The 56,940-nt window shown below is 48.1% G+C and carries 55 protein-coding genes (1 of these 55 cut by a window edge); 24 read left to right on the forward strand and 31 right to left on the reverse strand.

The genetic code is table 11. From position 1 onward, the window contains the following. Positions 1-107, forward strand: partial view of a two-component system response regulator gene (locus QGP82_RS13235; RefSeq protein ID WP_163661011.1) — the 3' end only. It extends 1,702 nt beyond the left edge of the window; 107 of the gene's 1,809 nt are visible here — the last part of the coding sequence; its start codon lies beyond the left edge, outside the window; its stop codon occupies positions 105-107. 142 nt (positions 108-249) lie between these two features. Continuing rightward, a complete protein-coding gene (locus QGP82_RS13240; RefSeq protein WP_250565670.1) occupies positions 250-1,593 on the forward strand; it encodes an ATP-dependent DNA helicase in 1,344 nt (447 codons plus the stop codon). On the opposite strand, the gene QGP82_RS13245 is transcribed toward QGP82_RS13240, so the two are convergent. The 5 genes from QGP82_RS13245 to gltB all read right to left on the reverse strand — a co-directional run bounded on the left by QGP82_RS13245 (position 1,580) and on the right by gltB (position 9,605). Then, positions 1,580-2,419: an alpha/beta fold hydrolase gene (locus QGP82_RS13245; RefSeq protein WP_499059584.1), complete on the reverse strand. Its 840-nt coding sequence runs from the start codon at positions 2,417-2,419 to the stop codon at positions 1,580-1,582. The genes QGP82_RS13240 and QGP82_RS13245 overlap by 14 nt on opposite strands. After that, entirely contained in the window at positions 2,397-2,852 is a 456-nt protein-coding gene (locus tag QGP82_RS13250; RefSeq protein WP_006517368.1) for an NUDIX hydrolase, read from the reverse strand. Before QGP82_RS13250 ends, QGP82_RS13245 begins: the two co-directional genes overlap by 23 nt. Before the next feature lie 4 nt (positions 2,853-2,856). Then, a complete protein-coding gene (gene bcp / locus QGP82_RS13255; protein ID WP_163661008.1) occupies positions 2,857-3,321 on the reverse strand; it encodes a thioredoxin-dependent thiol peroxidase in 465 nt (154 codons plus the stop codon). A gap of 68 nt (positions 3,322-3,389) precedes the next feature. Next, a complete protein-coding gene (locus QGP82_RS13260) occupies positions 3,390-4,874 on the reverse strand; it encodes a glutamate synthase subunit beta (protein ID WP_163661006.1) in 1,485 nt (494 codons plus the stop codon). Positions 4,875-5,018: 144 nt separating this feature from the next. Further along, positions 5,019-9,605 (reverse strand): glutamate synthase large subunit, encoded by a 4,587-nt coding sequence (gene gltB / locus QGP82_RS13265; RefSeq protein ID WP_499059587.1) that lies wholly within the window; start codon positions 9,603-9,605, stop codon positions 5,019-5,021. A gap of 464 nt (positions 9,606-10,069) precedes the next feature. On the opposite strand from gltB, the gene QGP82_RS13270 reads away from it, so the two are divergent. Beyond that, positions 10,070-10,282: a hypothetical protein gene (locus tag QGP82_RS13270; RefSeq protein WP_006517372.1), complete on the forward strand. Its 213-nt coding sequence runs from the start codon at positions 10,070-10,072 to the stop codon at positions 10,280-10,282. A gap of 117 nt (positions 10,283-10,399) precedes the next feature. Here QGP82_RS13270 and QGP82_RS13275 read toward each other — a convergent pair whose 3' ends face one another. Then, entirely contained in the window at positions 10,400-12,574 is a 2,175-nt protein-coding gene (locus QGP82_RS13275; protein WP_499059589.1) for a DUF3352 domain-containing protein, read from the reverse strand. A gap of 211 nt (positions 12,575-12,785) precedes the next feature. Here QGP82_RS13275 and QGP82_RS13280 point away from each other — a divergent pair, with 211 nt between their 5' ends. After that, the gene (locus QGP82_RS13280; RefSeq protein WP_163661001.1) at positions 12,786-13,649 is read left to right on the forward strand and encodes a M48 family metalloprotease; all 864 of its coding nucleotides are present in this window, start codon (positions 12,786-12,788) and stop codon (positions 13,647-13,649) included. Between the two features lie 175 nt (positions 13,650-13,824). Continuing rightward, entirely contained in the window at positions 13,825-14,391 is a 567-nt protein-coding gene (locus tag QGP82_RS13285; protein ID WP_499059591.1) for a hypothetical protein, read from the forward strand. 59 nt (positions 14,392-14,450) lie between these two features. On the opposite strand, the gene infC is transcribed toward QGP82_RS13285, so the two are convergent. Then, positions 14,451-14,936 (reverse strand): translation initiation factor IF-3, encoded by a 486-nt coding sequence (infC, locus tag QGP82_RS13290; RefSeq protein WP_083876980.1) that lies wholly within the window; start codon positions 14,934-14,936, stop codon positions 14,451-14,453. Between the two features lie 255 nt (positions 14,937-15,191). Beyond that, positions 15,192-15,863, reverse strand: coding sequence for a glutathione S-transferase family protein (locus QGP82_RS13295; RefSeq protein WP_163697434.1), 672 nt, complete (start codon positions 15,861-15,863; stop codon positions 15,192-15,194). 61 nt (positions 15,864-15,924) lie between these two features. Between QGP82_RS13295 and QGP82_RS13300 the strand changes: the two genes are divergently transcribed. Then, complete coding sequence (locus QGP82_RS13300) at positions 15,925-16,278, forward strand: Spx/MgsR family RNA polymerase-binding regulatory protein (protein ID WP_490795746.1); 354 nt, start codon at positions 15,925-15,927, stop codon at positions 16,276-16,278. Positions 16,279-16,293: 15 nt separating this feature from the next. Beyond that, entirely contained in the window at positions 16,294-16,476 is a 183-nt protein-coding gene (locus tag QGP82_RS13305) for a hypothetical protein (RefSeq protein WP_006517379.1), read from the forward strand. An 80-nt stretch (positions 16,477-16,556) separates the two neighbouring features. Here QGP82_RS13305 and rbp read toward each other — a convergent pair whose 3' ends face one another. The 3 genes from rbp to QGP82_RS13320 all read right to left on the reverse strand — a co-directional run bounded on the left by rbp (position 16,557) and on the right by QGP82_RS13320 (position 17,694). Then, entirely contained in the window at positions 16,557-16,817 is a 261-nt protein-coding gene (gene rbp, locus QGP82_RS13310; protein WP_006517380.1) for an RNA-binding regulator, read from the reverse strand. Between the two features lie 240 nt (positions 16,818-17,057). Continuing rightward, positions 17,058-17,249 (reverse strand): hypothetical protein, encoded by a 192-nt coding sequence (locus QGP82_RS13315; RefSeq protein WP_163660993.1) that lies wholly within the window; start codon positions 17,247-17,249, stop codon positions 17,058-17,060. Between the two features lie 208 nt (positions 17,250-17,457). Continuing rightward, positions 17,458-17,694: a cupin domain-containing protein gene (locus QGP82_RS13320; RefSeq protein ID WP_499059595.1), complete on the reverse strand. Its 237-nt coding sequence runs from the start codon at positions 17,692-17,694 to the stop codon at positions 17,458-17,460. Between the two features lie 182 nt (positions 17,695-17,876). On the opposite strand from QGP82_RS13320, the gene QGP82_RS13325 reads away from it, so the two are divergent. The 4 genes from QGP82_RS13325 (at position 17,877) to QGP82_RS13340 (ending at position 24,565) form a co-directional block, all read left to right on the forward strand. Next, positions 17,877-18,005 carry a hypothetical protein gene (locus tag QGP82_RS13325; RefSeq protein ID WP_006517383.1) on the forward strand — a complete coding sequence of 43 codons (129 nt, stop codon included), beginning with the start codon at positions 17,877-17,879 and terminating at the stop codon, positions 18,003-18,005. Between the two features lie 16 nt (positions 18,006-18,021). Further along, positions 18,022-20,589: a cyclic nucleotide-binding domain-containing protein gene (locus QGP82_RS13330; RefSeq protein ID WP_163697432.1), complete on the forward strand. Its 2,568-nt coding sequence runs from the start codon at positions 18,022-18,024 to the stop codon at positions 20,587-20,589. 487 nt (positions 20,590-21,076) lie between these two features. Further along, on the forward strand, positions 21,077-21,769 hold the full coding sequence (locus QGP82_RS13335; protein ID WP_499059597.1) for a YHS domain-containing (seleno)protein: 693 nt from the start codon (positions 21,077-21,079) through the stop codon (positions 21,767-21,769). Positions 21,770-21,793: 24 nt separating this feature from the next. After that, entirely contained in the window at positions 21,794-24,565 is a 2,772-nt protein-coding gene (locus QGP82_RS13340; RefSeq protein ID WP_499059599.1) for a response regulator, read from the forward strand. 56 nt (positions 24,566-24,621) lie between these two features. Here the strand turns inward: QGP82_RS13340 and QGP82_RS13345 are convergent, their stop codons facing one another. From QGP82_RS13345 to QGP82_RS13355, 3 genes are all read right to left on the reverse strand, one after another. Next, positions 24,622-25,254: an HAD family hydrolase gene (locus QGP82_RS13345; RefSeq protein WP_163660984.1), complete on the reverse strand. Its 633-nt coding sequence runs from the start codon at positions 25,252-25,254 to the stop codon at positions 24,622-24,624. 89 nt (positions 25,255-25,343) lie between these two features. Next, positions 25,344-26,411, reverse strand: a complete 1,068-nt coding sequence (locus QGP82_RS13350) for a M42 family metallopeptidase (protein WP_163697424.1) — start codon at positions 26,409-26,411, stop codon at positions 25,344-25,346. Position 26,412: 1 nt separating this feature from the next. Next, complete coding sequence (locus QGP82_RS13355; RefSeq protein WP_499059601.1) at positions 26,413-26,634, reverse strand: hypothetical protein; 222 nt, start codon at positions 26,632-26,634, stop codon at positions 26,413-26,415. A 15-nt stretch (positions 26,635-26,649) separates the two neighbouring features. On the opposite strand from QGP82_RS13355, the gene QGP82_RS13360 reads away from it, so the two are divergent. Next, on the forward strand, positions 26,650-26,829 hold the full coding sequence (locus QGP82_RS13360; RefSeq protein WP_499059603.1) for a hypothetical protein: 180 nt from the start codon (positions 26,650-26,652) through the stop codon (positions 26,827-26,829). 6 nt (positions 26,830-26,835) lie between these two features. Beyond that, positions 26,836-27,522, forward strand: a complete 687-nt coding sequence (locus QGP82_RS13365) for a glutathione S-transferase N-terminal domain-containing protein (protein WP_499059605.1) — start codon at positions 26,836-26,838, stop codon at positions 27,520-27,522. Here QGP82_RS13365 and QGP82_RS13370 read toward each other — a convergent pair. Then, positions 27,511-27,720, reverse strand: a complete 210-nt coding sequence (locus QGP82_RS13370; protein ID WP_499059607.1) for a hypothetical protein — start codon at positions 27,718-27,720, stop codon at positions 27,511-27,513. The two genes, QGP82_RS13365 and QGP82_RS13370, sit on opposite strands and share 12 nt — an antisense overlap. Here QGP82_RS13370 and QGP82_RS13375 point away from each other — a divergent pair. After that, on the forward strand, positions 27,719-28,669 hold the full coding sequence (locus QGP82_RS13375) for a LysR family transcriptional regulator (RefSeq protein ID WP_163660970.1): 951 nt from the start codon (positions 27,719-27,721) through the stop codon (positions 28,667-28,669). The genes QGP82_RS13370 and QGP82_RS13375 overlap by 2 nt on opposite strands. A gap of 847 nt (positions 28,670-29,516) precedes the next feature. Here QGP82_RS13375 and hisC read toward each other — a convergent pair. Continuing rightward, on the reverse strand, positions 29,517-30,557 hold the full coding sequence (gene hisC, locus QGP82_RS13380) for a histidinol-phosphate transaminase (protein WP_499059610.1): 1,041 nt from the start codon (positions 30,555-30,557) through the stop codon (positions 29,517-29,519). A 249-nt stretch (positions 30,558-30,806) separates the two neighbouring features. On the opposite strand from hisC, the gene QGP82_RS13385 reads away from it, so the two are divergent. Then, complete coding sequence (locus QGP82_RS13385; protein ID WP_163660967.1) at positions 30,807-31,595, forward strand: hypothetical protein; 789 nt, start codon at positions 30,807-30,809, stop codon at positions 31,593-31,595. Between the two features lie 13 nt (positions 31,596-31,608). On the opposite strand, the gene QGP82_RS13390 is transcribed toward QGP82_RS13385, so the two are convergent. The 3 genes from QGP82_RS13390 to QGP82_RS13400 all read right to left on the reverse strand — a co-directional run bounded on the left by QGP82_RS13390 (position 31,609) and on the right by QGP82_RS13400 (position 35,850). After that, positions 31,609-32,841, reverse strand: a complete 1,233-nt coding sequence (locus tag QGP82_RS13390; RefSeq protein ID WP_499059613.1) for a SpoIID/LytB domain-containing protein — start codon at positions 32,839-32,841, stop codon at positions 31,609-31,611. A 352-nt stretch (positions 32,842-33,193) separates the two neighbouring features. Continuing rightward, complete coding sequence (locus QGP82_RS13395) at positions 33,194-33,919, reverse strand: HAD family hydrolase (RefSeq protein ID WP_499059616.1); 726 nt, start codon at positions 33,917-33,919, stop codon at positions 33,194-33,196. Positions 33,920-34,029: 110 nt separating this feature from the next. After that, positions 34,030-35,850: a M3 family oligoendopeptidase gene (locus tag QGP82_RS13400; RefSeq protein ID WP_499059618.1), complete on the reverse strand. Its 1,821-nt coding sequence runs from the start codon at positions 35,848-35,850 to the stop codon at positions 34,030-34,032. A 172-nt stretch (positions 35,851-36,022) separates the two neighbouring features. Here QGP82_RS13400 and QGP82_RS13405 point away from each other — a divergent pair, with 172 nt between their 5' ends. Next, positions 36,023-36,835: an SDR family oxidoreductase gene (locus QGP82_RS13405; RefSeq protein WP_163697406.1), complete on the forward strand. Its 813-nt coding sequence runs from the start codon at positions 36,023-36,025 to the stop codon at positions 36,833-36,835. A gap of 331 nt (positions 36,836-37,166) precedes the next feature. Here the strand turns inward: QGP82_RS13405 and QGP82_RS13410 are convergent, their stop codons facing one another. Beyond that, a complete protein-coding gene (locus QGP82_RS13410; RefSeq protein WP_163660959.1) occupies positions 37,167-38,777 on the reverse strand; it encodes a hypothetical protein in 1,611 nt (536 codons plus the stop codon). A gap of 256 nt (positions 38,778-39,033) precedes the next feature. Here QGP82_RS13410 and uvrB point away from each other — a divergent pair, with 256 nt between their 5' ends. Further along, positions 39,034-41,046, forward strand: coding sequence for an excinuclease ABC subunit UvrB (gene uvrB / locus QGP82_RS13415; RefSeq protein WP_499059621.1), 2,013 nt, complete (start codon positions 39,034-39,036; stop codon positions 41,044-41,046). Positions 41,047-41,089: 43 nt separating this feature from the next. On the opposite strand, the gene QGP82_RS13420 is transcribed toward uvrB, so the two are convergent. Together QGP82_RS13420 and QGP82_RS13425 are read right to left on the reverse strand one after the other, a co-directional pair. Next, positions 41,090-41,944, reverse strand: coding sequence for a hypothetical protein (locus QGP82_RS13420; RefSeq protein WP_163660955.1), 855 nt, complete (start codon positions 41,942-41,944; stop codon positions 41,090-41,092). A 480-nt stretch (positions 41,945-42,424) separates the two neighbouring features. Beyond that, on the reverse strand, positions 42,425-43,525 hold the full coding sequence (locus QGP82_RS13425; RefSeq protein ID WP_499059622.1) for an ABC transporter ATP-binding protein: 1,101 nt from the start codon (positions 43,523-43,525) through the stop codon (positions 42,425-42,427). A gap of 87 nt (positions 43,526-43,612) precedes the next feature. On the opposite strand from QGP82_RS13425, the gene QGP82_RS13430 reads away from it, so the two are divergent. Then, on the forward strand, positions 43,613-44,347 hold the full coding sequence (locus tag QGP82_RS13430) for a tryptophan-rich sensory protein (RefSeq protein WP_163661726.1): 735 nt from the start codon (positions 43,613-43,615) through the stop codon (positions 44,345-44,347). Positions 44,348-44,461: 114 nt separating this feature from the next. Here QGP82_RS13430 and QGP82_RS13435 read toward each other — a convergent pair whose 3' ends face one another. Together QGP82_RS13435 and QGP82_RS13440 are read right to left on the reverse strand one after the other, a co-directional pair. Then, entirely contained in the window at positions 44,462-45,442 is a 981-nt protein-coding gene (locus tag QGP82_RS13435; RefSeq protein ID WP_163660951.1) for a choice-of-anchor K domain-containing protein, read from the reverse strand. 368 nt (positions 45,443-45,810) lie between these two features. Next, a complete protein-coding gene (locus QGP82_RS13440) occupies positions 45,811-47,106 on the reverse strand; it encodes a recombinase family protein (RefSeq protein WP_163697402.1) in 1,296 nt (431 codons plus the stop codon). A 168-nt stretch (positions 47,107-47,274) separates the two neighbouring features. Between QGP82_RS13440 and QGP82_RS13445 the strand changes: the two genes are divergently transcribed. Genes QGP82_RS13445 through QGP82_RS13455 form a run of 3 tightly spaced genes read left to right on the forward strand, consistent with a single transcriptional unit; the run spans position 47,275 to position 49,418 of the window. Beyond that, positions 47,275-48,084 (forward strand): lysozyme inhibitor LprI family protein, encoded by an 810-nt coding sequence (locus tag QGP82_RS13445; protein ID WP_163660947.1) that lies wholly within the window; start codon positions 47,275-47,277, stop codon positions 48,082-48,084. Between the two features lie 37 nt (positions 48,085-48,121). After that, the gene (locus QGP82_RS13450; protein ID WP_250564724.1) at positions 48,122-49,021 is read left to right on the forward strand and encodes an alpha/beta hydrolase; all 900 of its coding nucleotides are present in this window, start codon (positions 48,122-48,124) and stop codon (positions 49,019-49,021) included. A 55-nt stretch (positions 49,022-49,076) separates the two neighbouring features. Continuing rightward, positions 49,077-49,418: a carbon dioxide-concentrating mechanism protein CcmK gene (locus QGP82_RS13455; RefSeq protein WP_006517410.1), complete on the forward strand. Its 342-nt coding sequence runs from the start codon at positions 49,077-49,079 to the stop codon at positions 49,416-49,418. A gap of 79 nt (positions 49,419-49,497) precedes the next feature. Here the strand turns inward: QGP82_RS13455 and QGP82_RS13460 are convergent, their stop codons facing one another. Further along, on the reverse strand, positions 49,498-50,064 hold the full coding sequence (locus tag QGP82_RS13460) for a hypothetical protein (RefSeq protein WP_499059626.1): 567 nt from the start codon (positions 50,062-50,064) through the stop codon (positions 49,498-49,500). Between the two features lie 231 nt (positions 50,065-50,295). On the opposite strand from QGP82_RS13460, the gene bchD reads away from it, so the two are divergent. Continuing rightward, on the forward strand, positions 50,296-52,344 hold the full coding sequence (gene bchD / locus QGP82_RS13465; protein ID WP_499059628.1) for a magnesium chelatase ATPase subunit D: 2,049 nt from the start codon (positions 50,296-50,298) through the stop codon (positions 52,342-52,344). 219 nt (positions 52,345-52,563) lie between these two features. On the opposite strand, the gene QGP82_RS13470 is transcribed toward bchD, so the two are convergent. The 3 genes from QGP82_RS13470 to QGP82_RS13480 form a co-directional block, all read right to left on the reverse strand. After that, positions 52,564-52,761: a ribonuclease toxin HepT-like protein gene (locus QGP82_RS13470; RefSeq protein ID WP_499059631.1), complete on the reverse strand. Its 198-nt coding sequence runs from the start codon at positions 52,759-52,761 to the stop codon at positions 52,564-52,566. A 202-nt stretch (positions 52,762-52,963) separates the two neighbouring features. Further along, complete coding sequence (locus QGP82_RS13475) at positions 52,964-53,335, reverse strand: nucleotidyltransferase family protein (protein ID WP_163660940.1); 372 nt, start codon at positions 53,333-53,335, stop codon at positions 52,964-52,966. Between the two features lie 120 nt (positions 53,336-53,455). Further along, entirely contained in the window at positions 53,456-53,671 is a 216-nt protein-coding gene (locus QGP82_RS13480) for a hypothetical protein (protein ID WP_163660938.1), read from the reverse strand. A 241-nt stretch (positions 53,672-53,912) separates the two neighbouring features. On the opposite strand from QGP82_RS13480, the gene QGP82_RS13485 reads away from it, so the two are divergent. Further along, entirely contained in the window at positions 53,913-54,113 is a 201-nt protein-coding gene (locus QGP82_RS13485; protein WP_163660936.1) for a hypothetical protein, read from the forward strand. After that, the gene (locus tag QGP82_RS13490; RefSeq protein WP_163660934.1) at positions 54,106-54,354 is read left to right on the forward strand and encodes a hypothetical protein; all 249 of its coding nucleotides are present in this window, start codon (positions 54,106-54,108) and stop codon (positions 54,352-54,354) included. Before QGP82_RS13485 ends, QGP82_RS13490 begins: the two co-directional genes overlap by 8 nt. 302 nt (positions 54,355-54,656) lie before the next feature. Here QGP82_RS13490 and QGP82_RS13495 read toward each other — a convergent pair whose 3' ends face one another. From QGP82_RS13495 to QGP82_RS13505, 3 genes are all read right to left on the reverse strand, one after another. Continuing rightward, on the reverse strand, positions 54,657-55,412 hold the full coding sequence (locus tag QGP82_RS13495) for a hypothetical protein (protein ID WP_499059634.1): 756 nt from the start codon (positions 55,410-55,412) through the stop codon (positions 54,657-54,659). A gap of 50 nt (positions 55,413-55,462) precedes the next feature. After that, positions 55,463-56,536 (reverse strand): Rieske 2Fe-2S domain-containing protein, encoded by a 1,074-nt coding sequence (locus tag QGP82_RS13500; protein ID WP_499059636.1) that lies wholly within the window; start codon positions 56,534-56,536, stop codon positions 55,463-55,465. Positions 56,537-56,681: 145 nt separating this feature from the next. Continuing rightward, positions 56,682-56,852 (reverse strand): hypothetical protein, encoded by a 171-nt coding sequence (locus QGP82_RS13505; protein WP_163697393.1) that lies wholly within the window; start codon positions 56,850-56,852, stop codon positions 56,682-56,684. Positions 56,853-56,940: the final 88 nt, after the last annotated feature.

The following is a 56,940-nucleotide window of genomic DNA, read 5'->3' on the forward strand; positions in this document are numbered from 1 at the left end:
AAAATTCAGTCCAACTAGCGACCCTTGAAACCTTAGGTTGTGAGTATATGCAGGGCTATCTGTGGGGTAAACCTGCCGATGGCAAAACCATAACGGCTCAGCTATAGGCAATAGGCAAGCCATTGATCTCCATATGTTTCATTATAGGTTTAAGGTAAATCTTCCCCTAAAGCAGCAATGGTGCTGAGAAATATAGAGAATCAATATTGATGGCAAATAGTTCTTTTGTACTTCTTTGTCCCTCAGGTTATGATGGATTTCGTACCCGGATGCTTCGCTCAAATGGATAGCGCTGCCACGATTCCAGAAATACTGCCAGGGATTGAGTTAAGCGAGGAGCAGTGGGAAGCACTGCAAGCCATTGAGGAATTTTTGCAGAGTCCATCCAAGCTCTATTTACTGACAGGCTATGCGGGTACGGGCAAAACCACCCTGCTACAAGCTCTGGTTACCTATTTGCGTGATCAAGGTTGTGACTGGCCGATTGTGCTGACGGCCTTTAGTAATAAAGCCACCAAGGTGCTCAAAACCATGGCCACCCAGTGGGATATCAAAGATGTGGAGTCAGTCACTTGTTGCCGATTGCTGGGGCTAAAACCGGTCATTGACACGGGCAGCGGTGAGCAAATTTTTAAGTCAGTTAGCGACCAGCATAATCAGGTGCCGGACTATCGACTGGTGATCGTGGATGAATGCTCCATGATCAACCAGGAGATGTGGAAGCTACTGGTTGAGGCCATTTCTCGATTGGATATTCCCACCCAGATGCTATTTGTAGGGGATCCGGCTCAGCTACCGCCTGTCAATGAAACGGAGTCATGCTGCTTTAGCCAGATTATGCATCAGTCGTCTCTGTCCCAGGTGATTCGCTATGGCGGGGCGATTGGGGTGATTGCCGATGACATTCGTCGCAACATGGAGCGGGAGCAGTTACCTCGATATGAAAGCGATGTGAATTGCGATCGCACCGAAGGCTTCTTTGTGCTGCCCAAATATCCCTGGCGTGATGTGCTCATCCGTGCCTTCACCTGCGATAAATACAAAGCCGACCCCAACTATGTGAGAGTGCTTGCCTATACTAACCAGCGGGTTAAAACTTTAAACCGTATGATTCGTCATGCGATCTACGGTGACGATTTACAACAGTTTGTACCTGGGGAGAGACTCATTGCCAACAACCCATGCCTTGAGGAGGGCGGCATTATTCTCCAAACTTCAGAAGAGTGTGAAGTGTTAGAGGTAAAACCCGGAAAAATAGAGGGGTTACCGACATGGCAGCTGGTTGTTTATACAGAAGAGGGCAAGTTTCAAGACCTGAATGTACTCCAGGAAATCAGCCTGCCTGACTATGAACGTCGCTCACGGGACTATGCCACCACCAAACAATGGGAGATTTTCTGGGAATTCAGGCAACAGTTTCACGATGTGAACTATGCCTATAGCCTGACAGTGCATAAAAGTCAGGGCTCCACATTCCAAGACGTATTTATAGATTTGCCAGATTTAATGAGAAATTCGAAGCTGATTGAGAGAAATCAGCTGTGTTATGTGGCATTTACACGGGCAGCAAAACGAGTCTTTATTTATCAATAACTGGTAACCAATGTCCTAAAAACTCTGCAATTGCTTTTGCCCCATAGGTAGGCAGCTCATCCTTTCCTGGCAACACCTTTACTGTTGCCCTGGGAGCAGCCGTCTCAAACGTTTGGGTCAGCTGTCGGCTGGTTTCTCCTGCATTTTCTCCTTGCAGGGCCACCATGGGCATTGAAAGATTGGCCAGGCCGCCAACAACTTCAGGCTCTAACACATTACGGCGACGCTGGAAGAGTAACCGGCAGGCTGCAGGATGACGCCGTAATAGCTGTCGCCAATGATAATTTTGCAACCAGGTAGGTGTCTGACCGGGGGTGGATTTGCGAGCAAATGGCTTAGTAACCGCTAACCATAATCCACTCAAAGGACTAATCAACCAACGTTCTCGCCGCCAACGCTTAGGAGTATAGGCAAAACCTTCGGGTTCCAGGACACATAGTCCTTTAACCTGCTCTGGATAACGCAGGGCATAACGAGCTGCTACCCAAGCCCCTAGGGAATGGCCAACTAGCACAACGGAACCGATGCGCAGGGAGTCTAGTAGCTCTGCCAGTGTCTTTACCTGCATCGCAATCGAGTAGGCTGTCTTATCTTGTAGGCGTTCTGACTCACCAAAGCCAATTAAATCAGGTGCCAGACAGTGATACTGCCGACCCATTAGAGCTAGGGTCTCGCTCCATTGATCACCGTCATGCCAGGAGCCATGCAGAAAAATGACTGTCTGACCTCGCCCCATTTCCCGCCAAAACAGCTGACCGTACTGAAGCTTACGGCGCAGGTTGCGTAAGGGCATTTGGCCAGCACTAGGCCAAAACAATGGCTCCATTAAAGTAGTCCTGTAGCTGTTGATCGTGATCGTGGGCTAGGTTACCACGGGGAATGTCATCCACTGTAAATGCTGCGATTCTCATTACCTCAGCTTTATCACGAATATAAAATTCACCATCCACATAGGCTTCGAGGGCGACGCAAATAGAATCAAAGCGCGGATCACGCTCTGGATGGGAATATACGCCGACCAGACGACCAATTTTCAGGATAGCTAGACCTGTTTCTTCCAGTAGCTCGCGCTGGGCAGATGTGGCGATATCTTCACCCCAATCGACCAGTCCCCCCGGTAAACCCCAACGCCCACTATCACGGCGTTGAATTAAGACAATGCGACCATCGGGCAAAATCGGTATTACACACGTACCGACTAAAGGTCGTCGCAAAAGTAAGCCCAAAAGGGTACGGACTGGTCGCCAAAACTGCGGCATGGATTCAAAGTTCGTCGAGGGCAGTCAGTAGTTCAACGGGATGTTTCTCAGCTTTTACTTTGCGGTAGATTTTTTCTAAATTCCCATCAGGGCCAATCACAAAGGTACTCCTACTAATACCCATATACTCTTTGCCCATGAATTTCTTGAGGCCATAGCTGCCATAGGCAGTGGCTACTTTGGCCTCTTCATCCACTAGCAGTGGGAAGGGCAGGTCGTGTTTGGTAATGAACTTTTGATGGGACTTAGCATCATCTGCACTGACACCTAAAACAACCACATCTTTGGCCTGGTAGGCTTCGTAGTTGTCTCGAAACGCACAGGCTTCTTTTGTGCACCCAGGGGTATTATCACGAGGATAAAAATATAGCACCACACGTTGACCCTTTAGATCAGCCAAACTGACGGTATTACCGTCTGCATCAGCCAAGCTAAAGTCAGGAGCCGGATCACCCACTTGTAATGTCATTGAATTTTAAGAGCTTACTCATCAAGTTTGCCCTTAAGATTGTATACTTTCTCGTCAGACGATCGTCTTTACGGCAGATCGGTATGGCCCATCAGGTAGCGATCGCATTCCCGCGCCACTCCACGACCTTCATTAAATGCCCATACTACAAGGCTTTGACCTCGGCGGCAGTCACCCGCAGCAAATACCCCAGGTAGGCTAGTGGTGTACTTGTTATATTCAGCCTGGATATTACTACGGCCATCTTGCTCCAGACCCAGGGCATCGATAATGGGCTGTTCTGGTCCAAGGAATCCCATGGCCAGCAGGACCAGCTGCGTCGGAATGACTCGCTCTGAGCCTGCCACTTTTTGCATTTGGAAGCGGCCACTATCATCTTTCTCCCAGGCCACATCCACCACATGGATCGCCTTGACCTGGCCATCGTCCCCTGCCTCAAACTTAGTCGCCGTGGATAGGTAAGCTCGCGGATCGCCCCCAAACTTAGCAGCAGCCTCTTCCTGGCCATAGTCCATACGGTAAACCTTGGGCCATTCGGGCCAAGGATTATTAGGAGCCCGCTCCGCTGGTGGCTTAGGCATGATCTCTAGCTGAGTAACACTGGCGCAGCCATGACGAATAGAGGTGCCTACACAGTCGGTGCCGGTATCACCACCACCGATAATCACCACGTCCTTGCCCGTAGCAGAAATTGCCTGGTCATTCAGCGTAGGATCCATCACTGCTTGGGTGTTTTTTGTCAAAAACTCCATAGCAAAATGAATTCCCTTGGCATCACGTCCCTCAATGGGTAAATCTCGAGGTCGAGTTGAACCAGTACATAGGATCACCGCATCATAGTCTTTAACCAGTTGCTCAGCTGGCAAATCCTTACCAATTTCGGCATTACAAATAAATCGAATGCCTTCCTGCTCCATCAGCTTGAGACGACGCATCACCACCGTTTCTTTCTCAAGCTTCATATTGGGAATGCCATACATCAGCAATCCCCCCGGTCGATCAGCTCGCTCATATACCGTGACCAGATGGCCAGCCTTATTGAGCTGGGCTGCTGCCGATAAACCAGCGGGACCAGAACCCACCACGGCAACTGTCTTCCCAGTGCGTTGAACTGGCGGCTCAGCCACAACCCAACCTTCTTCCCAGCCTTTATCAATAATGGCGTGCTCAATATTTTTAATCGTCACTGGCGGATTATGAATCCCCAATACACAGGCACCTTCACAGGGCGCGGGGCATACCCGCCCCGTAAACTCTGGAAAGTTATTGGTCTTATGCAATCGATCCAGAGCCTCTTTCCACAGACCTCGATACACCAGATCATTCCACTCAGGAATCAGGTTATAGATGGGGCACCCACTGGCCATGCGGTTAATGGTATTCCCTGTATGGCAAAAGGGTGTGCCACAGTCCATACAGCGCGCTGTTTGATTGCGTAGCTGGTCATCCGGCAATGGCGTATGAAACTCTTGCCAATGAGAAATTCGCATCAGTGGTGAGACATCTGGCGCAATTTCGCGAGTGTATTCGAGAAAGCCTGTTGGTTTACCCATGGGAGAAGTCGTAGATTGAAAAAGGAATGACGTATTGTGATTTTTGCAAGGCGAGCACTGCCACCGGGACAATAAAACTGGCCAAAACTGATATCGATGATGGAAATAATGAGTCAAATTTAAGCCAACATTACGAAGTACTGGCTAGTTACCAGCAACTCGTGCAACATCTTTGATGTTCGCTTCAAATGCAGCCGAGAGCGCATCATCACCGCTCAGACCATCTTGCAACGCCTGCTGCAGAGACTGAATCACGCGCTTATAGTCACGAGGGATCACTCTGACAAACTTCGGCAAGACACTTTCCCAATGGTCGATGACTGTTTTTGCTTTATGACTGCCGGTATAGCGGTGGTGTTTTTCAATCATCTCGCGGAGATCAGCAATCTCTTCTGCCTCCTTCAGACGTTCTAAGTCCACCATCTCAGTGTTACACCGGGTGGCAAAGTCTCCGGCTTCATCCAGCACATAGGCTATGCCACCACTCATACCCGCTGCAAAGTTGCGTCCAGTGGTGCCTAACACGACCACCTTACCCCCCGTCATATATTCGCAGCCATGGTCACCAACCGCTTCTACCACTGCATGTACACCTGAGTTGCGCACACAGAAGCGCTCCCCAGCCATGCCATAAATGTAAGCCTCACCACCGGTAGCGCCGTAAAAGGCTACGTTACCAATAATAATGTTCTCCTCAGGCACAAATGTAGACGCTTTTGGTGGATAGACAACAATCTTGCCACCACTCAGACCTTTGCCTAAGTAATCGTTACCGTCTCCTTCCAGCTTCAGGGTGACACCAGCAGGAACAAAAGCTCCAAAACTCTGGCCAGCACTACCCTGGAAGGTCAGATGCACGGTATCTTCTGACAAACCTTCCCAATGTTTCTTAGTAATCTCATTGCCGAGAATGGTCCCGACCACACGGTTGATATTGCAAATGGGCAATGTAGCACTGACTTTTTCACCAGTCTCAATGGCAGGCTTACATAAATCCAACAGAGTGGTGATATCCAATGACTTATCCAGGCCATGGTCTTGGGGAATCTGGCAATAACGCCCTACACTGTCATCAACTTGAGGTTGTTCCAAAATCTTGGAGAGATCTACGCCCTTCGCCTTCCAATGGTTAACAGCAGCCTGCACAGCTAACCAGTCGGTATGACCCACCAGCTCATCAAAGGTGCGTACACCCAGCTTAGCCATAATCTCTCGCACATCCTGGGCGATAAACTGCATAAAGTTCACCACATGGTCAGGATCACCCACAAAGCTTTTACGTAAGCGGGGGTCTTGGGTCGCGATCCCGGCTGGGCACGTGTTTTTCTGGCACACCCGCATCATGATGCAGCCCAATGAGACCAACGGTGCTGTGGAGAAACCAAACTCTTCTGCACCCAACAATGCGGCCATCACCACATCGCGGCCAGTTTTCATCTGCCCATCGGTTTCAACAACAATGCGGCTACGCAGATTGTTTAGCACCAATGTCTGATGGGTTTCTGCGAGTCCTAACTCCCAGGGTAAGCCTGCATGTTTAATGGAGGTTTGAGGAGAGGCCCCCGTACCACCATCAAAGCCGGAGATCAGGACGACATCGGCATGGGCTTTAGCCACACCTGCCGCAATGGTGCCCACACCCACTTCAGAAACGAGTTTGACGTTAATGCGGGCTGCACGATTAGCATTCTTCAAGTCGTGGATCAGCTCAGCCAAATCCTCAATGGAGTAAATATCGTGGTGGGGGGGCGGAGAAATCAGACCCACACCGGGCGTGGAGTGACGGACCTTGGCAATCCAGGGATATACTTTGCGTCCAGGTAGCTGACCCCCTTCTCCAGGTTTTGCACCCTGGGCCATTTTGATCTGGATCTCTTTTGCTTGGGAGAGATAGAGACTGGTTACACCAAAGCGTCCCGATGCCACCTGTTTAATGGCACTGTTTTTAGAGTCGCCTTGCTCATTAGTCCAGGTAAACCGTTCGGGATCTTCGCCTCCTTCACCGGTATTGGATTTACCTCCCACGCGGTTCATGGCTATGGCCAGGGATTCATGGGCTTCCTTAGAAATGGAGCCGTAGCTCATCGCCCCAGTTTTGAACCGGCGGGTAATGGCTTCAATGGGTTCTACTTCTTCAATGGGAATGGGCTGACGTGGCTTGAAGTCCAATAGCCCCCGCAGGGTAAAGTGCTGTTTGCTCTGGTCATTGACCAAGTTCGCATAGTGCTTATAGGTTTCGTAATCACCTGAGCGCACCGCTTGCTGCAGCGTGTGGATGGTATCTGGATTAAACAGATGCGCTTCACCCTCTTTACGCCATTGATAGTCACCACCCACATCTAGAATCGGAATATCACCGCGCTCGGCAAAGCCATGGCCGTGACGCATAATTGCTTCTTGGGCAATTACATCCAGTCCAATACCCTCAATGCGGGAGGCGGTCCAGGTAAAGTATTTATTAATGACGCTGTGGTTGAGACCAATGGCTTCAAAAATTTGAGCCCCTCGATAGCTCTGCAATGTGGAAATACCAATCTTTGAGGCAATTTTGATAGTGCCTTTGGTAACTGCTTTGATGTAGTTTTTGTAGGCATCCTTGGGGGTAATGCTCATGAGCATGCCATCAGCAATCATGCCTTCAATGGTTTCAAAGGCAAGGTAAGGGTTGATGGCACTACAGCCATAACCCAGGAGAACGGCAAAATGGTGCACTTCCCGAGGTTCACCGGATTCGAGAATAATGCCAACGCGAGTGCGTGTCCCTGTTCGGATCAGATGATGGTGCAGACCGGAAACGGCAAGCAGTGCTGGGATCGGCGCATGTCTAGCGTCCATGCCACGATCAGACAGGATAATCAGGTTAGTGCCGGTTGCGATCGCATCATCTACCCGAGCACAAATCTCTTCCATCGCTGCCTCTAACCCTTTCACCCCTGTCTGAGGATCAAACAAAATCGGTAGGGTTAGGGCAGCAAACCCAGATTCATCAATATTTTGCAGCTTAGCCAAATCACCATTGCTAATGACCGGAGTCTTCAGCTGAATTAATCGGCAGCTCTCAGGTTGCGGATCTAGCAAATTACGCTCCGAACCTAGTGTGGTCACCGCCGACGTGATGATTGCTTCTCGAATAGAGTCGATGGGAGGATTGGTGACCTGGGCAAACAGCTGTTGAAAATAGTCATACAGTAGCTTAGGCCGATCTGAGAGCACTGCTAGGGGCGTATCAGTTCCCATGGAACCAATCGCCTCGACACCATTCTGAGCCATCGGTGTCAGGAGCATGCGCAGCTCTTCAAACGTATAACCAAATGCCATCTGCCGCTGTCGCAGCGTGCCTCCAGCGATTTCAGCCCGTGGCGTCTGAGCAGGCAGCTTTTCCAGGCTGACCTGATGTTGATTCAACCACTGGCGGTAAGGCTGGGCGTTAACAATCTCTGCCTTAAGTTCCTCGTCGCCGATAATCCGACCAGCCGCCATGTCGACCAAGAACATGCGACCCGGCTGTAGCCGTCCTTTCTCAAGTACCTGCTCCGGCTCCACAGGTAGCACCCCTGCTTCTGAGGCCATAATGACTCGGTCATCTTTGGTGACGTAATAACGAGAAGGTCGCAGACCGTTACGATCAAGCACCGCGCCAATCATCGAGCCATCGGTAAATGCCACCGATGCCGGACCATCCCAAGGCTCCATCAAACATGCATGGTATTCATAAAATGCTTTGCTAGCATCGTCCATGGATTCATGCCCGGTCCACGGTTCAGGGATCATCATCATCACTGCATGGGGCAATGATCTTCCTGACAAAACCAGCAGCTCTAAAGCATTATCAAAAATGGTTGAGTCACTACCGTTGATATTAATGACCGGCTTGACTTTGGCCATGTCATCACCAAAACATTCTGATTCAAACATGGACTGCCGGGCCACCATCCAGTTAATGTTGCCGCGCAGGGTATTGATCTCACCGTTGTGAGCAATGTATCGATAAGGGTGAGACCGCTCCCAACTGGGGAAGGTGTTGGTACTAAAGCGAGAATGCACAAGAGCCAGAGCGCTTTCAAAATCGGGATCGCTTAGATCTGGGAAAAAGTCTCTCACCTGGGGTGGTGTCAACATTCCCTTATAAACCATCGTGCGGCATGACAAACTAGTCGGATACCAGTAGGTATCATGCCCTGACTTGCCAATGGCATTGTAAGCAATCTTGCGAATGACATAGAGTTTTCTTTCGAACGCCAGATCGTCTTCCAGGTCTGCTGAACGTTGAATAAACACCTGCTGCATGAAAGGCTCACTAGCCTGCGCTGTTGCACCCAGGGTGCTATTGTCTGTCGGAATATCGCGCCAGCCTAAAACCTTTTGGCCCATTTGAGCCGCCACCGACTCAAATCGTTGCCGACTCTCAGCTCTCACCTGTGGGTCTGGCGACGTAAAAATTATCCCTGCACCGTATTGCCCAGCCTCAGGTAACGTAAAGCCTTCCGCTGTAGCCACCTTCTGTAAAAAGCGGTGGGGCAGCTGCACTAGAATACCGGCTCCATCCCCTGTATTTACTTCGCTACCACACGCTCCACGATGTTCCAAATTGCAGAGAATTTGTAACCCCTGCTGCACAATCTCGTGGGAGGCTAGTCCTTTTATTTGCACAACAAAGCCGACTCCGCACGCATCGTGCTCAAATTGAGGATCGTACAGACCCTGCTTGGGAGGCAATTGGTGACTAGTCATAGAAGTGTATTTTGACAAACGCGCAAGTATTGACAAGAATTCCCAAGGGCAGCTAGAGAAACTTAGCTTGCAGGGCTCGTCAATCGTGACACAAGCAGCTGCATCACCATTGCCCAAGGCAATTCAAGAGGAGCTTTAATTCTCTAACGAGAAAAGCAATTTGACCCAGTTCCTTAATAAAACTGTCAAATTGTTACACGTGACATGGTACGTCAACTGTAACAGTTTGACAAAACGTCGATTTAATCAGCTTTTGAGACCTCTGTAAGGTTTTCAGGAGGCATAGCGCATACCACTCATTTAAAGGTTTAAGTTTTGATACGAAATAATGCAATTTGTGTTGTTTTCTTTGCTCTAGCGACGTTCTCCTATTGGACTTTACCCCCTTGCAACACAATGGTGTTGTTGACTATAAGATCAGCAATAGTAACCAGATTAGCAATAGTAACTATATAAGGAGTCTCATGGAAAAGCCTTCTCCAAAAACCATCTATGAGAACTTGAATGATTTAGAACGGGTTGATGTAGTCACCAGTGCTCGATATCGACAGCTAGCACAGGCAGTCTTAGCTGATCCTAAGGTTGATGAAACTCTGCGTCAAAATATTGCAGAGCGATTACAACAAGCTAATCATCTGTTAGCGCTAAAAGATGTTGACGGTGATGAGAGCTATTAGGGAAGAGTGTTAAGGTTTAGGTCTGTGAGTTTAGTTGAGCTGCTGGTGTAACGTCACGATACGCCAGCAGCAGTTTTGTTATGAAAAGGTAAAATCAGGTCTGTAAACTCTTTTAACTTATTCCTCCCCATTTGCTCCAGTCTCTTCTGTCGTCTCGGCCTCGTCAGCAGTCTCTTCTGTCGTCTCGATGTCTTCAGCACTCTCTTCCTCTGCTCCGGCTGCCGGTGGGTCACTGGCAGCCAACCCTAGCAAAGCATCAATCTGAAACTGTTGTGTGCTGCTAGAGGTGCTCAAGCTAAGGCTCCGAACTGTACCAAAGTAGCCGCGGATATCGGCAGCCCAAGGGTCAGTTGCCTGGTTAAAGCCAAATAGGTTGTAGAAAAATGCGAGTGTAGAACTGGCATTGACATACAGGTATCCATTGTTGGGTGTGGGAAACGTGGAAGTAGCGTTTTGAAAGGTGCTGTGGCGACTGAGGGCATGAAACCCTGCTGGCATGACCAATCGTTCCATGGCACCGTTACCACTGGTAAAGGCCAGGGTATCGTCATTAATCCATGTATGCGTTAGCACGCTTTCCCGCTGACTATCGCCATTAATGTCGTATAGCCAATTGGTTGTCGCGTGATCTGCAATTTCTGTAGATAGTGCGACATCTTCGCCAGCCACATCATCTAAGGCGGCTAAGGCTATTTCAGCCGCCGGACGGTTACTGGTTTCTAACAAGACGCCCGCTTCTAGGCCCAAACCTGGAAAAAATGAATTCAACAACCCCGATTGGCTGGGGAACAGAAAAATACTGTATTCTCCATCCATCCATCCCAAAATGTCGGTATCGAGGTCTAGCCCTGTTGCCAGGGCAACAATGGAGCGGGCTGTTTCAATCAGGCCGCTTGTCATCTCATTTAGAGAAAAAGCTGACGACACATCATTCCAAAAGCCGCTGATATCGTAGCCACTGCCCATGAAATAGGTGGCTGCAGGGATCAGTCCCAAGATAGAGTGATCGGCATTGGGAGAGGGAGGTAAATCTGGTAGTACACCTTTGGTATAAAGATGAGCTTCTAGGTGTATGCCTTTGTCCTCAGGATAAATCAAGGCATCAAAGGTGACATTGCTAAACAGGTTAGACATGGCCGCCCGCTCACTCAGGCTGGGTTGGGGAATTGGTGGTAGACCAAAGTCTTGAAACGGATTACTAAACTCAAAGCTCAGCAACTGACCGACATTGCCATATATGATGGCTAAACTGTTCTGTGCTTGAGGGTGGCTTTGGGTCTTCGCAAAACTTGGATTGCTAGTGAGCTTAGGACCATCTTGGGTTTGATATTCAATCCACTGACGCAGGCTGTCAATAGTCTCGGCGGCAACAATGTAATTCCCCAGGTGGGCAACGGCATAGCCAGGAATGGTGTAGCCGTCCTCTGAATAGGTCCCGTCAGGAATATAAATGTAGGGAGGTTCGGGTTGGCGATAGCTGCGGAGGGCTGCATTAGGGGAGGCCAGATCAGCAGAGTTGAATTCGACTGGTGCTGGAAACTCCTCTGGTTCAATCTCTTCAGGAAAGTCATCCCAGGAGTAGTCGTAGGGAACAAACTCATCGGGCCAGAGCCAAATCGGAAACGTTCTGTAGGAATGCTTTTCGGGTAAAGCGGTGCGGGCTTCGGCCAGGGTGGGAATGAAGTCGATAAAGGCGGCGGCATCTTCGATGGGCAAAATGGTGACCATCCGTTCTACCGGGTTGATGGTGCGAACACTAGGTATGGGTAGCAGTGCGATCGCAACGCTATCTCCAACCCAGGGTTGCACATCTTCGGCATAGTTCATCCCCAACGGTAACAATGGCAGAGCCTGGGGGCTCGGCTCCACACCAAAGGCCTCACTCAGCTGTGCAAACAGCGTATATTGCTTGAGGGCAGACCAAGTATCGTCGCGAGTATTGACAATAATGGCTGCCGGCGTGTCTACAGGCAGAATATTTGCGATGATGGGTGGCGCTGAGGCAGAGGTTGGCAGCAGCTCTTCTAGGGACGCCCTTAATTCAGTGACATCAATGGCTAATTCAATCTCAAACTCGTCAATTGTCTCCTCCGACTCAGGTTTCGCAACGGGCATCGCTTCGGACCCTTCAAGGGGGGATTCCAAGATTACAGGCACACCTTCTGACCGATCTGGCACTGCAGGGGCAGGCTCTTCAATCTGTTCTGACTTTTCTAACGATGGCTCTTGGGCAGCCAGAGGTGTGGCGAAAAAAGCTAATGCGATCGCTGCCGTTCCCCATCGATTAATCACAAATCAAAACTCCCTACAGTAATCAACTAAATTTAGATGCCCCACCCATGTGTAGATTTACCTACAACCGTAGATTTATCTACAACTTCCATACTTCTTATTACGGTTCATCAGCAACTGTTCGGTCATAGGTTCGGATTGCCATCCCTGTCTAGCCTCTACTTTTCTCAGTACTATAAGCGTAATGGCGAAATCAAAGGGTTGAGATAGTATGAATCAGTTTAAAACTCTTGCATTGCTGAGTGTTCTTAGCGCTCTGTTGATCAGTATTAGCTACTACACAATTGGTGGTACAGGTGGCGTCATCTTTGGCATCCTGATTGCAGCCATGACCAACCTAGGCTCATGGTTCTACTCCGATAAGATTGCCCTAGCTGCCCACGGTGCTCAACCCGTCAGTCGAGAAGAATCACCTCAACTGCACGCCATGGTAGAAAAACTAGCGAAAAAGGCTGATATTCCGATGCCCGGGGTTTACCTGCTACCCACCCAGTCAGCCAACGCCTTTGCCACGGGGCGCGATCCTGAGCATGCTGCTGTAGCTGTTACCCAGGGCATTATGGAAATGCTCCCCGCTGATGAGCTAGAAGGGGTGATTGCCCATGAGCTGAGCCATATTATGAATCGTGACACCCTCACCCAGGCTGTGGCTGCAACCATTGCCGGTGCGATCTCATTTCTAGCCCAGATGCTGCAATACTCCATGTGGTTTGGTGGCATGGGGGGATCTAATGACGACGACGGTCCTAATCCCATTGCCCTCATGGCCACACTTTTCCTGGCTCCCATGGCCGCAACCGTTATCCAGCTAGGCATTAGCCGCACTCGCGAATTTTCAGCCGATGCCGGTGCCGCACAACTTACGGGTAATCCCCGCGCCCTTGCCAACGCCCTCAAGCGTCTTGAAGCCAGTGCTAGACAAATGCCCATGACCGGCAACCCAGCCTATGAGCCTTTGATGATTATGCACGCTGTCCCCAAACAAATGTTTAGCGGATTGTTTTCCACCCATCCATCTACCGATAAACGAGTAGAGCGATTATTGGAACTTGAAAAAGAGCTAGTTACTGCTTAAAAATTAGTCTCGTATTTCCTTGCAAGATGACCAAAGGAGATAATACAAAAATCTTGTCGGACCATCCCTCTTGATCAGGGATGGTTTTTTCGGTTGCTGATTTAGGAGATGCACCGGGCTAGATCCATTGCTATTTGAAGGTGTCTCCCAGCTAAAGTCATCCTGAGGATCAGCAATGTCAGTTTTGTTTTTACAGGTCTCTCAGATTGTCTTAGCTCGTCCCCCACTTCTGCACTCCCTACTCCCCGCACAACCCTGGTATCATAAAGCACCCATGCAAAAGGACCACCCTGTGACCACACAACAGAATACGAGCGAGTCACCAAGACCTTTACGTTTTTTATGGTTAACGTTTGACTTTGCCAGCTGTCTACCGACGGCCACAGATAACATTACTTCGCAGCTTTTTTTAACCCTGATGGCCCATCCTGCCATTAACCAGATCAAACGTTTCACCACCCAATCGGAGAATCTTGGTCCTGATGACATTGCTCAATGGGAACCCGGAATTTTTACGCTACAGGCCTATCGATCAAGTTTGCTGGATGTGTTAAATCAAGTATCTTCTCATCTGCTACCCCACTTAGTTTCCAGTGACCAAACATTAGAGCAAGTCACTATTACGATATACACCCAGCTAGGTAGGCATCATTATCCGGTTACCACCAACCTCAGCTCTGATGCCATAAAACTGGCCGCTGAAGACATTGAAACCATGGTTAGTCAACACGAAAAGCTCTAAGTCATTACCGTGGGAACAATGACTTAGAGCTTTAAACCAGTTAAAAAGCTAATAGCTGGTTATGCTGGCATGAGCTGTAAAACAAGCGCACGCCGATCAAAAGATTGGATCTTGCCAGTTTCTTTAAGATCTTTAACAATGCGTTCCAGCAGTTCCAGTGCCCGGTCGCGGTGCTGATGTTCCCGTCCTCTCAAACGGACGCGGAACTTAACAGAATCTCCTTTGCCCAACCACTGAGTCGCTTGGTTGATACGCAGTTGATAGTCAGATTCACCAACGTTAGGGCGAAATTTTACCTCTTTAACGGTGGTGCGTGCACTCTGCTTTTGGCGCTTTTTCTGCTGATATTGAAACTTACCATAGTCCAATATCTTAGCCACAGGGGCCTGCTTACTTTCAGAGACTAGAACTAGATCCAGCTCTACTTCTTCAGCCAGCTTGAGCGCATCTCTAGTATCGGTCAAGCCACGATTATTGTTTTCGTGGTCAATCAGCAATACTTGCGGAGCTTTGATCTGACGGTTGATTCGATGTTTCTGTACGATAAGTCTTTCCCTCTTTACTTAGAACGCGACAGGACTAAATGGACAATGCCGTTGCTGGAACGATACGAATCAACTAGACTCACTTCATAAAAGTAGCCATGAGCTTATTCATGCCCCAGCAATCTAACGAATTTCCTAATCGTAGCTTACCGCCTCAATAATGCAACGGATCTACAGCAAAGATTGTGATTCTGTAAAGAATAATCACTCTACCTTATATAGCTGTGCAAAAGGCACATCAGGTATGACCCTAGTTTATTCACTATCGTCAGCAATGTGTAGTTGATCAATAAAGCTTATTGCTTCTGATTCTGCAGCAGATGCCTTCGCCCAAGCTTGGATAGAGGGCAATGCCTTTACTGCATCTACAAACGCCCTGGCCGTAGGCATTAGCTGGATTTCATAGGTGACGAATCTGAGGGCCACAGGGGCATAGACCACATCTGCGATGGAAAAATCGCCAAATAGCCAGGGTCCACCATAGGTGTCATAGGCTTGGGTCCACATTTGCTCAACGCGACTGATTTCCTGTTGGGTGGATGTCTGTAGATTGGCGCGCTCCACAGGCACCCGCGCACGAACGTTTTGCGGCAGCTGTTCTCGAATACCGAAAAAACCGCTGTGCATTTCAGCCGCAATGGAGCGAGCGATGGCCTGGGCCTTTTGGTCTGTGGGCCAACCAATGGCCCTGGGATGTTGAGATCGCACATAGCCATAGATGGCACTACTGTCCCAAACCGCAATTGCTCCATCCATCAGTACCGGTACCCGTCTTGCCGGACTGTATTGACTAATTTGCTGCCAGGCCTCTGTAAACAGCGGCAGCCGAACCTCTTCAAACGCCAGACCACTTTCAGTCAAAAATAGCCAGGCCCGTAAAGACCAGGAAGAATAGTTTTTATTACCAATAATTAATCTAAAACCCATGGTCAACACCTGAATTGGAAAATGCTAACATCCGTAAGCAAATCACAGAACTGAAGTAACTATGGCGCTCCAGGTTTACGGCATTCCCAACTGCGGCACCTGTAAAAAAGCCTTGACATGGCTCGATGCTAACGGTGTTGACTATGAGTTTATCAATACTAAAGAGCATCCCCCTGGTCGTGAGCAAATTACCGACTGGGTGACGACACTAACTGCTAAGCCGATGCGTAATACATCCGGCATGTCTTATCGCGCCCTAGGAGAAGAAAAGAAAACCTGGAGTGATGCTCAGTGGATAGACGCCTTTACGGAAGACGCCATGCTTCTCAAGCGGCCTCTATTTGTCAAAGATGATCAGGCTGTATTAGTGGGCTTCCGGGCAAAAGAAGACGAGTTACAGGCAAAGCTAATTTAACAAAGGGAGTACCCCATGGGAGAAGCCAAACGCAGAAAAGAACAAGATCCTAAATATGGAAAAGTACCTCAAAAACGGCCCCAAACCAATCGGTTTAAGTTTGATCCTAAACGCATTACTCCAACAGAATGGTTGATTTGGGCGGTACTTTTTGGAGGAACAGCCGCAGTATTTTTGGGTACGTATTTTTGGCAATAAAGCCACACCAAGAAGTGCCACATTTGTAACAGAAATGTGGCACTTCTGATAAACCTTGAATTAAATAGAATGGGCCAGGGTTAGCGCTTTGGTCTTTCCTCCCGAGGGCGTGCTTTATTGACACGAATCTCACGACCGAGCCATTCAGCTCCATCAAGGGCCTCGATAGCAGCGTCTTCTTCGGCATCCGCAGACATTTCTACAAATGCAAATCCGCGAGGACGACCGGTTTCGCGATCCATAGGAACAGTTACTCGCTTAACGGTACCGTAATCTGCGAATACTTCCTGAATATCTTCCTGCGAAACCGTGTAGGCGATATTCCCTACATAAATGGACATGGACCTTCTCCAAACAATTAAGATGAAAAACTGACGAGAGTAACACTTAGACAGCTGGCACCCAGATAGGTATAGACGAACTGACTAGCCGCAGTTGACTGCTCATCCAGGGTCACCTTAACACAGAAATTCGGGCCAGAATCGTTGCCTGGACGACTTGTGAGGAAGGCTTGATAAAAAATCTTTTACATCCAGGCCTATAGATTTCCTCAGGAGTGATTTTGCGCTAGACCGGCAAATTTATGTCAGAATTACACCCAAATCGCCATAAGGGTTGTCTTGCTTAAGATCAAGCATCAAAATAGCTTGATTTAGTTCACTATCACTCCAGTGGGGATGGGAGACTTGTAATGTGCGACGGTTAAGCGTTTTAAGGGGCTTTTGTAGCCATGCGTCTTGATTATCAGTAGGTTTTAGGTTTTTGCTCAGCATAATGAACAGCCTGTCAATGGGGCCGGGTTAATTGATCCTAGCGACTACTTCAATCGTTTATCGTTCGTTACCGTACGGTTTACCGAAACTTTTTGAACAGACCCTCACTTATAACTTATAGAAATCAACTCGACTTGGTTAGCAAAATCGCACTATCTACTGGAGGATGCCAACTAGTGCTGAACTGCACTAGTTGGCAACAACTCGACTACTCAACCAATGGTCTTTCAACACCTCCAGGGCCATGGAAAAATACCCATGTACCAAAGTCTTCTGAAAAAATCTCAACTCGATGCTTCCTACCGGCTGGTACGAATAAAACCTCTCCTGGCTCAACTCGATGGCGAGATGGGTCGTTGATAAACTCACCCGTGCCGAAGCTACAACATAAATCTCGTCGCGTATGTGAGGCTGCTGTTGAGCCACGCCAACAGGTTAATAGCATTCAATCACAAGAGAACCATGGTTCAGCAGTGCGATAAATGGAGAGTTTTGTTGCGCCAAAGACACTTTTGCGGAGTCAACTGTCAGCTTTTTCTCTGTATCTACCCTGTTTTGTATGCTAATCGATACCCAAAGGTCATATGATAATTCCCGCTTACACCATTGGCTTATAAGTAAATAAATATGATGGATATAGACGTTATTCAAGCAGGCGATAGTTGGCAGAACTGGGTATTTACGATTACTTATCTAAGTTTTTTACTATTTGTGGTGTGGCGGGTGATTGTGTCATCATCCAAACCATCTGAATAGTCAGGGTGCATCAATCATGGCGGAGTATGCGACTGAGATGGCTGAGGTGGCAACGCGGGTTAACTGGCTGCGGCAGGCTACATGCCTCAAGGTATTGCCAGAGGAGGTCTTGGTTGCGATCGCAACCAACCTAACCCCGCTCTCTATCCAAGCCAACCGTCGTCTTATTCTCGAAGATACCCAAGCCGATGCCCTCTATATTCTGAAAGCCGGTCATTTAGAACGCTACCGTAGCCAGCGGACGTCTATGGCCCAGATTGTAGAGCTGTTGCCGGGGGTAGTTTTACACTTACAAGAAATCCTGCTAGAGCAGCCCACCGATTACACCATCATTACCCTCGAAGATTGTGAGCTGTGGCAGCTATCTGCTGACAAACTAAGGCAGATCGCCTCCGAACATCCAAGTCTCAGCCAACAGCTCTCCGAACTATTGGCTGAAGAAGTTGAACAGCTGTCTGCCCAGCTACTTTACGAACAAGAGCGCCAACAAGAACTACGCCCCTACTTAGTACCCAAGGTCAGCCGGGGCGTGGTCGGCGCTAGTCGCTATGCCCAACGTCTACGGCAATCCGTGCGTACAGCAGCAAGTGTGATGGCCGATGACCACGGACGGCGCGACCCAGTGCTTATTTTTGGTGAGCCAGGATTAGAAAAAGATAACCTGGCTGCCCTAATCCATTTTGGGTCTCACTACAAACAAGAACCCATGATTAAGGTGAATTGCAAAACCTTGCGGGCCATTGAGCTATTTGGTAAAGGCGAGAGTCGTCCAGGACTGTTGGACTGGTTAGACCAGGGCACCCTATTGCTGAACAACATTCAGGATCTAGATCCTGAACTACGCCCCGCTATTCTGAGATTGATCAAAACAGGCCAGTATCAACCCACTACTCAGCCAGGCAATGCACCATCAGCAGTCAAGGAGAGTGCTGCCTGGATCATGATGATCTCAGAAAAGAGTCTCACACCCTTTGCAAACCTGTCTCCTCAACAGGTGAAAGTCCCTCCCCTCCGGGTGAGAAAAGCCGACATAGAAGCCCAAATCAACTACTACATTCAGCTCTACTGTCGAAAACGCGGAATCCGTAAGCCTAGGCTGACCCCCGAAGCATTGCGTCGTTTACAAAGCTATGATTTCCCTAGCAATCTCAAGGAACTAGATAGCCTAGTGCAACGGGCCATTGAACAGGCAGAATGTGCTCCTCGCCTGAATGAAGAAGTCTTTTGGTCCGCCAGTGAACAACCCAATCGATTTCGTCTGAATTTACTCAACGCTTATCCAAAATTACGGCAGTTCCTACGTAGTCCCTGGTGGCCTGATCGCATCAATTTTGGTTTTACCAGCTGGTTCTATGGGTTAGTGGTCGCTTTATTATTCTTCGGTCCCCAAACCCGTGATGCCAATATTGCCCTGAATTTCTTTTGGGCCTGGTGGTGGCCATTAATTTTGTTGTTATTTCCTTTTGTGGGTCGTCTTTGGTGTGCTGTTTGCCCCTTTATGATCTATGGAGAAATTACTCAAAAACTCTCTCTATGGCTATGGCCCAGACAGCTTGGGGAATGGCCAAGACAGTGGGCAGAGCGCTGGGGAGGCTGGATTTTATATGCAGGCTTTGCCGCCATTTTGATCTGGGAAGAACTATGGAATTTAGAAAACACGGCCTATCTCTCTGCCTGGCTATTGCTGATTATCACGGCTGGGGCCATGATTTGTTCCGCACTCTTTGAGCGGCGTTTTTGGTGCCGCTACCTGTGCCCCATTGGTGGCATGAACGGACTATTTGCGAAACTCTCTATGACAGAATTGCGGGGGCAAACAGGTATTTGTTCAGCCACCTGTAGCACCTATCAATGTTACAAAGGTGGACCAGCTAAAGGAGAAGGGCAAGAGACTGGTGGCTGTCCAGTCTATTCTCATCCAGCTCAGCTAGTGGATAATCGAAACTGTGTGCTGTGTATGACCTGTCTAAAAGCATGTCCCCATCGGTCGGTGGAGTTTAATCTACGCCCCCCTGGCATTGAGTTATGGACCACGCACACGCCTGCGCACCATGAGGTGGCACTGCTGTTATTGCTGTGGGGAGCGGTTTTTGTGCATCGGCTACCGGCAGTGGCAGAGCTGTTAGGCGTGGCGCATCGGGTTGAGGGATTTGGGGGACATGCGATCGCAACCACCCTGCTGCTCTTTGCTCCATGGCCCATGGCCTGGGCCACTCATAAACTCACCCATCTCATTCAACCTCGCCTGAAAGCCCGCCCGTTTATTCAAGTTGCCTATGGCTGGCTACCCATCGTTCTATTGGGCAGTCTGGCCCATTATCTTTCTCTTGGCCTAACTGAGGCAGGGCGTATTATCCCCGTTTCCTTAGCCAGTTTTGGCTTGGCAAGCACTGGGCCTGTAGTCGTAGCACATCCAGCTGTAATTGCTTTTTTGCAAGGCGTTAGCCTAATATTTGGAGCGTTACTGAGCATAGTACTCACCCAGCGTATCGCCCGACAACCTTGGTTAAAGATACTGCCTCTTCATGGCTTTACTATAGGCATAACAGCCATCCTGTATAAACTTATCGTTTGCGTTGATTAGTCTTGCAAAACAACAAAATATTTTGCTAGCTGAGGTAAGTGGACAGCCTGAGCCCTTCAGTCCCGATATATGGGAAGTCTCAATCCCATTGAATAAACTCCACCCCCTGCTCCCTTGTCACTATCTTGGCTTCTCAAAACTTCATAAGTGTGGGTGATTTCATCTACGAATCCACAGCAGAAGATGTGCGCTCTAAACGATTACTTTATCGGAGTCTCAATATAAGAATAAGCTCGTTACTGTATTGCTGATTTACAGCATATAGCTCTGTATAAAGGAGGGGTACACTTTATCTCGGTTGACAGATCTATGCAGCATTTGGTCTAACGTATGCCAATCCGCGCTCAGCACATTTGCGTAGCGTAGTAGCCTGCTCAAAGGTTATTTGCCCAATCCAACGGCTAAACTGGAGTATGCAGTTAGGAAAATCATATTCTCGCTACTTCTCGAATGAGCAACGGTCAAAAGCTAGCGTGCAGGACTCTTTATGATTAGAAAACAAGCCGTCAACGTTATCACCTCATCCATTCCAGCTCTTTTAGGGGTGGGGATGTTGGTAATTGGTATAAGTAGCTGCAGACCTGATGCTAGGGTGTCCGATACGTCCACCTTCCAGGAGATTGCCCCTCAACCTGAGGCTGCCCCTCAACCTGAGGCTGCCCCTCAACCTGAGGCCACCTCTCAACCTGAGGCCACCTCTCAACCTGAGGCCACCTCTCAAACTGAGACCGCCTCTCAACCTGAGGCTGCTCCTCAAACTGGGCTAGTTCAAGCTGCGCATAATCTGGTTCATATGAACCTGGATGAGAAGGGCATTGCTTTGCGGGGCTATGATCCAGTTTCTTACTTTACGGAAAGTGGGCCAGTAAAAGGCCAGGATAGTTACAGCCTCGTCTGGCATGATGCAACCTGGTACTTTGCAACTGCTGAGAATCGAGATCTATTTAGCCGTGAACCTGAAAAATATGCGCCTGCCAATGGCGGTTACTGCACGTTTGGTATTGTCCTGCGAAAGAAGTTTGATGGTGATCCGCAAGTGTGGTCTGTGATTAAGTCTCGCTTATATGTTTTCCTCAATGAGGATGTGCAGCAGAAGTTCTTACTAGATAGTACGGGTAACCTTCAGAAAGTTGCTGCTAACTGGCCCACTATTCAGTTTAAATCTCCAGAGGAGCTTTAAACCAAACCTAGTCGGCTCGGTTTTATGATTCGCAAAAGACTGCAGTTCCTCTCTAACTTTTCTTCCTTTGCAGTGGTTGCCTTGGCAGCTACTGCAACTTTGGCATTTCTGGATTTTCAAGATCGGGCTCAACATAATGCTCTAATTCAAAAACAGGAGCAACTTCTTTCGATTAAAGAGAACTTGAATCAGATGGAATCATCAATGCTTATGGCTCGATTGGATGAGGTCCAGGTTAATCAGGTTCAAGATCTTTCAGCCTCCTCTAAGTTTACGGATCACCTTGATCGGACAAGGCAGATTGCATATGACTTGATAGAACTTTGTCAAGAGAATGACCATGATAAGATTATCGATTCCCTTGAAACGTTTTTAGTGATTGTTGATAAGTATGAGCAATCGGTTAATCAAACCTTAGAAATTCAGTCTCGTATTGCTGCTACTGATGGCACAGGAACGTTAACTGAACTCCAAACGGTTAAAGATCGCATTCAAGCAGAACTCGATGTTTCTGATAAACAGGTTTTGATTTCCAAGTTCTTTCGAATGCAACTTTATGAGCGAGACTTCATCAGCACCCTAGATATGCGTCTGTCAGATCGGCTAGTTAATCAAGTTACAGACCTGGAACAAGCCATCATCAGGTCTGAATTTATAGGTCCTGTCACCTTCGAGTCATTTTTGTTGGATGAAGTTCAACAATATCGAGAGCTAGTTGTTGAACTAATGTACAGTACGTTAGAGTTGGAGCTTTCTACGGCTGAAGCCTCTCTGCAATTTGATCGAATTGCCCCTAATATTTCTAACAGCCAGCAGGAAGTCAATGATTTACTCGATTTGACAACCGAACAGCTCCAGTCCCAACGGCAGATTTCTAGTTTGCAAACAGTTTTAGTATTTACCATTGTCTTTATTTTACTGATTACCTTCACTTTGCTACAGATTCGTAGCGCCCAATCATTACTTATTCGTCTGAAACAATTAAAAAACGCCATGAATGAGATGGCGATAGGTCATTTTCAGTATTTGGGAGAACTTCCTGAGGGAAATGATGAAGTTGGGGCTTTAGCTCAAAACTTTAAAGCAATGTCCACTCAAATTCAGAGCCAGTTTGAGACAATTCGTGAAGAGAAGAAAAAAGCAGAAATCGCTAGCCAGGCTAAGTCTCAATTTCTGGCCAACATGAGTCACGAAATTCGAACACCGATGAATGGAGTCATTGGTACCACGAGCTTACTGTTAAATACTGATTTAAGTTTTGAGCAGCAAGAGTATGTCGATATTATTCAGAATAGTAGTGATAGCTTACTGGGCGTTATTAACGATATTCTCGACTTCTCTAAAATTGAATCAGGTTACATGGTTCTCGAGGAATCTTCCTTTGAACTCAGGCACTGTATCGAAGATGTTCTAGATCTTTTTGCCAGTGAAGCTTTAGAGAAAAATTTAGATTTGTTATATCAAATTGCCAGTGATGTTCCCCTGTGCATTCAAGGTGATTTGAATCGGCTACGTCAAATTTTAATGAATTTAGTTAGTAATGCTATTAAGTTTACAGAGAAAGGAGAGGTTCTGATTTCAGTGAGACTGAGGCAGTCTGAACCACTAAACTCAAAAACAATAGACTCAAAAACACTGGAAACTATCCAACCTGAATTTCCTATAATCCTGGAATTCTTCGTTAAAGATACCGGTATTGGCATTCCGATCGATGGAATTCCTAAACTCTTTAAGGACTTTTCTCAAGTTGATAATTCTACGACCCGAAAATATGGGGGGACTGGCCTAGGGCTGGCTATTTGTAAACGCTTAGTAACCTTAATGGGAGGTGAAATTTGGGTCGCCAGTGATGTGGGACAAGGTTCAACCTTTTATTTCTCCATGCAAACTCGATTAGCAGACGCACAATCACAGCTGCATCTAAACCCTCAAGTTCCAGTTCTGCAAGCATGCCGTGTTTTGATTGTTGATGATAGTCATGCGAGTTGTGCGGTGCTGGCAGAACAGTGCAGTCAATGGGGACTAAAACCAGACACTGTGCCATCGGCTCAAGCTGCTTTAGGTAGCCTAAAACGAGGCCAACAGTTTGATTTAGCTATTATCGATGTCCAGATGCCAGGTATGGATGGCTTGGAACTTGTTCAGCAGATTCGCTCGCTTCAACTTGATTTTCCCTTGCCTTGTATTATGTTGGGCGCTGTTAGCAAACCCCATGATAAAGAAGAGCTATTCGATGCTTGGTTAACTAAACCCATTAAGCATGCAAACTTGTGGAATGCTGTAACTGACCTTGTTAAAGCTCAACAGAACTCTCAACAATATTCTGAAAAACAACAAAATAATTGTGATAGCACTGCGAAACCTTTCTCCCAAGATGCTAACTCTTTATCTGAGGCCCATGTATCTGGCAATGGTTCTGGAAACCGCCCGCCCCTCAGGATTCTAGTAGCTGAGGATAACCCTGTAAATCAAATGGTGGTGTTACGGATTTTGGCGAAGTTAGATTATTCGGGTGATCTAGCGGCTAATGGATTGGAAGTTTTAGAGGCTTTAGAACGTCAGCACTATGACATTATTTTCATGGATCTTCAAATGCCTGAAATAGATGGCTTGGAAGCAACTGAGCAAATCATTGAAAAATGGGGTGAAGATCGCCCAAAGATTATTGCAGCAACCGCTAATGTCCGGCAGGAGGATCAAGCGGCTTGTTTTGCAGCTGGCATGGATGACTATATTAGTAAACCCTATGCCCTAGAACAAATCCAGGGTATGCTTGCAAAATGGGGAGCAAATTAGAGGGGAGTAAATTCGTTCTGTTGTTCACTAGTGTTATGCATGGGCTAAGTGTCTGATTAGAAATTGACCGGCTGAGGTGTGTCTAGCCAATCAACCACAGCCTTTAGCGATCGCACCCCATAATCTGCATACTCTGACCACATAAACTCGCCATCGGTGTCAATGTAGACCGTTGCTGTGCCCGCTCGCTGCCCCGCCATCAGGTCAAACTTATAATCTCCCACCATCACGGCTGCGGTGGATGGAGCCTCCCAAGTATCCAATAGCGCTAAAATGCCATCGGGTTCTGGTTTTGGTGCATGACAGTCGCGACTGAGTACGAGGGCGGGTTCAAAAAAATCCATCAAACCGCAAGCATCGAGGGTCTCATGGGCAATATCTTTGCCGTTTCGGGTAAGAATGCCAATTTGTTTGCCTTGGCTAATGAGCAGTTCTAATAGTTCATGGGCTCCAGGCTGTGCAGTGGCTTGACTTGCTAGGTCTAACTCAATCTCTCGTAACTGTTTATATTTAACGGCGGCAATATCTGGGGGCAACTGACGTAATGATTCCAGAATGGGTGTGCCTACCGGTAGTTCTAAGGTTGCTCGAATCGCTTCAAAATTGTGGATACCAAGGGTCAATGTGCCATCCATGTCGAACACCCAGCAGGTGCGATTAGCCAGATTCTCGTTGCCGGTTAATTGCATACCTCATTCCTGGTTGACTACTTTTGTCAGTGTAACGTGGGGTGATAAAGCTTAGTTTAGTCGCTCTGAGTCTTGGGCTGAGGCGGCTCCTATCCGTTGTGGCTGCATGATTGAACACCGTTGTTTAAGTATGCAGTGAGGACAGTGAGGCAATTTGCGATCGCACCCAAATCAGCAATCTCATATCCATGGGTATTCTGCGTCGGAAAACTCAAACAAGCTCCCTTCGGCACATGGCCAAACTTCATCGCAATTGATGCATCACTACCAAATTGAGAAATCACTGCCTGTTGAAGCTGAATCCTGACAGTGGACGCCGCTGAGATCAACTCCTGATTCAGTCCTTCGTCATAGAGACCGTAGCTATCTTGGGCGAACAAAACAGGCCTGGGACCATCAACAATTGGGTATTCCTGGGATAGGGGACAAATTTCCAACGCAATCAGCCGACTCAACTTCTGTCGTTGACTGAAGAATAGGGCTCCGATCGCACCGACTTCTTCTTTGGCAGAGGCCACCAGATATACATCTACCGGGGGGTTTTTGACCCGCTCTGCCAAACCTAACAAAATAGCGACCGATGCTTTGTTGTCTAAGGTATAACTGGCAATATGATTTCCTAAACGAAACGGACGCTTACGATGTTTGCCCACCACCATTCGTGTTCCAGGACGAATTCCAGCCCTCACCAATTCAGGGGTTGAGAGTTTAGTTTCTACCCAGGCTGTCTCCCAGCGTACTGCTTTACCTTCTTGCTGAGATTTGTGGGGAGACTCATGGGAAACATGGCGAGACCCAAAGCTAAGGATACCTGAGATAGTCTCCTTATCGCCGAGCAGATCGACTACACCTTCACCATAAACCCAGGGGTAGGCACCCCCTAAACGTCTGACCTGTAGCCTGCCCCCAGACTCAATGCCTTTAACAAGAGCACCAATCTCATCTTTATGGGCAGTAACAGCAATCGCCCCATTACTAGTACGACCTGGGATTTTAATCACAATGTTGTCGGCTTCATCGTGCCAATGTTCGACACCAAGATTGTCCAGCCATTTCTGGATATACTGATTTATCTCTCCTTCAACGCCACTGGGGGAATGGCAAAGGACTAACTCCTCAATAATAGAAAAGAAGCGATCAACATCCCAGATGCCCATGCTATACCTCCGCCTGAGATCGAATCAGACCCTGGACTAAATTCTCTAGCTTCTCCTCAGAACAGCATTCAATCAGGGCATCGAATATATCTAACAGTTTGGCTGCTTCGTCGCCGTGCATTGGGCTTAGACCCCATACATCTTGCACCCAATCTTTTGGGACTGTTTCTTCAAAAATAATGCGTTCTAATAGCTGTTTTGATTCTTCCTTGGACAGGGCCATGCTCTCTGCTCACCTATGCAACTGTTTTATCCTGCCACATTCAGCCAACTGAGCGAAGTCGTTCGTAACGCGTCTCCGATGGAAGTCGTGAACTGGATGCGTCGTGAGTTATCCATGGGAATTGAGAATTTTCAACAGTTTACGCCCAATCTTGAAACCTACGCTAGAATAGTTCAAGATTTTCGTACAAAGTAGTTAATCATGATCGACCTCTATTATTGGACGACGCCCAACGGCCACAAGATCACGATTTTCCTCGAAGAAGCAAACATACCTTACACAATTCACCCCATTAACATTGGCAAAGGTGAGCAGTTTCAGCCTGAGTTTCTTAAGATTGCGCCTAATAATCGGATTCCGGCCATTGTCGACCAGGCTCCTACGGACGGTGGTGAACCCATTAGCCTGTTTGAGTCAGGGGCAATTCTGCAATATTTATCAGAAAAAACGGGCCAGTTTTTACCTGCGGACTTACGAGCTAGAACCGAGGTGTTGCAGTGGCTCTATTGGCAGATGGGTGGTCTGGGGCCCATGCTGGGGCAAAATCATCATTTCTCTGGCTATGCCCCTGAGAAAATTCCCTATGCCATTAATCGCTATGTCAAAGAAACAGCGCGGCTATATGGAGTGCTAAATCAGCGTCTGGCCGAACGCGCGTATGTTGCTGGTGACTACTCCATTGCTGACATGGCGATCTATCCGTGGATTGTCCCCTATGCCAAACAGGGCCAAGACCTTAATGATTTTCCCCATCTAAAACGTTGGTTTGAGGCAATTGCTGCTCGACCTGCTGTACAGCGTGCCTATGGGCGGGCAAAGATCGTGAATCCGACCCCGAAGCCATTCACAGATGACGAGAAAAAGCTGCTCTTTAATCTAGAAAAATAGCAATACCCGTAGGGGCAATCCCTTGTGGTTGACTTGCTTTGCCGTCGCCTCTTGTCCCAGGGCAGGCACAAGGCCAGCCCCTACGAGGTATCCATTTGCCTTGATATAAAACCACTCCATAGATGTCATCAGTCGATTCCATAGGTTAATGGCCAAGAACTTGTCACAATGGTGTGGGTCACTTTTTACGCACATCATGGGACAGGATCGCCTGGGGCAACTCAAACCTTCGCAACTGCGAGTGCTAATTGCTGTGGCTGATGGCGGTAGTTTTAGTGAGGCAGCCCTACAGCTGCAGCTATCGCAGTCAGCTGTAAGCTATGCCATTGCTACCTTGGAAGAGGATCTAGGGGTGGTGCTGTTTTCCCGTGGACGCTACGGGGCTGTGCCCACACCCGTGGGGCAGCAGATTATCGAGCGCGCCCGCCATGTGCTGCATTTAATTGAGGATATTTATCAGCAGGCCAACCTGGCTAAGGGGTTTGAGGGGGGGCAGTTGCGGATTGCGGCCTTTCGCAGTGCAGCTACCCATATTTTGCCGGAGGTGATTGCACAATATTGTCAGCGGTATCCTGCGATCGCAATCACCATTGCCGAATACGATGACCGTCCTGATGTTGAATCTGATTTGCGCAAGGGTAAGGCGGATGTAGGGATTACCTACTTACCCCATGCTCCAGATCTAGAAGCCTCAGAACTGACCCAGGATGAGTTTGTGGTGCTGTTCCCCCCGGATACCGCATTACCCGAGCCCCTTACCTGGGAAACCTTAACGACCTATCCGCTGATTATGGCACCTGACGGTGATAGCTGTGATGCCATGGTCATCAACCATGGCCGCCAGTATGGTGTGGAGTTAACGCCCACTTATCAAATTCGGTCTGATGCCACCATCGTGAATATGGTAGCCAAAGGTCTAGGCGCAGCCATTAGTCCCCGACTTGCCGCTGAACCTATTCCCCCTGGTGTGCAGGTGTGCAGTTTGCCAGAACCGATTTATCGCATCATTTGTGTGGCCACACTTGCTGATGCCCTCTTACCGCCACCCGTGTTTGCATTTATGGAATTGTTGAAAGAGAGTACCCAAGACGCTTTAGACCCAAGCAATAAAACATCTCCCAGGCAAAAAGCTCAGGAGATGGTGTGACAGGATATTTCGGAGAGATTGAATACCCAAACTTACTCTCGGTTTGATCTTCTGAGCTGAGTCAGAAAAGCAACCTCTAGATTGGGAGGTCCTGTAGGAAAACTTCCTTGGTTTAGATGTTCAATGTCTCTCCGTGATTTAGTGTTGTTTGCAATTTAACTTGTTTTATTCTTGCTTAGCCTAAGGGTTAAGGAGGATTTTAGATTTCGAACGATTTTACTGGTTGGTTTATGTGAAGCCTGATAGAAATACTAGTTTTTTGCTTTTTTGGGATCGTGTCTTCTAAGTGTTAGTGCAGTGTTAGTGCAGTGGGAAGAGATCCTGAAGAGAGTTCAATATGGTGAGATTTACGGTATGGATAAAGTCTCTTTAGGACTGCTTACAGGCACGAGTTAGGGGGCTGCACAAAAATAAAGACCTATGTTGGGGCTGTAGATGGGTGCATGAGTGATGGGGTAAGAGGGTGATCATTTAAGCCCAAGCGCCTTAATTCTATCTAAAGTGAAAAGATCGTAAATATATGTTTGTTTTGTCTTGTTGTAGGGTAACGAGTGGCATTTGACAATGGTTGTTTGGGTTATAAAAAAGTCTCCTAAGTAAAAGAACTTAGGAGACTTGTGTGACAGGATATTTAGAGACACTGGGATTCCCGCTAAGCTAGCCCAGATAAGATACGCTTCTCGCTCAAGATGCTTATGCTCTCTGTGAAGGATGCATGGTTCTCAGTGTTGCTCTAGGGTTTAGTTTCATCCATTAATGTATCTAATTGTGTTAATGCTTTACATTGTCCAAAGGTGGAGTATTCTCGGCTTTCTTTTTGGGAACCCCCCATCCCCCTGCTGACTTCTTATAGTAAGTTTGTTAGCGCCTGTAAAAGCCGCTGATTTTGCTCTGGCGTGCCCACAGTAATCCGAAGCTTGTTGGTTAAATGGGCTTGGGGATAGTGGCGTACCCAAATATCATGCTCCCTAAGGGCGTCATGGAGCCTTGGCGCTTCTGGATGGGTGGCCAGGACGAAGTTGCCATGGGATGGTGGCACCTGGAAGCCTAGCTTGCGTAGGGCTAAGGTGAGGTGATGTCGATCTAATTTGATTTGGTTTACACACTGATTTTTATAGGTCTGATCGGCAATGGCGGCAGCAGCAGCACAATTTGCGATCGCATCCACTCCATAGCTATCTTTCACCTTAAATAAATCTGCGAGTAATGCAGGTTGAGCGATGCCAAAGCCCAATCGTAGTCCTGCCAGGCTATAGCCTTTAGACAGGGTTCGCAGTACCAGAACATTCCCATGGGTTTGCGTCAGACTTAACGCCGATTCTTCTGCGAAGTCCACATAGGCTTCATCAATCACTAATAGCCCCTGAATGGTGGTGGCTAACTGCCGGAGCTCAGCCATGGGAATCTGATGACCCGATGGACTATTGGGTGATGCTATGAGCGTGAGAGCTCCATCGGCTTGCACAATTTTCTCCAGTGGTAGAGAGAATTGTGTATCGTAGGTGATTTCAATAATCTGAGCGCCACAGATCTGGGCCAAAGTGCGATAAAGGCTATAGGTGGGCGTTGGATAAACAACCGTTCGTGTCTCATCTATACAGGCCCTCATCAATATATTGAGCAGATCATCACAGCCGTTGCCAACGATAATCCAATCTGAAGGAATGCCTAACGCCGCTGCCGCTGCATGACAGAATTCTTGCGAATAGGGATCGGGGTAACGGCGTAACCATTCCCCATCAAACGTGTTTAGACGTTTCAGTACATTTGGCGAGGGGGGATAGGGGTTTTCATTGCTATTGAGCTTGATGATGGATTGGTTGGGGGATCGGTAGGGGCTAGGCTGATGGCCAGTGGCTGTTGTAATAACGGGTCGAAAATATCTCATGGCCTCATTATATTCACGGATATTGTTGCAGTTATGTTGTTAACGATGTCCGTGATTTTGCCAAAAAGAAAGGAAGAGCATTAATCAGACGCTGTCATCCTTTAGTCAGGTGGGAATACTGTAGTCGATCTCAATAATATCGAGATTAACTGTAAGATTCTATGGATAAACTTACAGGCGAAAAAATTTCCTTGACCTAGTTGCGGCACGTCGGTTGCAACGGCTGTCTACTACACCATAAAACTGTTCATGAAAATCGCCATAGATAATAGTGCTCTGATTAAAACATTTCTGAGGGGAGAAGAATCTCTTTTAGCCAATCGCGAGCTACGTGTAGAGAAGGCTTTGGATGAGATTCAGTTGCTCACCACCCAAGGATTGCTATTAGCCAAAGGGCGATTCACGACTAAGTGTCCCCATATTGTCATCCGTTTAAGTTCTGATTATTGGGCGTTGCTCCATCAGTTTGCCCTTGAAGCAGGGTTTATTCCGCTCAGTCTGGAACAGGCGCGCTCGTCTAAGGCAACGTTTGCACAATATGATCACCATAGTGTGCCAGCAGGGTATCAGATTCACTGTGAGGCAGCGTCTGTTTTTTGGAAAACGTGGTGGGTCAACCATCGTAGTATGCAGCTGATGGATATTCTGCTGCTGTGCCACAAGCAATGGTATCCGGTTAAACACATGCTGTGTGATACCGGGACGATCTATGTCAAAACCTGGCGCGGAGAACAAATCCTGTCCCTGGCAGATACTGTGGTGTGGCTAGATCGTAATGCGCAAAGACAGCGACTGCGTGTCAATGTCCGAAAACGCCATGCCAAGGACACATTAGTGGCTAGCAAATATCCCTATCATGATGAATTGGTGGCTAATCACTCGGAACCCCTCCAGAGACCTAAGGTTCCGGCTAATCTACAGTCAGTAATTAAAGCTGATGCTACTCGGCTACTTGTTCATACCGTGCTAGGGCCGGTGGTGATCGAAGGGCAAAATCTAACCTGTAACCTGGCACGTAAGAGCGTCAAAGTCTCTTAAGCAGTGAGTGACCCTACTCACCAATGTCAATGCGTCCTACCGATGTGTCAGGATAGTATGCAGACAAGATTTCATAATAGCGATAGCCCTGTTCTGCCAAATCTAGGGCTCCGGTTTGACTCATCCCGTACCCACTATGGGCATCGTCAACAATATCTTGATTAGCCGCGTATAATGACTCCACCACACCACCGCCATAGCTAATAAATTCTCCGGATGTTTCATGGACGGCCTGCTGGGTGGAGCTAGCTTCCGTGGCAATACCTTTATAAGCTTGATACCGTTGCGTATCATCCAAGTCGTAGGTTCTTCGCTGGTGGCGAACGGTGTGTACGATGGCATAGGAACGCGCTGCAACGGCCTGGGCCTTTAAGGCTTCTAAAGACCAACTGGCAGACATTTCAGCTCCAACTACGCTGTATAAATACTCCTGAAGCATGACGTAATTTACAGCCATGACTCCGCCGTTTTGCCATAACAGCAGTAAGCGTCCGCGATACCACCGATTGCCAACCGCTACATAACCATTATCTGGTTCAACCCAGAGGGCTGTTGGGGCCGGTTGGCCATTTACAAATAGCCCTCGCTCGTCAGCACTGATTTGATAGCTAATACCCGCTGATACATTTTCCACAAGTTCGCCGTTGGTGCTCACGAGCACCCCCCCTTCGGATGCAGCGATTGACACATCAGGAGCCTGCTTCGTCAAAGCGACTCGCATTTCTGTGTAGTTATCAATCGTGGGATTGCTAGAGGGTTCAGGGGGTAACGCGCGCACCGCGACTTTTGGTAGAGTCGGTGTTTGCGGTTGGGCAGCGGGCTGTGGTTTGGCAGCAGATGCGGCTCTGTTAGATGGGCTGGGCCAACCGTCTGGTTTTTTAGGCTGTGTTGCTGGCTTAGCGGCACTATCTGCGGGGGTGTCTACCAGGTTTTTTACGGTTTTGGTGACTAACCACTGTCCTAACGCCACAGCATCAGCTTGGATAAAGGGTTCAATGGGAGCTGGCGAGGTTGAGTTTCTTGACGTCTTGGTTGTCGCAGATGATTGAGGCTGCTCTGGCTTTGATGGCTTGCTCTTTGGAGTTTTGGGACTAATTTCAGCGGTTGCCGATGATTTTTGCTCTGGCTTTGTCTGTGATGCCTTGTCCTCTGGTGCTTTGGGTTTAACCTCATTAGTCGCAGGTGAAGCTGTGGTGTCAGCCTTGGCTACTTGACGACCAACCCCAGTCAATGGGGCCGATATCATCACTGCAGACAGAATTACACTGGCGATCCTAGAGAGTTTAAGAGGCATTTAACTTTGTATAATTAATTTTATTGGTTAGTAATAATGACTGCGGCCTGCGGGACTTGGCTCATAATAAAGACGGTTAATATCTGGCTAGTGCTTTAATTATCTATGACGAAAATAATTTAAGTTTTATTTTTATTTAAAAAACACCTTAATTACACGGTGGCATTTTTCGCTACATTTGTCTTTCTCTAGGGTGCCTCTATGTAGATTGCCCTCGCCCGTAGCAAGATGTGTCAGACTTAGCCTTATACCTTAGTCGTATTTTTTTGCCACATTGCATGAATAATGGTTTTCCTGCGTTCTATTAAGGGTAAGGGATAAATTGATCCCAGTGAGTGATGGCTTTGATGTCAGCTGGTGCAGCCGATGACGAGGCGCGTTCAGCCGAGCGATCAAAGTAAATGGATCGCATTCCCAACCGCTGAGGCGCGATCGCATCATTGGTTAAATGATCGCCAATAAACAATACTCTCTCAGGGGCTGGATTTCCGGCTGCTTCTAGAGCCATTTGATAGATGGTATCGCTCGGTTTGCGCTTGCCACATTCGGCACTGTCCAGTACAAACTGAAAATATGCGTTCAGGCCATAGCGCTCCAGCATTTTGCCAGGCCAATCTGCTAAGAAAAAGTTAGAGATTACCCCCATGGACACCTGGTCTTGCCAGCGTTGCAGCATGCTTTCTACGCCAGCAGGTAGTCTGAGTGTAGCGGGAAAGCACTCCATAAACTGAACTTCCATTTCTGCGAGCACTTGGTCAACTAGCGCCGTATCTGCCTCAGGGCGATAGACTGCCAATAGATTGCGAAACCGCTCCTGTAAGGTTTGCTCATGGGGTTTGCCAGCAATATACTCTAACCGCCAGCGGTGGTAATCAGCCCGTACATCTTCAATGTCTGTATAGAGCCCGGCTGTCACTGGCACCTGATACATGGGTGCTAACCCTGCTTCATAGCCAGAGGTATCAAAATCGTCGATCAGGGTATTGAAACAGTCAAAAAAAATCCAGTCGAGGGACGTGCTGGTGACCATGGTGAATCTGCCCTATATGCCAGATGCGCGGAAGTGCTTCACTAGGTTAGCGCCATTAGGCACGTTCATCGGGATAGTCTCCACAAGAAATTCTGGCGAGCACAACGGCATCAGTTGTCAACCAATTGTTCAAATGAGGCAACACTCTTTTCAACAATGCTCAGACTGGCTTTCCAAAACTGAGATTGTGAGATGTCTTGCTGTAGGTGCTGAGTTACTAACTCTTCTGCTGTCATGCTGCCAGTGTCTCGTAAAATTTGAGTATAGAGGGTGTTAAAATCGGCTCCATAGTTGTCTTGCTGGGCATAAATGCCGAGGCTAAAGAGATAGCCAAATAGGTAAGGATAGTTGTAAAAGCCCAGTTGAGAAATAGAGAAATGTAGCTTAGTAGCCCAAAACATGTCGTCATAGTCTGAAAGACTGTCTTCGTACCAAAGTTGCCAGCTATCAGCCATCATGGTCTTGAGCGCAGGCGCGATCGCAACACCCTGTTTCCGTGCTTCAACCAGTCGTTTCTCAAACTCAAACCGAGCTGGAATATTTAGCAAAAAGACCGCTGCACTTTGGGCATTTTGCCAGAGAATCTCTAACTTTTGAGCCGGTGTTTCAGCTTGCTGTAGCAGAGCATCACGCACTAAGGTCTCAGCAAAGATACTGGCAGTTTCCGCCAAGGTCATGGAGTAATAGGTTTGCATGGGGGGCAGATCACGCATGACCCAGTTATGCCAGGCATGACCCAGTTCATGGGCCAGGGTAATGACGTTGGTCATCGTGCCCGCATAGGACATAAAGATACGTGGTTCACGGGGGTCGGAAAACCGAGTACAGTAAGCTCCAGTGGCTCGGTTGGGGGTAGGTTTCCCATCAATCCAGCCCTGCTCAGCCATCATCACGGCAAAGTCGCCCATTTCTGGGGTTAGTTGTCGAAACGCATCGGCAATCAATGTAATGGCTGCGTCAAATGAAATTGTTTTGGGCTCGCCAATGGTAGGCGCTGGGGCTTGTAAATCCCACGGTGCCATCTGGGGAATGTTGAGCACCTGTGCCATGGCCTTCAGAGCGCGTTGCCCAATGGAACGTTGCTGATAGGTGGTTGCCATCAACGCATCTAGAGTAGCCCGCTCAATACGGCTTTGATGACAGCTGCGGTCTAGATAATGGAGTTCACGCACCTGAGCCCGTTTCTGCGTTTCTTCTAGTCGCCAGCCGTTGATGGCGTTGAGAATGGTGGATGCAGTTTGTTGATGGCCAGTCCAAGCGTTACGGATCGCGTTCCAGGCGGCCTGTCGAGTTTCTCGGTTGGGGTCACTTTGCAAATTAGCGGCTTTTGCCAGACCCATGGTTTCTCCGTTAACTGTGCATTTAAGGGTACCCGCCAGCTCTGTGTAGAGATTGCCCCAGGTATGCAGACCGTTTACCGCCAGGCCTGTAATTAAATTCTCTTCTGCAACACTGAGCAGCTGATCTCTGAGTTTGCGTTGATGTACCAGTAAAAAAGCCATTTCTACTAAGACCGGATCCGCGACCACAGCTGCCACAAATTCAGAGCGAACCCGATTGAGAAACACCTGCATGGGGGTGAGTGCCTGGCTCACCTCTGCGCTGATCTGCTGCAGTGTGGGCATGATGGCGCTGGCATGGGTGTCCTGGGCATCTACGCTCAGGGCCGTCGTGATGTAAGTGCGCACATTGCCCAGCTGTTTGTTCAACTCTGTGCGGGTTTGGTGAATGCCGCGTAATAAGTCAAGCAGGGTGTCAAACTCTGGTTCAGGCAGTGTTTCCGCACTGTCAATGTATTCTGCAAACGGGGCACAGGCCATGGAGATTTGCCCAACGTTGTCCCTAATCTCAGCGATAGCGGTTGCAATCTGGGGATCGTCGGTACCTTTGAAGAAATGCTGGTTATCCCAAGTTTGACGAAGTTGAGGCATAGCAATGTGGGGGCAGATGGTCCTTAGGGGGGCCTAAGGGTGGTCCTTAGGGGGTCCGGTGGTTCCTAAATTTTAATCGGCTGGATTGGGGCTAGCCACCTTTGATTGAGTGGTGCTGCTGTTTTAAGGTTAACTGAGAGGGAAGGAGTTTATTGCGATCTCAGTACCGAGTATGCAGCGAATTTTGGTCACCGGTGCTACCGGTGGGGTCGGTCAGTTAGCCGTAGCCTATGCCCTGGGTCAGGGCTACGAGGTTAGGGCCTTAACCCGCAATGTTGTCAAAGCCCGTTCACTATTTGGCGATCGGGTAGACCTGGTGCAGGCAGACTTGCGATTGCTCGATACGTTAACGGCTGCCTTGGACAGAATCGATGCCATCCTCTGTTGCAGTGGCACAACGGCGTTTCCTTCAGATAAATGGCAAGTGGATTTACCTGCCCAGCCCCTGGAGCAGTTCTTAGCGTGGGGACGTATTTTTCTTGATACTGACTATCGCCAGCGCCATACAAAAAACTCTCCAGCAATTGCCGATGGCCAGGGTGTACAAAACCTGATTGAGGTTGCTAAGAAGAGTGCGGTACAGCGCTTTGTTCTAGTCTCTTCCCTAGGTGTGGAGCGTAAAGAAGAGTTTCCCTTCAGCCTGCTCAATACGTATGGTGTCTTAGATGCTAAAACAGCTGCCGAAGCTGCCCTGCGTGGTTCAAGCTGTCGCTACACCATTATCCGTCCAGGCCGACTGATTGATGGTCCTTACACCTCCTACGATCTCAATACCCTGATCAAGGCTTCCACTGGTGGAAAACAAGGTGTGGTTTTAGGGGTTGGAGATCGATTGCTTGGCCAGACCAGCCGCAAAGATGTGGCTGCTGTCTGTGTTGAGTGCTTGCAGCATCTCGTCACTGAGCAGCAAACTTTCGAAATCATTAATCAGGGGCCACGACCGCCTGCCATCGAATGGTCTCAGCTCTTTGCGGCTATCACTTAGGATGTTGTAGAGTCTACCTCTAAAACATTGCTATCTCTCATGGGGGTGAGTTAAAACACCATGCCAAGACTAATGCCCCGGCATGATGGCACATCTGTTGAGACGTTGTTGCTCATCATAAAACATTGATGTATACGAGATTCTCATACCTATGCAAATACAACATAGAGATGATGAATTTTGAGCATGAGAAATCAGATTAACCAACGATAATAATGCAAAATCCTGGTTACCTACCCCCGATATCGAAGGGTATCCACAAGGGAGTACCCCTACAGGGTTATTCACTTTTAAGCGGGGGTTAATGAATTCGGATTTCGTAAGATCTTTGCTAATTACTCTGCGCCGCCTTTTTCAAATCTGTCAGTACCACATCTGTCGGATTTGCCGTATCAAGGGGAGCATTCGCCGCCTCAGTCACTGTTACCCAAGGTTCCAGATCTTCTCCGTCAATCCAGGCAGAGTAATAGATGATTTCTGTAACGTCAGGCGTCAGGGTCAATAATTCAAACTCCCCCCGCATTGCTTGCCAATCGGCAACAAAACTCTCATATTCAGTGGGGCCAATCCCCTGGGGACCACCACCCACATAATTCACAGCGACCTGATCCCATGGACGCACAAAGCGTTCTCCATTCCAGCTCCAGTCCTGACCTGGCCACCAAAAATATCCATCGTCCGGATTCTCTTCTGGACCCATATAATAGTCGGCACCTTGGCTGATTTCAGTGGTAATGCCTGGTTCGTAGCTAATTTCGTATCGCACTGAAGATTCGGGGGTGCTGATGTCAGTGTCTGCTAACCACAGCACCTCTACCGTTGTTGTACCATCTAGCTGTTCCATAGGTGTTTCAGCTAGCAGACTGGCATACAAATCCTGATCGGTTGGGATATCAGTCCTGGCTATAAAGCGCCAGCAGGCCCAACTATCATTCGTATCAATCGCTGTCCAGTCTATTTCACATACGCCATTAGCGGTGGCCACCCATAATATTTCTTCTTCAGCCCAGAGTCGAGTGGGGATGGCTCCAATGAGCGGACTGTTCTCAACGGTATACGTCTTCACTGTATTGTCTGCTGGACGGAATGCTACCAAGCCTTTGGCTGGGAGAAATGGATTGCCCTCCCCTGAGTATTGGGTACCCAACCAGAGGGTGGCCTCATCGTCTGCCGTTGTCAGGGCCAGATCGGTAATTTGAGCATTTCCGAGTTCAGATGGTTGCCAGAGGACAATTTCATCCTGATCGAGCTGATATTGCACCACTGTAGCAATGCCACTGGCTCCCTCACCTTGCTCAAATCCAATGGACCACCACAGAGCATCATCGGTCACTAGGGTTTGAGTGATGGTTGGCACACCCGCCGTTGCCCCTAGTTCACGTTCAATGATGTCAGTGTTGGTATATAGGACTTGAGCCGTAGGCTCGCTATCCCCGGGTTTGATCAGTTCAAAAATTACCTGTTCTAGATCATTCTCAAGGGTTTCCGATCCTTCAACCCAGGAGGCGTCAAGGCGGACCCGTGCTTGATAACTTTGCTCTTGGCTGGCTATGGTTTCATAGTCTGGATCACCCAGGGATTCGAAATATTCAGCGTAGTCTTCCTCCACAGGTGGGGCAACTTCCAGGGCCTCTACGCCCCAGGTGCGATCGCGTTTACAAAACGTAAACCCATAGCGCCTTCCCCTAAAGATCAGTGTTGACTCAGTAGCTTCTACCTCAGTTGGTCGAAAGTCAAAGCGCTCGAAGGGTAGGTCTACTTCAGTGGCAGCCTGTAGCGGTACCTGACTCTCCATGGGATCGCAGGCGGCGGTTGCAGCTGCGGTGGTGGTCACGTCTGCGCCATTTGGACCAGGGCTGTCTGGAGCGGTCGCTTGTTCGCCAGGACCGCAGGCACTGATTGCAACTACTAGTCCAATACATCCCCAACGCCAGATTTTCATAGATACCCCCACGGTGAGCTATCAAGTGTGTCTAATCGGGTCGACTAGGATCGGCCCTGTCTTTCCTAGGGTAGCGGTTCTGGAAAATGGTAAAGACTTAGAACCCCACCTGTGAAACTGTCATGGTATAAGCCATTGCGGTAGATGATGGCTAAAAACAGCTGTGCGAATTTTAGACATTACTTTTAAGATCGTAAAGTCTACCTTTGTGTTGATGGTTTCAGTGAAGTACGTGCCTTCTTAGCGCCAGCCGCCCATGAATGACTTCGATATTCAAGCTCCCTTTGAACCCAAGGGTGACCAACCCAAAGCAATTGAAGGTTTAATTAGCTACTTAGAGGCTGGAGGTCAATATCAAACTCTATTGGGAGCGACCGGTACCGGGAAGACTCACACGGTTGCTCGGGTCATCGATACCATAGGACGCCCCACCCTGGTTCTAGCTCACAATAAAACGCTGGCAGCACAGCTCTGTAACGAGCTGCGGGAATTTTTCCCAGACAATGCCGTTGAGTATTTCATCAGTTATTACGATTACTATCAGCCTGAGGCCTATATCCCGGTTACAGATACTTACATTGCCAAAACCGCATCGATTAACGAAGAAATCGATATGCTGCGACACTCTGCCACCCGTTCTCTATTTGAACGGCGGGATGTGATTGTGGTGGCCTCCATCAGCTGTATCTATGGTTTAGGAATCCCGACAGAATATCTAAAGGCATCGATCCCGCTGCGGGTAGGCATGGAAATAAACCAGCGGCAGGTACTGCGGGATTTGGCCTCTGTGCAATATACGCGCAACGACATCGACTTAGGTCGAGGACGATTTCGCGTGAAAGGCGATGTGTTAGAAATTGGTCCGGCCTACGAGGATCGCATTATCCGAGTGGAGTTCTTCGGCGATGAAATTGATGCCATTCGCTATGTAGACCCGGTGACTGGGGCGACAATTCAGAGTATGGAAGCCCTCAACATATATCCGGCTCGCCACTTTGTGACCCCGGACGATAAGTTAGAAGCAGCGTGTAACGGCATTCAAGAAGAACTCAGAGAGCAGCTGGAGTTGCTAGAAAAAGAAGGTAAACTACTCGAAGCTCAGCGTCTAGAGCAACGCACTAAATATGACCTGGAGATGCTGCGGGAGGTGGGTTACTGCAATGGCGTCGAAAACTATTCTCGCCATCTAGCCGGACGCCACGCAGGAGATCCCCCCGAATGTCTTTTGGACTACTTTCCTGAAGATTGGCTGTTGGTGATTGATGAGTCCCACGTTACGATTCCTCAGTTGCGGGGGATGTACAACGGTGATCAGGCTCGTAAGAAAGTCTTAATCGATCATGGATTTCGGTTACCCAGCGCTGCTGATAATCGCCCTCTGAAAGCAGAAGAATTTTGGCAAAAGGTCAAAAACTGTATTTTTGTATCTGCTACACCGGGTGAGTGGGAGCTGGAAATCTCTGAACAACGGGTTGTGGAGCAGATTATTCGTCCTACTGGGGTGTTAGACCCTGAGATTTTTGTACGACCCACTACAGGGCAGGTCGATGACCTATTAGGAGAGATTCAGGATCGGGCTCAGCGGGGTGAGCGCACCCTAGTGACTACGTTGACCAAACGGATGGCAGAAGATCTCACTGAGTATTTTGACGAACATGGGGTGAGAGTCCGTTACTTACATTCTGAGATTCACTCTATTGAGCGGATTGAGATTATTCAAGATTTGCGTAACGGTAACTTTGATGTGTTAGTGGGAGTAAACCTACTAAGGGAAGGGTTGGACTTACCTGAAGTCTCGTTGGTAGCGATTTTAGATGCGGATAAAGAGGGGTTTCTACGGGCGGAGCGATCCCTGATTCAGACCATGGGTCGAGCCGCCAGACACGTTCAGGGGCAGGCGATTCTCTATGCTGATAATCTGACTGGCAGTATGGCTAGGGCCATTGACGAAACTGAGCGTAGACGGGCAATTCAAAAGGCTTACAACGAAAAACATGGCATTGTGCCAAAGCCCATTATTCGACGGAAGAGCAACGCTATTCTCTCGTTTTTGGAGGTATCACGGCGTCTCAATGCCCAAGAATTGGAAGAAGTTTATGAGCATAGTGACGATCTTGCCCTGGAAGATATCCCGGAACTCATTAGTCAGCTGGAGAAGCAAATGAAAGCGGCTGCCAAGGAGCTGGACTTTGAAGAAGCGGCTAAGTTTCGCGATCGCATCAAGCATCTACGAGAAAAGCTACTCGGCAAGCGGACACCTGCTGAATAATAGGCCCACTAATAAACAAGCAAGCTATTTTATACCGACTATTTTATACCGATAGCTTTTTGTCCTTAGTGTAATAGCGGTATAACGAGACCAGCATGACCTTGAGGGCTCGATTCAGGCCATCGGATGTTTCCAAACAGTGGGCCAGGATTGTCAGCTTGCTTTCAAAGTCACCGTAGGTCGGGCAGTAGTCAAACGTTTCCTCTAAAAGATCGCGTAGTGTTTTGGCTTGCAAGATTTGCCGTTGTAGCGGGCTGTCTGCATAGGGACCGTAAAGAATGGAATAAAGCAGTACTCGGACTTTGTCGGGATCACATTTACTGGAGAGGGCTTGCTCCAACGTGGTGAGGCTATCAGGTGTGGTGACCACTGGTGCAGGTCCAGTGACGTAAAGAGAGCGAAATGCCCTTAAAATTTGTCGGGCTACTATCTGCGAGTGAGTAAAAGAGGGCAGATGCCTCTGATGCTTTAAGATCCCCAATAAACGCTGCTTTAGTTCTAAAGGCGTTGGTGCTTGGCGATGGGCCAACTGCACAAGACTCAGTAAATCAGTACTAGCTGTGTCAGCGATGTTCCCAGGGGACTGTCCTAGATACCCCAGAAACGTCTTAATAACGCCTAAATTATCTGATTTTTTGAGTTCATTGATTACAGGCTGGTAAAGATCCGATTTAGCCCGTGATTGTACCGAGGCGGCTAGATTATCAGCTTGTTGATCCGTAGATGGGGAGAGTGGTGTTTGGGGAAGAAATACGTTGCGCAGATAGTATAAAATAACGTTTGCAATCGCAATGTAAACCTTTTTACGATTCAGGTTATTTGCTTTTTGGTAGAGACTGTTGCGGCATTGTTGCAGGGTAGAGTAGCGTCCCAACAAAATTGATACCAACGAACTCATCGGAACACTGCTTAGTACGGCAGCCTCGTTTTCCCACGTCCCATAACAAACGCTAAACAAGAGTTTTTTGATTCGTAGATGCTGGGCGTGCTGCATTAGATTCGCAACCGCTTGCTCAATAGCATCTTGCCTTGTAGCCAAGGTCGGTTGGGAATAGCTAATCGAAAGACCGTCAGGGGACATGGTAGTTGGCGGCTGATTACGCTTGTATTAACCTTGATTAATATTCACATCTTAGAACTAAATTGACCACTTCAGTTCACGGACTCTTTATTAGAGCTAGTTAAATTGCGTAGGTTAGGTATTCATAACTTTATATCTTAGTATTCTTACGCAAAAAAATGTGCAGAAAACTACACATTTTAGTGATCAAGTTATACCTTCTAGATTGGATAAATTACGGTTGTGGAAAAAACAAAAATAGACACTGTTGTTTTGAGGAGGTGGCTGACCGAGCCTGTGCTGACAGTCAAATGTCCGCTAAATTGTTTGTTCTGTTTCGTTATCAAAGAGGTGGATGCGATTTTGATCGAGCTGTAGGGTAATGATTTCCCCTGGCACAATAACGGCTCTTGGATCGAGGCGGGAAACAATCTCGCTACCATCGGTTAAGGTGGCGTAAACAATTAATTCATGCCCCATAAGTTCAACCACGGATACCTCAGCTTGAATGTCTACAGGTGTAATGCCAGGAGGCAAATAGTCAGGGTGGTAAATGCTTTCTGGACGAATACCAAGAGTAACTGAGTGGTCGATGTAAGGGTGGATAGTGTCGTTGTTTCTTGATAGTGGTAAGCTAAAACTATCAGTTTTAATTAATAAGTTGTTGTCATGGCGTCTAAGGGTGGCATCCAAGAAATTCATTGATGGACTGCCCAGAAATCCTGCTACAAAAATGTTGTTAGGCTTTTCATAGATTGTTTGGGGCGTATCCACCTGCTGTAGAATGCCTTGATTCATAATGGCAATACGACTTCCCATGGTCATGGCTTCTACTTGATCATGGGTAACGTAGATAAATGTGGTGCCCAATCGTTTGTGAAGTTTATTCAGCTCTGCTCGAGCCTGTACCCGTAGTTTGGCATCTAAATTAGATAGGGGCTCATCCATTAGGAAAGCTGATGGGTTACGCACAATGGCACGACCCACGGCCACTCGCTGGCGTTGACCACCGGACAGTTGTTTGGGTTTGCGCTCGAGTAAGCTATCAATGCCCAGTTGCTGAGCTGCCTGCTGCACCCGCTTACGAATATCTGCCTTAGGCACGCCCTGAAGTTCGAGGCTAAACGCCATGTTATCAAACACGCTCATATGGGGGTATAAGGCATAGGACTGGAACACCATGGCGATGTCTCGATCCTTGGGCGGTAAGTCATTGACCCGGCGTTCATCGATGTATAAGTTACCACTGCTGATACTTTCCAGCCCTGCTAACATGCGCAGAGAGGTGGTTTTGCCACAGCCTGAAGGCCCCACAAGGACTAAGAATTCGCGATCGCAAATTTCTAAATTTAGATCCTTAACCGCGACGAAGCCGTTGTCATACTGTTTAGTAACGCGCTCAAACCGAACATTTGCCATGAACTGCCGTTTTTGGTTGGGTTGCTCTTTCCCCAAATAGTAGCGGCAATCATGATAGATAGTAATGGGAGTAACTTAGCAGCGACTATGGCGGAAAAAACGAACCTGTTTGGCAAGGTGGAGTCGATGGTGAATGCCATCATGGGTGTGCGTCTAGACGATGCAACGCAGCTGCCAGCCGCAGAGGGGCGTCAAGCTGACTGGTCTGCTTTAGGGAGATATGTCGTTGGCACCCTGGCGCAAATTGGACTGATGATCATCAGTTTGTGGGGATTACAGCAGCTGACCCAGGCATGGTCTGAAACGGTCAAAGTGGGAGCTGCGATCGCATTTTTTATTGTGCTAGCCATTCGGTCCCGCCTGTTTTCCCCTTTGAACAATGCACGAACTCGCACCACCTACAGTAATGTCAAACGTCCTGGCTGGGCTCCTCCTCCCCTGGCGTTTCCGATTGTTTGGATGAGCATTGGTGTCTTACGGGTGGTGTCCTCTTATCTAGTGTGGCAAGCTTTAGGCCAGACCTACTTAACATGGCCCCTAGCTATTTTTATTATCCATTTAGCCTTGGGAGATACCTGGAATACAGTCTTCACGGTGGAAGGGCGTCTGGGCTTGGCGGTGCCTGTGGTTATTCTTGGACCGTTGGTTTCGTCTGTTGTCGTTACCGTGAGTTACTGGCAAGTTGTGCCCTTGGCAGGCCAGCTGCTATTGCCCATGGTGATTTGGTTGGCAGTGGCCAGCGCTCTAGTAATTTCTATTTGGCAGTTAAATGATCGTGAGCCTTGGTATCCTTTGATGCTGGATGAACCGTCACAAGGGTAAGCAAGAACAGATTGCCATAGCTAAGAAAACCCCAGACCTGAGAAACAAAAAGTTCTTAGGTCTGGGGTTTTTGCTCTGTTGCAGAGACGTTTGCCAGTGGCGATTGGGGCTTTGTTAAGCCTCAGCAATAGCAGCCTCTTGTTGGCGGCGGCGGGTATTATGCAAGAGCAATCCCAATGCGCCTATTCCTAGCAGCGCTCCTGGCTCAGGCACAGCGGTGGGCTCATCAGGATTATCAGGGTCGTCTACTTTAACGATGCGAGCAAACAGACTAGCCTGACTAGTGCCATTCTCTTGGGAGATAAAGTCTGTTACGCCGCCAGCATCGAAGTTAGGCGTGTCGTTAAAGCCTACTAGCTCAAGGGTGTATTCTTCACCTTCAAACTCAAAGCTACTTTCAGAGTCAATGGCAAAATCCCAGGTGATTTTATCAGAACAGCCAGAGCCAGTGGTTTGATATGGGCATTGGCCGCCCGCATGATTATTAGGATTATTGCTAGTCTCATCAATGTTAAGGGCGAAGTTGAAGGTCTGGTCACCTAGACCAGTATCGCCAAAGCCTAATTTTAGGCTGAAATCGGTTTTCTCTGCGATGCGACCATCTGACCAAATTGTGTTGTTGTAGTGCTTGAGAGTACCAAGATTGAAAATCTCACCTACACCTAAATCAACATTGCTGACACCCGCGAAACCAAGACCACTTTTTTGAGCTGTTCGGTCTTTATGGGATCCATAATATTGATAACCGTTGCTGGTGCGGTAGGACCCATAGTCCGATATTTTTCGATGACCTGCTTCTTGCGTTTTGGAGTAGCTGTAGTAGTCATAGACAGGATCGCCCCAACGCACTTGGTTGACCCCGTTGTAATCAAAAAACTCAACATAGTTATCTGAGTCTTTAGTAAAAGCCGCTTGCTCATAGTCGGCAAAATCACTGTTGTTAGCCGCTCTACCAACAGTTTTGCCGTTTACTAATCGTGCGTTGTCGAAGCTTGCTGATGCCCCTGTTAGGGTGAAGGCATAGGTGGGTGCTGCTCCTATCGCACTCACTATGACTGCCATGCCTAGTGCAGCACGGATATTGAATTGATTCATGATTGTTTTGTTGACGTCTTGTGACTTAGTTCTTGACCCTTGTATGTCAAATTTAATGCCTAAAAATGTTGTCGAAATGCGGATGAATACGCATGTTGTGTATGAAGATTTGAGCCATCTCGTAGCTTTTAAGGAGACTTTTATAGAATTTCCAGCAAGGATTAATTATTGTTGTGGTGTTGTCCTCAGGATTTTTGCGGATCTTACAGGCCTCGTCGTGTCTTTCTCTCAGTATGTATCCGCTAATATACTTAACTTTGTTTGTGCAATCGTTTAGAGAGATGTCCATGCAATGTCTGTCTGTCTCGCCATGGTGCTTAGGTGCTCTCTTTATTATTTGCCTTCTAGTCAACAACTAAAGTTGTTGACTAGAAGGCAAATAATACCTGAAGTGTCCAGCTGTTTCCTGAACGGATAACCTGTATGTCACGGATGAATTCGCGAAAGAAAAAGCGGCGTTCTGGTTCTGAGAGATCTTCCCAGAATTGAGGGATGCTAACCGCTTGAGCGAGTTCCTTAAGATTGACTGGGGGTAATTGGGCCAGTTGCTGAGTAAGTTGGGCAACTTTGGTGCGCACGCTATAGGCCCGTAGATCAGCTGTTGTCTGGTCTAATATGCCGTCGGTTACTAGCTGAGGCAACTGGTTGAGGATGGCTTCTTGTGTTGAGATCGCAACCTCTAGCGCATTTTTAGGACTTTGGTCTGGCATAGAGAGCTGAGCCACCGCCTTAGGCAGGTCGTGGCAAATAGTCTGAATTGTCTGAGCTAGCAGCTCTTCGTAGGGTAGAGCTTTGCATTTCTCTGGGCAGGTGGTCACCCGCATATAGGTGTAGTCTTTAGCGCGCCGGGGTGCACTGACCCGACTCACTGTAAATTTTGCCTGGCACTGTTGACAGCTAACTAGACCCGCTAAAGAACGCGGCGCACTCGCTGTTTTAGACGGTAATGCACTATTTCGGCGTAGTAGGCGATCGATCTGGGCTGCTTCGGTGGCATCTAAAAGAGGACGGTGGGTATTGAGGATGATGCCGCCATCACCATAGCGGGTGTGACCTCTATAGATGGGATGTTCTAGCCAGCGTCGCCCAGTGGAGGCGGATACTTTTTTACCATATTGCTTCGCGATATGACGCACTGCGCCTCGCAGAGAACCGTATAACAAAAACTGTTCAAAGAAGGCTTTTAGTATCGGCGCAGTGGCTCGGTCAATGATGTAGCCTTGCTTGCCACGGCGGTAGCCATAGGGGGCTTTGCCTGGCGGTGGCAGGGCCTTTAGCCGTTTGGCCGCATGTCCTTGGCGAATACGGCGTTGGCGTTGATTGGCTTGTACTTGAGCGAGGACTATGGGTAGCTGCGGGTGAGTTGTGCCAGCTGCGGCTGTCTGATAGTCCTGTTCTGTGGCAATCACCACCGTTCCTGCCGTTTCGATGAGCGTGAGATTTTCAGCGACCGATGTTAAGGAATCCCCTAATTCATCAAGATGTCGTATTAGCAGATAGGCCGGTGCCTCAGTTTGGATGTGGGTTAATAGTTCCTGGAGTTGAGGGCGCTGTGGGGCAAAGGGAGTGTCTTTGTAGATGCGATCAACCTCCCAGCCCCACAGATTGGCATCGACTGGGGGTTCCAGACGAGGATCTGTGTAAAGGTAGGCGACGATTTGCATAGGAAATAATCAGGAATCATTGGGCCGTCAGCCCACCGTTAAGAAGCTTGCGCTCAACCTATAGCTTTTGGTCTGTTCTACGCTAGAAACCCTGATTATTCTTTAGATTTTCCATAGCTAAAAGCGGGTGCGTTACACTCCAATGGTGCGAGCTGGTGTTGTGAAACCATGGATAAATCGTCTTATAAACTATTGTCCAAACTAGTCTCTATAGCATTAATCCTGGCTTTGGTCAGTTGCGGACGCGCAGAGCAGACGACTGCGCCTACCAATGGGGCTGATGATACGTCTACAGCAACTAATCAAGAGGCTTCATCTGCTGCCGAGTCGACCGAGGGTGAAGCGGCTGAAACGGTGCCTGTGACGCCACCGGTTGCTTCGTCCAACGAGGCTGCTGCGCCGCCACCTGCTGCTTCTCCGGTAGCTTTAGCTAAACAGGACTGCGGTCAATTGGCTACCCAGCAGGAGATGAATCAGTGCGCGGCTGAAAATTATGCCGTTTCTGATAAGGCGCTCAATGATGTCTATCAGGAGGTGAAGCAAGGTCTGAATGAGGCTTCAAAAGATTTGCTGACTAGAGCTGAAGAACGTTGGCTTGTCTTCCGTGACGCCGAGTGCACGTTTGAGAGTGATCGTTTTGCAGGTGGTTCAATCGCGCCTCTGATTCAAGCTAGCTGTATGGAGCAAATAACGGATAATCGTATTGCTGAGCTGCGACAGACGATTACTGCCGAGACTGATTTTGCGGCAGCCGATGCCGAGCTTAATGAGGTTTATCAGGCTGTGCAGGCGTTAGCCGATGGTGATGCAGGGGAGGCGTTGACGGATGTTCAGCTTTCCTGGCTGGATTATCGTGATGCCCACTGTGAGTATGAGGCTAATTTGCCATCAGCTGGAGATGTTAAGGCTTGTCTGGCGGCAATCACCGAGACCCGCGTATGGCAGCTAGAGGCGCTACAAGAAGAGTGGTCTTTGTAGTTGTGGTCAATATTTGAGTTTCTGGGTAATGCTGTAAATGATGGTTTATAAAGGTCTACTGGCACTGGCCTTAGCTACTGCCAGTATTTATGGTGCATTTTGTGTTGGGTTGTACTTTTATCAAACGAAGCTGATCTTTTCGCCCACATCTGTATTAACCCAAACGCCAGCAGACGAACAGTTAGCTTACGAAGAAGTTTGGATTAGCCCAGAAGGAAGATCTTCTCCTGGTAACGGGTTACATGGGTGGTGGCTACCTGGTTTACCAGGAACGTTGTCTGCACGCGCACTGACGTTGCTGTATCTCCATGGTAATAGCGAGAATATTGGTGCAAATTTAGGGCTAGCCCATCGCTATCAGTTGATGGGGTTTAACGTGCTCATGGTGGACTATCGGGGGTATGGTCTCAGTCCTGGCCCCTTTCCCAATGAAGATCGGGTATATGAGGATGCGATCGCAGCCTATCGCTATCTCACAGAAACTCGGCAGATCCCGAACCAGCAGCTGTGGCTATTTGGCCATTCCTTGGGAGGAGCCATTGCCATCGAACTAGCGACCCACCGCCCGGCAGCGGGGCTGATTGTGCAAAGTACCTTTAGCTCAATGCTACAGGCCGTCCAATTAACTGGGCAATATGACTGGGTGCCGGTGAATTGGATTCTGACCCAGCGGTTTGATTCTCTTGCTAAAGTGCCCCATCTGCAGCTACCCGTTTTCTATATCCATGGATTAGAAGACGATACAACTGCAGCAGCGATGTCAGAGCAACTCTATGCTGCATCACCCTCCCCCAAGTCACTGTGGCTAGTTCCCGAAGCAGGGCATAACGATGTGGCAAGTACGGCTGGGCCGGACTACTTTACGAAGGTTGAAACGTTTGTTCAGCAAACGCAACCCGTTGTGGCTATTCAAGCCCCCGTGTCTCCCGTAGAATAGACGTTGGAGTTATAAAATCAAAGCCAATCTAGGCTCGTAGTTAAGGAGAGCGACAATGCCTGAGGCAGTAGGATCGTTAGAAACAAAGGGATTTCCCCCTGTACTAGCCGCCGCAGATGCGATGGTGAAAGCAGGACGAGTCACATTGGTGAATTACATTCGGGCAGGTAGTGCACGTTTCTGCATCAATATTCGTGGTGATGTATCCGAAGTCAAAGCGGCTATGGCAGCTGGGGTGGAAGCTGCGGAAAATGCTCCCGGTGGAGTCCTAGAAACTTGGGTGATTATTCCTCGTCCCCACGAGAACGTGGTCGCTGTCTTACCCATTGACTTTAGCGAAGATGTGCAGCGCTTCCGTAATGCTGTAGAGCAACCTATTTTGCCAGGACGACGTTAAGGATTGAGTCGTGAGATTTGAGTATTGAGTGTTGAATTATTGAAATTGAATTCGACACTCTATTTTTTAGATACTTACTTCACTCTGGGGTATGGGCTGTTGCTTCTGGCTCTAGCATGCAAACGGCGTATCCTTTTGAAGTAGATGCGATCGCACTATTATTGCCTCGACCTGTTAGTTGGGCCGCTAAATTGAGTGCCTCACCAGCTGCCAATCCTGGCCGATAGACACTATAAAATTGATCGTCATAATGTACAGCCACCATGGGGTCGGCCAGGTCAGGGACTTGTATATAGCCCTGGTGGTACTGTTTCGCGTCTCCCAGTATCAAGCATGTGGCTGGTCCACACGTTGGCCATCGTCGCCCATCCTTTCTAGGTCCTTTGAAAACTTGGGCCTCTAGTTCCAATGCCCACATGACGTAGCTATCTTTGCTTTGTTTGGTTAATGCCAGCACATCTCCATTTCGAGCCAGTTTGGCCAATGCCTTCATGGCAGCCTCTGCGTCTTCAAACCGGCGAAACCGGCTGTAGTATTGACCACTTACTTTGACGGCAGGCAACTTTTCATCAATATCTGGTACCTTAATTTGGCACGTGCTGTATTGGCCCTTATAGGTCAGTAGTTTACAGGCAGCAACAGGCATCGGGAACTCACAGAGATTTATCGTCTGGCGCTGCTTACATGGTGAGATGAATCAATCTGTCGAGTACGGATAGGCAAGGACAGATTGTTCCTTTTATAAGCTTGGCAACAGCGTAAGTCAAATTCTAAAGGCTGAACATCTGAGCCTGCACCTCCTAAGTGGCCGACTTTCGTGGGCACGATTGCTGAAAAGCAGTGATACAGTAACTATTAAGTTGAGTAGATAGAAAAGATGCAGGCCCTCGCGGATACGCCCACTACATTTCCACTGATGGCTGTCGTTGGCCAGGATGCAATTAAGTTAGCTTTACTATTGGCTGCGGTGGATCCTGGGTTAGGCGGTGTGGTCATTGCTGGTCGTCGCGGCACAGCCAAGTCTGTGTTGGCTAGAGGGTTGCACCAGCTGCTGCCCCCAATTGAGATCATCGATGGGTCCTATGCCAATGCTGACCCGACCAATATGCGTGAGTGGGACGATGCTACCGTTGATCGTTTTGGCGATCATGGGGATCCCACGAATCTAGATGATTTACCCACCAAAGTTATTCCGGCTCCCTTTATTCAGATCCCCTTAGGGGTAACCGAGGATCGGTTGCTAGGTTCTGTGGATGTGGCAAAATCCATTCAAACCGGTGAATCGGTCTTTCAGCCAGGTTTGCTAGCTGAAGCCAATCGCGGCGTTCTCTACGTTGATGAAGTTAATCTGCTGGACGACCAGATTTCGAACCTGCTGCTGGGGACGTTAACGGAAGGGCGTAACCAGATTGAGCGTGAGGGTATTAGTTTTCAGCATCCCTGTAAACCATTGTTGGTGGCGACCTATAACCCGGAAGAGGGGGTGTTGAGACAGCATTTGTTGGACCGGATTGCGATCGCACTCTCCGCCGACCGGGCGCTGACCATGGAAGAGCGGGTGGACGCCACCGATCAGGCAACTAACTACGCTGATGATCCAGAAGGCTTTTTAGCCGAGTATATTGAAGAAATTGACAACCTTAAAACCCAGATCATCTTGGCCCGCGAGTGGCTTAAGGATGTTGTCATTACTCCCGACCAGGTTCAGTATCTGGTGACAGAAGCCATTCGCGGTGGTGTAGAAGGCCATCGTGCTGAACTTTTTGCTGTGCGGGTGGCTAAGGCCAGTGCTGCGTTAGACGGTCGCACTGAAATCAATGCGGATGATTTACGTCGTGCGGTGGAACTAGTGATTATTCCCCGTGCCATGAACATGGATCAGCCGCCACCGGAAGATGAGCAGCCCCCACCGCCCCCACCGCCAGAAAATCAGCAAGAAGACGATCAAGACGAGTCCCAAGAGAATGAGGACGAGGATGATAACGACGACGATGAACCTGATGAAGAACAAGAAGAGTCTCCTCCGAGTATTCCAGAAGAGTTTTTGTTTGACCCTGAGGGTGTTGTTCTAGACCCATCTCTCCTGTTGTTTGCTGAATCTATGAGTAGACAAGGCAGCTCGGGTAGACAGAGTCTTGTGATCTCTGAAGATCGAGGTCGCTATATTAAGCCGATTTTGCCCCAGGGCCCTGTACGGCGCATTGCCGTTGATGCCACGTTGCGAGCGGCTGCCCCTTATCAAAAGGCACGTCGTGCCCGTCAACCTGAGCGCAAGGTGATTGTTGAGCAGGGTGATATTCGAGCGAAGCGATTGGCTCGTAAGGCGGGTTCGCTAATCATTTTTGTTGTGGATGCCTCTGGCTCTATGGCGCTCAATCGTATGCAGTCGGCAAAGGGAGCTGTTCTGAGTCTGCTGACAGATGCATACCAAAACCGCGATCAGGTAGCCCTGATTCCGTTTCGAGGAGAACAGGCAGACGTGTTGTTGCCACCGACTCGTTCGATCACGTCTGCCCGCCGTCGATTAGAGACAATGCCCTGTGGTGGTGGTTCTCCCCTGGCCCATGGTCTCAGTCAGGCCGTGCGCGTGGGCACCAATGCGCAACAGTCTGGTGATACGGGCAATGTGGTGATTATTGCAATTACTGATGGTCGAGGTAATGTGCCCCTGGCTCGTTCTTTAGGAGAACCCATGGAAGAGGGCGAGAAGCCGGACATTAAAGCAGAACTGCTAGACATTGCCGGACGTATTCGTATGACTGGTTTTCAGCTGTTGATTATTGATACTGAGCGCAAGTTTGTTTCTACCGGCTTTGGTAAGGAACTGGCAAAGACAGCGGGCGGTAAGTATTATCAGTTACCTAAGGCAACGGATAAAGCCATTGCCAATATGGCCCGTGGAGCACTGGCGGATTTGCAGTCATAAAGCTTAGCAGGGAAGAGGTAGAACAAGTATCTACTCAACTCAAAGCAGAACACTATCATTCGTCCTAGACGCTGCCAGTGTTTTTTGTCTTGGGGCATTGTTTTTGATGCGTCACCCTCTAATTTGAGAATGATTAGATATTCGGCTACTGCTCAGCCACGACTTTAAGGAAACCAGTAAATGCCATCAGCTCTGCACGGACTTGCCCGAATACAGGCTCTAACATATCCATGCCTGGGCAATGCGATGACCTTGCAGCTCAAAAGGATAGATATGACGTACAAGATGCCTGAAACCGCGAAAGTCATCTAACGTTTCGTAGCTTTCACTAGAGATGACCGCAGGTTGTTTGCCAGTGACTTCAGTAGCCATTTGAACAAGCAGTACCTGATGCCAGTTATTCCCTCGTGGTCTCACCTCATCAACTTCACGAGAATTAGGTCAAAGATAACTTCTAATCCGTTATAAGCACCCTGTAAACTCAAAGCAACACTATCTAAAAAGAACTCGTTTCCAGAGTTTTGAAAGTCTTGCCACGCATTGAAGGCACGTTGCGTAGCTAGGTCTATCTTGTTTAGCTCATCAATAATTCTGTTGGAGAGGTAGATAAACCGCTCGTTCATACATCAATGCCCTGTTCTTCAATTCTTTTTAGTAATCGTTCAGAACAAAATACAGGATCTACCAAATCTACCCGAAAAGCAGGATCATATTCATCAACGGCTAAGATGGCCTTGAAAAACTTATCAACTGGAATACCCCAAGCTGCCAAATCTATGTCTGATTCTACTGAGAAGTAGTCAATCTTAATGGCTGAGCCAAATACCTGAATCTGCTTCGCTCCAAAGTCTTGACGGAGCAGCTTTGCTAACTCGGGAATCAATTTCCATGCTTTGTCCCAATGGGCCTGTAGCTCTGGTGTAATAGCCCGTTTGGGTAATGAATATTTTTTCCACTCTTCTGGGCTTAGCTCCAATGCCGTTTTAGCCATCGGTAATCAGCTCTATATGATTGCTACTAGTATTTTAGAACTAGGCAATTATACTGCTTTTACAACCAGGTCTATTTGCCCTGAATACCTGACTGGGCTAAACATCAAAGCAAAACACTATCATTCGGCCTCGGCGCTTCCAGTGTTTTTTGTCTTGTGGCATGCTTTTAATGCTTCGGCTTCTGATTTGAGAATGAATTGCATCTCTCCTGGAAGAATAGTGCGATCGATAAACTCCCAAGATCGGTCAATGCCTGCTGCTCGTTCTGCTTCGAAGGCAGTTAATATTTCGCCACATTTGATGGAGCATCGATGATGCAGGATGGCTTTTCCCATGTTGATGTGTAGTGGGGATTTTGTTCGCTATCTGTACCTCAGTGTGATCGCACCCTATGCTTGCTGCTTGCTGAAATTTTGATAGTCAGATGGGTTAGGCGACTTGCAAAAGTGTCAGTGAGCACTGCCTGCCCTACCTGGCTCTAGTTGAATAAATTTCAGAATTTGACATTGTCAACATTGTCAACCATGGTTGGTCGCTATATGATTAATATATTGAGTTCCAACGTGAGAGTAACCTATGGCTCCAGCTAAACGAGAGCGACAAATGGTAGACATTGGCGAACTTGTTGCCGATATTGATCGTTATCCTGAGGCGGCAGGGATTGATGCTGACATCTGGCAAACCTTGAGCTATACCCAAAAGGTCAAGATTCTCATTCAGCGACAGCTTCAATCTGTCCAACAGCATTTGGATAAGGTTGACGAAGACAATGAGTGATAAGAAAGATATTAAGGAGTTGAAAGCAGCTGTCCAAGATCTAAAAGATGCCCAGACGATGATGCTGCAATGGGTGGATGCCATTGATAAAAGTCAAGAAACTCAATTTGCCGAACTTTCAGAGCTGATTCAGGTGCTCATTGATGAACAGCGATATGGTCATACGGAACTAAGGAAACATATTAATGAACTCCAACGCCAAATTTCAGGCACAGATTCAGAGTATGAGGGCTCAAATTGAGGAAATGCACGCTGAAACTGAATCGTTTTCTAAACAATTTAATGCTTGGGCTGTTGAACACAACCGACAAAAGTCTCAATCAAAGATTGTTAGGTTTCGTTCTTTCCTATGCCATGTCTTGGTCTCTTTAAAGGATTTTATTCTGCCTAAAATAACCAAGGCGTAGGATATTGAGATCGCACCCTTGTATTGCTCAACTAAGCAGCGCGTCAGCTCTAGGAAAAAAAGGTGATGTAGGTATCCAATGGTAAGGCCAGATAAGTTGATTGATGTTCTGGCTGTACCTAAATTTGAGTTAAAGCTTATGCCGGTAATCGCTCATAGGTAGCTGGATCTGCTTTCAAAATAAAGGAATCGCCGTATTGCATAACTTCGCCCGTAATTTTAATTGGATCGGCGACCATGTTGAGTACGCGACTATTGACGGCTTCACCTTTAAGATCTGAGAGCATAAAGTACAGTGACTGGCCGCTGCTGTTTTCAGAACGGAAGACTGGGGGCACACCACCACTGATGCAACGGATAGCACAGGCTCGGTGGGTTTTAGTACGGCCTGGTTTCATAATGCCGGGATAACATTTGCCATCGACAATTTCGCCTGCGATCGCAAACTCCCCTAGCGACACTGTTTGCTCCTCTACTCTCTCCGCCCCAGCAGGGATATCTATGGTTTCTGCCGACCGGGCCGCCAACATCTCATAGGGTGGACGGCTGACCAGAATACCCTGTAACTTGACCCAGTTACCTGCATTTTCCATCACAGTTGGTCTGGGTAGCATTTTGTTGGTTCCTGATAGGGGATATACCTTAAAGGGCTGATCCGGTGCTTCAGGATTGGGGACCAGTAAATGGGGTGACGGCTCTGCTAATAACAGACCTTCAAACTCTTGAACACCCTTGATTTGACCTGGATTAGCCTGATCAAAGTGAAGGGGTGGTGCAATGATCGCTAACCCTAAGACGCATAACACCAACACCGGTATAAACCACAACAATAACCGTCGCACGCTGGGTGGCATTGGCGCATAGCCAATATAAAAATCGTCGCGTTGAGCCATTGGATTGTCCAAACTTTTGTACTGAGGGGAAACTAAAGAGAATATTGGAATTAACCAATTACCGCTGGCTCAACATGTGTGCCGGGTGGTTTAGCGATGGGATCGACCCAGATGCGATCGCCAAAGACTCGGATCTCAAAGGTGGGAATTTTTTCTGTAAATGGCGGTGGTGATGCTCCCTCAGCCGGTAAGTACTGATAGCCATGCCAGGGGCAAGTAATACAACCATCGACAACTTTTCCTTCCCCTAAGGGACCATTTTGATGTTGGCAAACATTAGAAACAGCTGAGAGCTTGCCATCATATTTAAAGATGGCCACTCGCTCCCCAGCTAAGGTGACAATTTTTGCTCGATTTTCTGGAATCTCATCAAGGCTGCCGACATCCACAAACCCTGCTTCATTAGTACTACCGGTAAACGGCTTATCTAGTTTGGCTTCCCTTAAAGCCGTGAATAAATGTAGCCCAACAATCCACACCAGACTGATGCCTACACCAAGGGTGAGTAGGGGATGCTGATTTGTTTCTAAAGGACCTAAAATCACATGGCTAACCACCAGACCATAGGCCAAATACACCCCCATGTGTAGCGCCTTCCAAATGGGAGCTGTTAGATTGACGAGCCAGAAGTCGTGGCTGGTGGCCGCCATAATAAAGAAAATAACGAGGGCTACAGCGCCAAGGGTTTCAAAGGGAAAACGAATAAAATCGCCATATTCAGTATTGCTAACAAAAAGACTAACCAGCGGCTCCAGGTTGCCAAAATCGTGATACCAGGTGAGCACACCATCAACTTTGAAGGGCAGCACTGGCAGATTGAGACCAATGGCATGAATCAACGCGAGAAAAAACATGGTGACACCCATGTGGCGTCGATTAAACAAGAGAGGATAAAATCGTTTGTCTAATCGGGTCAGTGGGCCGATGGATAAGATGACATTGAGTAGAATAAATGCCGCAGACCCATAGGCGCGAATCCGGATTCCTTTAGTATCTAAGCTTGTACCTGTATGATGGGCGACAGTGAGAAAGATATAAACATATAGACCAACAGTGCCTAACAAGATAGCGTCATAGATTAGCTTCTGTCGGTTCCACTGTATTGATTCATAGGAAACACTCATGGCAAGACGAAATCACTGCTTAAATGTGCGGTTAACGGTGTGTCAGATTGCAAGGTTGGGTACATAGGTGGCGGGTGTAAGCACGGGGTACTGTACACACCACACTGAAGCTTAAAAATCAGCAGTTAGAGCATATACCTGTTGCCTACTGCTCTAAAAATGCAGCAATGGGATTTTGGTCAGATCCAGTCTTTTTTGAAGGCTGAACAACAATTTTTTGCTCTTTTGTATGGCTGAGTAATTGATCGGTGTCCGGGGTGACCGTCGCGTAGGTAGGGCGAAATAGGAGCCCTGCAATGAAAATGATTGGCATCATAATTGCCAGAGCTATTGATGAGAATAAATGGATTTTTCGACGTGAAATAATCACATAAACCTCCGTATTTTCTTATAAGTTGCTAAAT

It is taken from the genome of Leptothoe sp. LEGE 181152 (assembly GCF_032906605.1).
Taxonomy (GTDB): domain Bacteria; phylum Cyanobacteriota; class Cyanobacteriia; order Phormidesmidales; family Phormidesmidaceae; genus Leptothoe; species Leptothoe turfae.

Bases quoted from the DNA above. Each gene is read 5' to 3' on its own strand.
- QGP82_RS13285 (WP_499059591.1), top strand. From the start codon at position 13,825: ATGTCAGTTTTGTTTTTACAGGTCTCTCAGATTGTCTTAGCTCGTCCC.
- QGP82_RS13260 (WP_163661006.1), bottom strand. From the start codon at position 4,874: ATGGGTAAACCAACAGGCTTTCTCGAATACACTCGCGAAATTGCGCCA.
- QGP82_RS13245 (WP_499059584.1), bottom strand. From the start codon at position 2,419: ATGGAGCCATTGTTTTGGCCTAGTGCTGGCCAAATGCCCTTACGCAAC.
- QGP82_RS13240 (WP_250565670.1), top strand. From the start codon at position 250: ATGATGGATTTCGTACCCGGATGCTTCGCTCAAATGGATAGCGCTGCC.
- QGP82_RS13295 (WP_163697434.1), bottom strand. From the start codon at position 15,863: ATGGGTTTTAGATTAATTATTGGTAATAAAAACTATTCTTCCTGGTCT.
- QGP82_RS13270 (WP_006517372.1), top strand. From the start codon at position 10,070: ATGGAAAAGCCTTCTCCAAAAACCATCTATGAGAACTTGAATGATTTA.
- QGP82_RS13330 (WP_163697432.1), top strand. From the start codon at position 18,022: ATGGCGGAGTATGCGACTGAGATGGCTGAGGTGGCAACGCGGGTTAAC.
- QGP82_RS13370 (WP_499059607.1), bottom strand. From the start codon at position 27,720: ATGATGTGCGTAAAAAGTGACCCACACCATTGTGACAAGTTCTTGGCC.
- QGP82_RS13300 (WP_490795746.1), top strand. From the start codon at position 15,925: ATGGCGCTCCAGGTTTACGGCATTCCCAACTGCGGCACCTGTAAAAAA.
- QGP82_RS13495 (WP_499059634.1), bottom strand. From the start codon at position 55,412: ATGGCTCAACGCGACGATTTTTATATTGGCTATGCGCCAATGCCACCC.
- QGP82_RS13505 (WP_163697393.1), bottom strand. From the start codon at position 56,852: ATGATGCCAATCATTTTCATTGCAGGGCTCCTATTTCGCCCTACCTAC.
- QGP82_RS13395 (WP_499059616.1), bottom strand. From the start codon at position 33,919: ATGGTCACCAGCACGTCCCTCGACTGGATTTTTTTTGACTGTTTCAAT.
- QGP82_RS13430 (WP_163661726.1), top strand. From the start codon at position 43,613: ATGGCGGAAAAAACGAACCTGTTTGGCAAGGTGGAGTCGATGGTGAAT.
- QGP82_RS13385 (WP_163660967.1), top strand. From the start codon at position 30,807: ATGAAAATCGCCATAGATAATAGTGCTCTGATTAAAACATTTCTGAGG.
- QGP82_RS13460 (WP_499059626.1), bottom strand. From the start codon at position 50,064: ATGCCTGTTGCTGCCTGTAAACTACTGACCTATAAGGGCCAATACAGC.
- QGP82_RS13480 (WP_163660938.1), bottom strand. From the start codon at position 53,671: ATGGGAAAAGCCATCCTGCATCATCGATGCTCCATCAAATGTGGCGAA.
- QGP82_RS13485 (WP_163660936.1), top strand. From the start codon at position 53,913: ATGGCTCCAGCTAAACGAGAGCGACAAATGGTAGACATTGGCGAACTT.
- QGP82_RS13455 (WP_006517410.1), top strand. From the start codon at position 49,077: ATGCCTGAGGCAGTAGGATCGTTAGAAACAAAGGGATTTCCCCCTGTA.
- QGP82_RS13445 (WP_163660947.1), top strand. From the start codon at position 47,275: ATGGATAAATCGTCTTATAAACTATTGTCCAAACTAGTCTCTATAGCA.
- QGP82_RS13305 (WP_006517379.1), top strand. From the start codon at position 16,294: ATGGGAGAAGCCAAACGCAGAAAAGAACAAGATCCTAAATATGGAAAA.
- rbp (WP_006517380.1), bottom strand. From the start codon at position 16,817: ATGTCCATTTATGTAGGGAATATCGCCTACACGGTTTCGCAGGAAGAT.
- QGP82_RS13410 (WP_163660959.1), bottom strand. From the start codon at position 38,777: ATGAAAATCTGGCGTTGGGGATGTATTGGACTAGTAGTTGCAATCAGT.
- QGP82_RS13360 (WP_499059603.1), top strand. From the start codon at position 26,650: ATGCAACTGTTTTATCCTGCCACATTCAGCCAACTGAGCGAAGTCGTT.
- QGP82_RS13475 (WP_163660940.1), bottom strand. From the start codon at position 53,335: ATGGCTAAAACGGCATTGGAGCTAAGCCCAGAAGAGTGGAAAAAATAT.
- QGP82_RS13315 (WP_163660993.1), bottom strand. From the start codon at position 17,249: ATGCTGAGCAAAAACCTAAAACCTACTGATAATCAAGACGCATGGCTA.
- QGP82_RS13355 (WP_499059601.1), bottom strand. From the start codon at position 26,634: ATGGCCCTGTCCAAGGAAGAATCAAAACAGCTATTAGAACGCATTATT.
- gltB (WP_499059587.1), bottom strand. From the start codon at position 9,605: ATGACTAGTCACCAATTGCCTCCCAAGCAGGGTCTGTACGATCCTCAA.
- QGP82_RS13390 (WP_499059613.1), bottom strand. From the start codon at position 32,841: ATGATATCGGCCCCATTGACTGGGGTTGGTCGTCAAGTAGCCAAGGCT.
- uvrB (WP_499059621.1), top strand. From the start codon at position 39,034: ATGAATGACTTCGATATTCAAGCTCCCTTTGAACCCAAGGGTGACCAA.
- QGP82_RS13450 (WP_250564724.1), top strand. From the start codon at position 48,122: ATGATGGTTTATAAAGGTCTACTGGCACTGGCCTTAGCTACTGCCAGT.
- QGP82_RS13420 (WP_163660955.1), bottom strand. From the start codon at position 41,944: ATGAGTTCGTTGGTATCAATTTTGTTGGGACGCTACTCTACCCTGCAA.
- QGP82_RS13335 (WP_499059597.1), top strand. From the start codon at position 21,077: ATGATTAGAAAACAAGCCGTCAACGTTATCACCTCATCCATTCCAGCT.
- QGP82_RS13350 (WP_163697424.1), bottom strand. From the start codon at position 26,411: ATGGGCATCTGGGATGTTGATCGCTTCTTTTCTATTATTGAGGAGTTA.
- QGP82_RS13375 (WP_163660970.1), top strand. From the start codon at position 27,719: ATGGGACAGGATCGCCTGGGGCAACTCAAACCTTCGCAACTGCGAGTG.
- bcp (WP_163661008.1), bottom strand. From the start codon at position 3,321: ATGACATTACAAGTGGGTGATCCGGCTCCTGACTTTAGCTTGGCTGAT.
- QGP82_RS13340 (WP_499059599.1), top strand. From the start codon at position 21,794: ATGATTCGCAAAAGACTGCAGTTCCTCTCTAACTTTTCTTCCTTTGCA.
- QGP82_RS13345 (WP_163660984.1), bottom strand. From the start codon at position 25,254: ATGCAATTAACCGGCAACGAGAATCTGGCTAATCGCACCTGCTGGGTG.
- QGP82_RS13320 (WP_499059595.1), bottom strand. From the start codon at position 17,694: ATGCTATTAACCTGTTGGCGTGGCTCAACAGCAGCCTCACATACGCGA.
- QGP82_RS13425 (WP_499059622.1), bottom strand. From the start codon at position 43,525: ATGGCAAATGTTCGGTTTGAGCGCGTTACTAAACAGTATGACAACGGC.
- QGP82_RS13435 (WP_163660951.1), bottom strand. From the start codon at position 45,442: ATGAATCAATTCAATATCCGTGCTGCACTAGGCATGGCAGTCATAGTG.
- QGP82_RS13400 (WP_499059618.1), bottom strand. From the start codon at position 35,850: ATGCCTCAACTTCGTCAAACTTGGGATAACCAGCATTTCTTCAAAGGT.
- QGP82_RS13325 (WP_006517383.1), top strand. From the start codon at position 17,877: ATGATGGATATAGACGTTATTCAAGCAGGCGATAGTTGGCAGAACTGG.
- QGP82_RS13440 (WP_163697402.1), bottom strand. From the start codon at position 47,106: ATGCAAATCGTCGCCTACCTTTACACAGATCCTCGTCTGGAACCCCCA.
- bchD (WP_499059628.1), top strand. From the start codon at position 50,296: ATGCAGGCCCTCGCGGATACGCCCACTACATTTCCACTGATGGCTGTC.
- QGP82_RS13500 (WP_499059636.1), bottom strand. From the start codon at position 56,536: ATGAGTGTTTCCTATGAATCAATACAGTGGAACCGACAGAAGCTAATC.
- QGP82_RS13280 (WP_163661001.1), top strand. From the start codon at position 12,786: ATGAATCAGTTTAAAACTCTTGCATTGCTGAGTGTTCTTAGCGCTCTG.
- QGP82_RS13365 (WP_499059605.1), top strand. From the start codon at position 26,836: ATGATCGACCTCTATTATTGGACGACGCCCAACGGCCACAAGATCACG.
- QGP82_RS13405 (WP_163697406.1), top strand. From the start codon at position 36,023: ATGCAGCGAATTTTGGTCACCGGTGCTACCGGTGGGGTCGGTCAGTTA.
- QGP82_RS13490 (WP_163660934.1), top strand. From the start codon at position 54,106: ATGAGTGATAAGAAAGATATTAAGGAGTTGAAAGCAGCTGTCCAAGAT.
- hisC (WP_499059610.1), bottom strand. From the start codon at position 30,557: ATGAGATATTTTCGACCCGTTATTACAACAGCCACTGGCCATCAGCCT.
- QGP82_RS13250 (WP_006517368.1), bottom strand. From the start codon at position 2,852: ATGCCGCAGTTTTGGCGACCAGTCCGTACCCTTTTGGGCTTACTTTTG.